This window comes from Roseiconus lacunae, from assembly GCF_008312935.1.
Lineage (GTDB): Bacteria > Planctomycetota > Planctomycetia > Pirellulales > Pirellulaceae > Stieleria > Stieleria lacunae.
Genome location: NZ_VSZO01000012.1, coordinates 115,344 through 173,014, shown reverse-complemented (window position 1 = coordinate 173,014; position 57,671 = coordinate 115,344). Strand labels below are relative to the sequence as shown.

Here is a 57,671-nt window from a genome sequence, read left to right as displayed (position 1 = left end):
GCCGCGTTGATCAAGAATGGTTCGACGTCCATGTCGCGCAGCCGGGCGACCGCCGATGCGGTGTCGTTGGTGTGTAGCGTTGAAAGCACCATGTGGCCGGTCAACGCTGCTTGGAACGACGTCTTGGCGGTTTCTGTGTCTCGTATTTCGCCGACCAAGATCACATCCGGATCTTGTCGCAACAGCAATCGTAGGACTTGTGGGAAGTCCATCTCAAGGTCTCGGCGGACGTTGATTTGGGTGATTCCAAAGACATTAAATTCAACCGGGTCTTCGATCGTCGAAACATTTCGATCCATTCGGTTGAGCTGATTGAGGGCGGAGTACAACGTCGTCGTTTTACCGCTACCGGTCGGGCCGGTTACCAAGATCATCCCGTCCGGCCGGCTGGTCGCCTTGTTCATCAACTGAGCTTCACGGGAGGTCATTCCCAGTTTGGTCAGGTCCGCTTTAAGCCCCGTGGCATCGACCACCCGCAACACGATCTTTTCACCGAATCGTGTCGGGACCGATGACACCCGGTAGTCGACGGCTCGGTTTTCGATCGACAATCGTAGACGGCCTTCCTGGGGGCGGCGGCGTTCGGCGATATCTAATTCCGAAAGGATTTTTACACGCGAAGAAAGCTGTGGGTAATCGGCAGCCGGACCGGCGGCGATCTGTGACAACGCCCCGTCGACTCGCATGCGAACTCGATAGGCTTGCTCGAATGGTTCGAAGTGGATGTCAGACGCACCCGCTTGGAACGCTTTGGCGAAGATCGCATCACAATAGGCGACGTTTTCGGAACCCGATTTGTCAGTCGCGGCAGTTTCGGAATTGACGCTGGACTTGACGCTAGGATTGATCGGAGGCGGCTGATTCATCGATGTGGATCGGGGAAGCAAAATGGTGTCGGGTTCCGAGATTTAACTGGTTGTGCAATTCTGTGGTGATGAACGCAAACGATTTTGAAAAATACGACGGCTTGATTTTTGACTGCGACGGCACACTGGCAGATTCGATGCCACTGCACTACGTCGCATGGCATGAAACGCTGCTTCGCTATGGTATCGAGTTCACCAACGACCGATTCTACTCGATGGGGGGAATGCCCAGCGCCGGGATCGTTCGGATCTTGGCCGAAGAGCAAAATGTGGTCGTTGATCCACCACGAGTTGCCGATGAAAAAGAGGCCGCGTTCACGGAATTAATCGTTCAGGTGCAGCCTAAAGTCGCTGTCTGCGAAATCGCACAGCAATTTCACCAAAAAAAGCCAATGGCGGTCGCCAGCGGCAGTGGACGAGACATCGTGCAGCGTCAGTTGGCGGCGCTCGGAATCTCCGATTTATTTGCCACGATCGTAGCGAGTGAAGATACCGAACGACATAAACCCGAACCCGACGTGTTTCTGGAAGCCGCGTCGCGATTGGGAGTCGATCCGACCCGATGTGTTGTCTTTGAAGATTCGCCCTTGGGCTTCCAAGCCGCCGATGCGGCAGGGATGGACTGGGTCGACGTCCGTTGAACCGATCGTTTGGGGCACCGATGTCGTTCATGATGGATCCGGCGGGCTCTTGATTAAGACCACGTCGTGAATTCGGCCGGTGTGTCGCCACCCCTCCGGCGGCCGGACGTGCTATGGTTTTCGAGCGACACACGCGCCCGAATCGCAGCCCTCTTGGTGCCTTTCCATCGATGATCGATCACGCTTCTCTTGACGTCACCTCGCTTGATGCCGGCAAACTTTTGCCAGGTGTCTCGATCCCTATGGTCGTTGGTGAGACTTCGATTCACGCCTTTCGGTCGTTTGAGTCTTTGCCGGTCGATGGTTTAAGCAAGGCTGCCCGGACCCGGCTTTATCGTTCGTTCGCCGACGTCGTACGCTCGCTTGAATTGATCCATGGCCACAAGCAGGCCTGTGGTCATCTCACGCTTCGCTCGTTTCACAATCGTGGCACGCCCGCCGAACCGTCGGCAACGCTTTGGATCGATCCGAATGCCGTTTATGACGTGCATGCCGGTGATCCCGATGCGATGTACCTGACCGAAGCAAGACTCAGTCATGGGCGGGCGGCGAAGCCGTCGGATGACTGGTATGCCTTGGGCGTAGTGCTCGCCGAAATCGCGCTCGGTACCTCCGCCGTTGCAACGATTTGGCAGTTAGGACGACAGGACGGCCAGTTTACAGAAAAGCTACTGAAGAACTTGAAACGCTCGCGCGGTAGTCGGGCGATTAAACGTACTGCGATCGAATTGATTCAGCGATCGCAGGCCGATGAAATCGACGCGGCAAAGATCGCCAACCGGATCGAGGGAGCTGACAAACACTCTCGTCTGGCATGGTGGTCGGCGCTGTTAAATGCGATCGGGTTGGTTGGGATCGTAGTCGGTGCGTACGCGGCGAAACAACAACAACACGAACACGAACAAACGCTCCAAGCGTTGGAAGGCGAGGTCGATCGCCTTGCCAAACGAATTGAAGTTCTAAAAGGCGAAGCGATCGCGCGGCAAGCGGCACCGTTACCGCCGCCTCAACCTGCCGTCGCACCACCGCCGATCGACCAGCAAGCTCAGGCACGTCGGCGATGGGTCGACCAAGTCGCCGGGCGTTCTCTCGGGGAAGCGATCGAACTTGCTATCGATGGCTCGCCCCAGGCATGGCGCACCCGTTTGGAAAATGTTTCCGTCATGCAAGGGCAACCGCAATGGCGAGCCTTTGATACAACGCTGCGGCTTCGTGTGCAGCGTCTGGTCGACGAACCCTGGGAGACATCTCACTATGACTTTGTCGTCGCAAGAATTGACGCATTGAATGAAGCTCATTCCCGCTGGTCGACATGGGCTCGCAGTTCCAAGTCGCTCGATCAAGTCAAAGAGCAGCACGCGTTGATGGCTTCCGGGCGAGTGAAAGATTTTCTTGGCGATTGGTTAGCCGAAGCGATCGAGATTCGCGACTTTGAATTGTCGGTTCGCGAAGTTCGCCAAGCGACCAAAGGTGAGCAAGAGAAACGATCTGGGCCGCATGTTGTCGGTTTTGAAACCTCCTCGATGTCTCTGTCCGAAAAGTGGACTTGGCCGGAGACAGCCGAGAGCGAGGCTCGGATCCGTTTGCCAGTCGACGAATTTCGAGCCGGGGATACACTGCGTTTTTGGCTGCAACAAGACGGCACGCTTTGGAATTCGACGGTCATCGATCATACGTTTAGTAGTCCGCTTTTGATCTGGCAGTTGGCTAAGGGATTACGGCTTGACGATAGCGCCAGCGAATACTCGGTCGCGTTGGAAACCGATCGGGCGTATGGGCCCCCGGTGAAGCTGGAACGAATCGTTAGCGGCAAGGCACGTCCGGCAACCGTGACGGATCAACCGCTAGGACAAAAAGTAATTGACCCGATTGATTCCTTGCCGCTTTAAACGGAGAGCGATTGCTAGGCAGGCCGACAAAACGTGTTTGGATCGATTGTGTGTATCGAATCTTTATTATTTGAGGTGTTCAATTCATGGACCGCGTCTTCAATCGATCTGTCGATCGTCAAAGCCGTTGGACGGCGGGTGGCTTCATCCTTGGTCGTGTCGCATTAATCCTGTGGGGCTGTTTGTCGGGCGCGACGGTTGCCTTTGGTCAAGTGGCAACGCAATCCGACTGGATGTCACTCGAAAGCAAACGGGAGACCGCATCGCGAAAACTTGACGAACGGGAACTCGCCAGGCGTTATCCCAACGGCAAAAGCTGGGCGGCAACGAAGGTACTTCGGCTACGTGGACTGGCGGTCAACGAGAACTGGGGAATCGAAGGTCGGACTCACGTGGTTTACACCAATCGATATTCCGGCAAAACAACTGTCCTGGACAATCGACTCGGCGACATCACGTTCGAGATCGAAGTGCTCGAAGCGTCTCAGCAGAGAATTGTTAGTGAAAAGCGACTGCGCGTTGCAGACTTTAGCGATGCCTCTCCGATTTTTAAAATTGGATTGGAACAACTTTTGGATGTCACCCGAGCCGCCGTCCCACCGGCGGATGTCGCGTACAAGTTGTTGGTCACGTACGGCAAAGTCGATCCTCGATACGAAAAAGCGTTGACGCGTTTGGCGGAGGTCAGCGGGTTTGATGTGGAGCGTTTGACGCAGATCGACGAAGCTCGGCTGGTCGAAGATCCCGCGCAGTACTCCGGCTGCACGTTCGAAGTCGTTTGGTCAAATGGTTTAGGAATAACAAAAGTCCGTCAAACGGCCGGACCGGTCACGGTGAAGCTTGACGACGTGCGTCGGTGGGCTCAAGCGGCCGATCCCTTGCTAGACTATTACGTCATGGAAAACGTCAATCGCCCCGTTAACGATGCGTGGAAAGTCGACGCGGGGAATGCCGGTTCGATGCTGGTCCATGGCGGCGGATCTTCCAGTGGTTCGATCCAACTACGCTACTTGCGCGATGCGATTTACGACGGAAAGGCCTGCCGGCAATTGGCGATCCAAAACGGTGACTTAGCATTGATGCTCGATCACAATGCGAAGAAGTACGACGCTCGGGTACGTGGCATTCAAGGGCGTGTCTTTTTCGGAAAAGATGACTACCTAATCTTGCAGGCCAACGGGACATGCGACATCAAAGCCGATGTTCGTAGTAAGAATCATCTATTGTTCGGAACAAAGTGGCAGCGGGATGTGCAAACCGACTTTCGCTATGAAGCCCAACGATTGAACGATCAGCCGGCGCGTTAGCCTGTTGCAGCCATTGTCGCTCTAGCGTTACTGAGCCAGTTTGAGGACAAGACTTTCGAGCAGGAAGCGGTCGAGTCCGTCGGAGCTGTGCGTGCCCTTTAAACGCAAGTCAGCATCGAGTAGCCACTCCAGCAGTTTGGCTGCTCGCTCGCGCTTCATTCGTTTCATATCCGCTGTTGCGCGACCAATTTCGAACGGTCGCATTCCGCCTTTGACGAGAGAGTCTTCCAGGTGTGGTTTTTTACCGGCACGTTCGGCGGCCAAGTGAATGGCGGTGGCCAGGCCGAGTTTGCGTAGCGAATACGCGATTTGTGGCAGTAGGGCGACCGGCGGCTGACCCCCAGAGATTAACTTGTCGAGTTGCAAAAGTGCTTCGGCAGCGTTGCCCGATGAAATCGCATCGGTAATTTGCCAAATCGTCTTGCCTTGCCATCCGGCGACAACGTCACGGACCAACTCTTCACCGATCGTTTCACCGGGCGGCTGGTAGCACGCAAGTTTGGCGATTTCGGTATCTAAAAATCCAACATCGTCGCCGAGCATTTCCACCAACGCGTCGGCAGCTTCGCCGGTCAATTTGGTTTGATGTCGGCCGGCGACAAATTCGGTCAAAAATTTACGACGTGATACGGCCGTCGCGCCGGTTTTTTTCCCCGTTTCCCCGCTACAGCAAATCAGTACGTGGGATTTGTCCAGGGCTTTGTAAACTTTGGTATTACTCGCGAGCGATTGAAGCTGCAAAATCAATCGTGCGACGCTGCCCGGTTTCGCCAAGTAAGCTTCGACTTCGGCCCGGTTCGACGACAGGAACGAATCGGCGTCACGAATCACGATGGCCCGTTTCTCGCCCATGTCGAATAACGAACCCGTCGAGAGTTCATCGTTGACATCGGACCAACGTGCGGTGTTGCCATCGAATTCCGTCACGTCGGAATCGCCAGCTAGCTTATTCGTCGCCCATCCCATCAATGTGCCGTCGCCGCCGAATAGGCCGGCAACAGAAAAGTCATGCGCATCGGCATCGCTGCTTTTGGTCAGGAAATCGAACGCGTGTACTTTGGACATGATGTTGACCAGGCGGTTGTTGTTTCCGAGTCCAAGGTGGCGCCAAGCTGTCGCACGAACCTTGCGGGGCTTATCGATTCAGTGAGCCGCGGGCCCAACGATGCCATCATCGCCCTTCGAGGCGCGTGGCTATCGCCATCGGCTCACTATTGTCGCCTTCCGCTCCGCGAAAGTAGCGTTCATCGGGCTTGGCATCCATCGATGGAAGGCCGTGGCGAAATCATAGACCGCGCCGCTGCGAAAACCCAGACCCTGAACGGGGAGGCTCTGGCGGGTGATGTCGATGTTCGATTTCAAATGTCACGATCCGATCGCTCACTTGCGTTTTCGTCTTTCGAGCCAACTGCCGTATTCCCAGCGATCTTTCCATTCGTTGAGATACGGTTGGTAGTCGGCGCGTTCGGTCCAGAACATCGGTCGGGGGTGCATCGGGTCGACGTCGCCTTCGGGGTAATCGCTTCCCGATTCGCTGGCATCGGTTTCCGCGAGCCACGCTTGAAGCTGTTTGACCATCCGCTGTTTTCGTTTGCGGTTTTCGGCGGAGACGTCGGTTGTTTCCGACGGATCCTCGACGAGGTGGTAAAGTTTAAAAGGGCCATCAGCCAACTGACGCGTTGAAATTTTCCAATCGTTGTCGACCATCGCGGCCATCTTCTTGTAGCGAAAGTAGAGGGCTGGAACTCGTCGAGGGGCTTGGTTCTCGCCGCCGAATAAGCGTGTCAAACTAGTGCCATCGGCCGGTCGGTTTGGAGTGGGATGTTGGGTATCGGCCAGTTCCAAAATCGTCGGCATCATGTCCATCACACTGGCCGGATAATTCGTCCGCCGCGGCTCGATCGTACCGGGCCATTCAATGATTCCCGGGACGCGCAAACCACCTTCATCGATCGTTCCCTTGTTGCCTTTCAAGCCGCCTGTGGTGTCAGGTGTGATCTTGGGCAAGCCGCCGTTGTCGCTGCAGTACCACAGGACGGTGTCCTTTTCGATGTTCAACCGGCGAAGGCTTTGGCGAAGTGTTCCGACACTGCGATCGAGCGCAACCAACTCTCCGTAGTGCTGCTTGGATTGTTCATCCAAATGTTCGAATGCTGATGCGTCTTCCTCGGAGGCTTTAAAAGGCGAATGAGGTGTGCCGTACCAGATCACAACAAAGAACGGTGCATCTTGTTTAGCGAGTTTGCCGATGTGATCGACCGCTTGTTCGACAACAACATCGGAGGAGTCACCGCGGTAGTCTTCGATTTGTCCGTTGCGGCTCATCAATGGATCGCGATCATAAAAATTGGTGACCGACAACCAGTACTGAAATCCGAAGGTGCCGGGATGAAACGGGTCGTGATCGAAGATTGGGACACCGGGGCCGCGCAATCCGTTGAGGTGCCATTTCCCGAAATGTGCGGTGTTGTAACCAGCATCGGCCAAGACTTTTGGCAGTACGGTTTCTTGGTGCCGGAGGGCGTAACCATGCTCGGGGACTCCGACGCGATAGCAGGAGCGGCCGGTGAGTACTGCCGCTCGCGTCGGGGAGCAGACCGGGGCACCGGCATAAAAACGATCGAATCGCAGTCCGTTGGCTGCCATCGCGTCGAGTTCCGGTGTTTTAAGCAAAGGGTGCCCGTTGTAACTCGTTTCTCCCCAACCTTGGTCATCCGCCATCACCAGGATCACGTTCGGTGGGGCGGCAGAGGTCGACATCATGGTGTTTAAAAAAAGGCACCCAGCGAAGACGGCGGTCGATCCAAATCGGGCGAGACGCGGAGGCGGAAGCATCATCATTGAGCCTGTGATGTGGAAGAGTGACGGGGGAGCAAACGGCAGCGAATAGAGCAGGGCAGGGGAGTGCCCGGAAAGACGCAGGTACGCCTGGTGCACCCGTGCGTCGCCGTCAAGCTGGCTTCATTGGCTTCGGTGACGCAGTGATTCGCTGGGAGGCAACGTCTTTCGCGAAGTCGCATCAAGCGGGCTTTCCAGATAGTTTATCCGCAGGAACGTCGGCGAGGGGCACTTAAGCGGAAAGGAAAGGAGGGATGGAAATCGTTGTCTTTTTCTTTCTTTGAAGCGACGAAACCCTGCAGTTTAATAGGGGTTCAATGCGATGTGACCGTGGTGAACGGCACCGCTTTCCCCGCCCTTGGACTCCATGCGATGAATTGCATGCAACTTCTTGAACGCCTGACTGGTATTGTGGTTTCGGCTTGCTGTTTTGCAGTGGTGATGGGGACCGTCGCGAAGGCTGACGACGGCGAATTGACCGTGGTAACGCTACGAACAGGGTATTTGATCGTTGAGGGACGCTACATACAGCCCCCTTATGTGATCGAGCACACTCAGGACACGATCACGATCAATGGCCAGGAGTTCGATCGCGACTATTTTCAAACCGCCGATGAGAAAGCAGCTGAGAAAGAAGCGGGGCAAAATACCGCCCAGCATCATCGTTCTCGCCAATTCTCTGACCGTGAGTTCGATGTGACTCCGGTTGCATTCGATGGCGGATCGGGGCGCCGAGAGTATCGTCGTGGCGAGCATGCCAATCGTAACCAATCGGATCGTCAAGTCGCTCGCGGCGAATCAACCGAGACGGCAGACGGCCAAGACGCCGATGGTGATCGCCGACGTGGTCGTGGAGGCTGGGGGAGTGGCCATCCATACGAAGGCCGCGGGTTCGGAGGTCCTTGGGGTGGTGGCCGTTTTGGCGGGGCACGAAGTTTCTATCACAATGGCGGCGGACAATCGCTGTATTCCGTCGCAAGCGATTTGCGGCAAGCGTCGATGGGGGGCATCGTTGCGATCTACCCCGAACACGAACCGTTGGTGCTCTACCCCAGTGGTGCGGGGTATCAGTTGCTTCAGTTGTTGACCGACCGGGCCAACATTTCGGCCGATCCGCCGGAAAGTTTGACGACGAATGAGGCCTCCATTTGGAGTCGTTTGGTGGCAGACTTTCGTCCTTCCGGGGACTTTACCGAACGGGCCGAACTTGACTTGCAACGGGTCGATGAAGCGGGCGCCGACGGCGAACGAACTTCGGCATCGGTCTTTTTGAGCGATCGTCTGGCGTATCCCCTTTCTCTGTTGGGGATGGTAGGCGTTGTGCTAGGGTTTGGTCACTTGCTGTCCAATCGGCCGACCGTTGACACCGAGACCCATGACGAAAAGAAAAGCCACAAGATCATCGTGCAGTCGCTGGTCATTATCGCTTTGTTCTCGATCGTCGATTTGGTCTGGACGTTGACGGCGTCCAATGCCGGCGCGATGAAAGAGCTCAATCCGCTAGGTAGTCAATTCATTAGCGATGCGCGACTACTGACGTTGTTTAAGTTGTCGGTCACCGGCATGTCGATCGGTATTCTCTACACCTTGCGTCGTAAACCGATCGCACACTTGGCATCGTGGTGGTGTTGTTTGCTGATGACCCTGCTGACCGCTCGCTGGGTTGTCTTTCAATCGATGTTTCTTTAAGGCCCGCTTATCGCATCGCCCGGCTTTGGCAATGCAGCAGATCCGTCTAGCCCCCGGCTGGGAAACCGATGGGGGCCGACTGCTGAGCCGCCGGCCCCAATTGTTGTACCGATCGATATTGCATGGAGATCGTAGCAAACGCTGGGCGACTGATCCTCATTTCAGATGTCGGCGGGACGCTAGCGAGTTCGGAAGCCCAAGATTCTTGCTCGCGGTGCCAAGCCGCTCGTCTGGATGGGCTGTTCTAGGAGATAACTGCCGGTGTTCCCTGCCTTGTCGATAGCGTCGATTCGCAGGTAGATCTGCCCCGGCAGTTTCGGATCTGCCGGCCAAACGTAGACACCGTTGTTTTGCAATCCGGCGGCGATCGTTGTCCATGGTCCAGCCAGCGAATCAGAAAACGCCAACGCGATTGGGCGAGTCGTTAGATGTTCGTCCGAGCAATCGTATTCGACCACTAGCGAACCGACGCGATCGCCCTCGCCATACCGCGCCGAGGTAATTCGAACAGAAGGCGGTGTTTGATCGACGAGGACGGCGATATCGGGTTTGTCACCGGCGAGCGGACTTGGACTGGCTAAGCCGTTGTTACCGAGCACCACGATGCGAAACGAGAACAAGCCTTCGCCTTTGGTAATGATGTCGAAGGGGCTTTGGCGGTCCGGGTCGGCACCCCATCGCTGCCACGTCCCACCACCGTCCAGGCTGCCATAGAGTTCAACTGATTCGACTCCGGTGGCGCCGACAGCTTCAAGTTCGTACTCCAAGCTGAATTGATTGGTTTCGCTGAAGCGATACGGTACCGAACGAGCCAGTTGGGCGAGGTCAAATTGACGTTGTTGTTCGCGTCCGGACGCTTCGGCTTTCTCAACACGGTGCCGACGTTCTTCGCTTCGTTCTGCCGCAGGCGCGGGGATCTGTTCCGGCGAGCCATTGATCGTCGTTTGATCGGATGGCTTCTCTGTTGGCGTGATAGGCTGCAGCGCTTTTTTGATCGTATCCGGCCGCTGGGGGGCATCGAGTGAGATCGACGGTTTGGCTAGCGAGTTCGCTGCTTCGGCATCCGGGGTCTGGATCCGTTCCACCGGCTGTGGCGAAACTTGCGGCGGATTCTGGCTGGGGGATGATGATCCAGAAGTATCGCTGGTATTGCCTGGCATGGGCTCTGCAGGTTCTTTCTCAGCGTTTGGAGGCGGCAGTACTTCGATGCCTTCCGGTGTGATCTTTGCCGATAGCCCACCCGGTGGCAGCTGCGCGAATTGGTCGGCGTCCGCGTTTACTTTCGCCGAGGTCGTTCCGGCGATCGGTGACATCCGCGACTGGGGCGAATCGAGTCGGCGTGTCCGAGCGTTTTGCGGGTCGGTACCGCGAAGTCCAAACCGATCCAAGCCAAACGTTTCTTGTCGAGTCGACGGCGGTTGTGTCGAAGGGCTTGCCCCGGTCGCGTCCTGCCATGTCGAAGGTGACTTCTGTTCGAAGACACGTTTGGGGACACTTTCGGGGCGAAGGCCGTTCGCATTGAAAGGCGAATTCGGCGAGGTGAATGTGGGTTGATTGGGCGGGCTTTGGATCGGCGGGCCAATTCGCAACTGCGGTGGATCACTTGGTCCGGCCGCCGTTTTGACCGGTGGCAAGCCGACCCCGGCAAGGCCTTTGCTCGGCAGGGTCGCGATTCGCGGACGGCGAAAGGTCTTGGATTGGACCGACGCATTGCCAAGGGAATCGAGCGCGGTGACATGCAGGACGATTTGTTTCCAGTCTTCTGACGGTTGGATTTTAAAATTGCCTTCCGTGTCGACAGAATCATTTTTCAGGGTGATCCATTGGCGGTTCACATCCGTCGCGTAGAGGATTCGTAGGGTCCCCAGTTGGCGTGGATCGTCCAAGACGAGTTGGGCCGAAAGGGTACCTTCCATGTTGGCTTCGCCAGTCAGGCCAATCGAGGGGCCGGTCGTGTCGATCACGATTTTCCGTTCCGCGGAAAGGCTAGCCCGATCGGCTTCGTCATCCGAGGTGATCGCGTGGGCGAACCAATGCTCTCCGTCCGTGCTCGCTTCAAAGTGCAGTTTCTCGACCGGAAGCGGTGATTCGGTCGCGATTTGCCAACTTTCCCCCTTGTCGGTAGAGACGTAAAGTTTCACGCTGCTGGCCGATGTTTGCCCATTGATGTGAAAGGGGATGTCGAACGAGCGAGAAGCGATGACAATAACGTCATCGTGCGAGCGCACGTCCTGTCCAACTGCGGTCGAGGCCTTCGCGCCAAGAAATAACGCGGCCAACAATGCGATCGTTCCCAGCGCAAGCTGATTGGCACGAGGGCCGCTTCGGTAGCGTGTGTCGGCGCATCGATCGATGCCTGCGGTCTGATTGCTGCACAAAGCGTCGGTCGTGAATCCCGTTGGCAGTCCGCAGGTTGGCGATCGGAAGCTCGCCGACAATGCGACATGAGTCTTGACGGAGTTTTGCCGCCTGCGATTGATCGATGGATCTGGGCCAATGACAGTCATCAAAATCGTCAAAGTCGAGTGAAATTGGTACACACCGTTTCTGTCGTCGGCAGCTTGAAGGGGCGATCTTGATTGCGATCGGCGGAAAAGACGGTGTCGCGAAGGTGACCGCCCGGAAAGAGTCGGCCTAAGCTGTCGGGCCAGTGAGTTAAGAAAACGAAAGACGTTCCAAGATGATTGAATACGAATACGACGTCGTGGTGATTGGCGCCGGGCATGCCGGAACCGAAGCCGCCGCGGCCGCCGCCCGCTTGGGCGCCAAAACAGCGTTGCTGACTACCAATTTGGATACCGTCGGGCAAATGTCCTGCAATCCCGCGATCGGCGGCGTTGCCAAGGGGCAAATTGTCCGCGAAGTCGACGCCTTGGGTGGGTTGATGGGGCGGGCGATCGATGCCACTGGGATACAGTTTCGTTTGCTCAATCGCCGCAAAGGCCCGGCGATGCACAGCCCTCGCGCGCAAGCCGACAAGAAGGCGTATCAACAATTCATCAAGCACGAGATCGAACTGCAGCCCGATCTTGATCTGCGGCAAGAAACCGTCGAAGACCTGCTGACCGAAACCACCCCCGACGGTGAGAAACTCGTCGGCGTACAAGTCCGTGGTGATGCGGTCTATCGCGCCCCGACCGTCGTGCTGACAACGGGGACGTTTCTGTCGGCGGTGATGCACACCGGCGATGCGAAAACCGCTGGCGGCCGAGCAGGCGAAGGGACAACGAGGGGAATCAGCGGTGCGCTTCAGCGATTGGGATTCGCGATCGATCGATTCAAGACCGGAACTCCGGCTCGATTGAATCGACGGACGATCGACTATCGATCACTAGAAGAACAACCCGGGGACGATCAACCTCAACCGTTTTCGTTTCTCAATGACACGATCGACATTCAGCAGGTCCCGTGTCATATCGCAATGACAAACCCAGCGGTCCATGATCTGATTCGAGCCAACTTGCATCGGGCGCCGATGTATAGCGGGCAGATCAATTCACGCGGACCGCGATATTGTCCATCGATCGAAGACAAAGTCGTTCGCTTTGCCGACAAAGACTCACATCAGTTGTTTCTCGAACCGGAAGGCCATCACACCGAAGAAATCTATGTGAACGGCATCTCGACCAGTCTGCCCAGAGATGTTCAGGATGCGATGTTTCGTCAGATCGAAGGCCTTCAGAATGCGCAGATCATGCGCTACGGGTATGCGGTCGAGTATGACTACTGTCCGCCGACTCAGTTGTGGCCGCACTTGGAGTCAAAGACAGTCCCTGGTTTGTTTTTGGCCGGACAAATCAACGGGACCACCGGTTACGAAGAAGCGGCGGGTCAAGGCTTGATCGCCGGGTTGAACGCCGCCCGCATTGTCGCCGGTAAATCGACTTGGGTGCCAACACGCGATCAAGCTTACATCGGCGTGTTAGTCGACGATTTAGTGACCAGCGGTACCGACGAGCCGTACCGGATGTTTACCAGCCGCGCGGAATTTCGATTGTTGCTGCGTCAAGACAACGCGGACCGGCGATTGACGGCCGACGCAGATCAGTTGGGCCTGATCGAGGCTACTCGCCGTGACGCTTTTCAGCAAAAGCTGAAAGACATCGCCAAGGCGATGGAGTTGCTTTCTGCGTCAAAGGTCAGCACCGCCAAGGGGGATGTCAAAGGAGATGTCTATTTGCGGCGTCCCGAAGTCGATTGGGAGGTGATGTGTTCGATCGTGCCCGAACTCGGGGCGATCGGGGCTCAAGCCGCCCAGCAAGTTGTCTTTGATATCAAGTACGAGGGCTACGTCAGTCGCCAGCGAGACGAGGTGGCTCGGCAGCAGCGGATGTTGAAGAAAAAGATCCCACAGACGTTCGACTACGCCACCATCACGGCAATGCGTGGCGAAGCTCGTGAAAAGCTCAGTTCGATCAGACCCGTGACACTCGACCAAGCCCAGCGGATCAGCGGAATCACGCCTGCTGATATCGCTCTTTTGTTGGCCTACCTCGAAGCACCCTCAAAATAGGCAACGGAGAAAGCGGGAGTGCAGCGGGCGAGCGAATCAGGTCGGCAGACGCCTCGGTTTCTCTATTGGTGTTCGCTAAACGCAGATTGTTCAATCGACGCAGATTAGTGGTTCAACTGCGAATCCTGGCTTTTTGAGCACTCAGTTGTCCAGGTGAAAGTTCATCTCTGTGGCTTGATCGCAGGTTGAATGGGCTCGGACTCGCTGTTCTGACTTGGCTAGAGATGGCGTTATGAGATGGCGTTATTGCGTACGCGATCGCTTCAATGGGTGGGGAGATGCCAGCACAGACCGTGTGGGAATGAACCACCTATCTTGACCCAGGTGCCGGAAACGGTAAGATTCGCTGGTCGGGCAATGCAGGCAAGCTTGAGGGTTTTGGAGTTTGCTGCTACTTACGTTTTTCGCACAATTTGCGGCGAAGTGCTCTTGTGCAGAAGCGTGGGGGTTTTGCTAAAAGACGCGTGTCGTGTTGGTCTAGTGACGAACACGGCTGTGCAGAATTTTGATTGGCACGGAAAGACGCGCGTGATGGGCGAGCTTTGTTGAAAGCAAACAGCCCACCGACTTACGCACAGGTTGGGAATAGGCTCGTCCAGCAGGGAGGATGGTTTCTGCGATGACCACGAAAACGGTCTTTACGACAGGCGAAGCGGCGAAGATTTGCAAAGTCAGTCAGCAAACGATCATTCGTTGCTTTGACAATGGCTCGCTGAAAGGCTTTCGCGTACCGGGAAGTAAGTTTCGACGGATTCCTCGTGAACAGCTTTATCTGTTCATGAAGGACAACGGAATTCCGACCGATGCGCTCGAGAGCGGCAAGAAAAAATTGTTGATCGTTGACGACGATCAAGACTTGGTCGAACTGATGAAGGAAGGGTTCGAACGCGACGGTCGATTCGATATTCGAACCGCCAACAACGGATTTGATGCCGGAATGGGCGTCAAGGAGTTCCGTCCCGACCTCGTCGTGCTCGACGTGATGCTTCCCGATATCAACGGTAAAGAAGTTTGCCAGCGAGTTCGAAGCGATCCGGCATTGGACATGGTCAAGATTTTGTGCATCTCAGGGATGGTGGAGCACAACAAGGTTGACGCGCTTAAAGCGGCCGGTGCAAACGATTTCATGCAAAAGCCATTTGCGATCGATGATTTGGTGCTTCGCTCGTGCGAGTTGTTGGAAATGGAACGTAGCGTTAGCTAGCGTTTTGTATCCAATCGGGAATTCGAGTTCGACGCATCAGCCTTGGGGCTCAACCGTAGCGGAAGCCGTCGAGGCATTCGGTAGTCGCATCGTCGCCTTGTGCTCCGCAAAAGTAGCGATGACTTACTCAGCTTTCACCGAGTGAAAGGCGACTATCGCTAAATAGACAAACCGCCAAGCCATTCGGTAACCGGCGAGTTCCGCTACCCAAGAATAGATGTCGCGTAAAACATTGCAGTGCCAACGACAATGGACGTGGTGAGCGTTCCAACACCAACGGAAGAGCCGATGATTTCGCAATCGACTCGAACGCACGGCTGGTGGGGGCTATTGCCGCCGATTGTTGATGACGAGTTTTCTGGGCAAGAGCAACACGATGGCTCACCAGATGCCCCGTCACGAAGATGGTGGTTACCGTTGTCCGATACGGCAATGACTGCAATGTCACTAGCGTTGTCGAATGAGCCTGATCAGGCAAGCCGATCGCTGGAGCGGCGTTTGATGAAGGCGATGGCGAGTGATCCGCCGCTGCTATTTTTCGCGATGTTGAACGCCCCGACTGGGGCTCTCGTCGCACTCTCTGAGCTGGCCGGTTGGTTTCTAACCGATGAATTTCATTCGCTTGTTTGCGACAACGAGTGGCTGTTGGCCGCTCCTCAATTGAACGATGCCCAACAGCGACAATGGTCCTGGCTAAAAGCCAAGTCGGTTCGCCGCGATCCCCAGACTTGGGGTGATGATTTAGGCGATTGGTTAAAGGTTCTGGGACCTGATCCGGCAGGCGTGTTTACAGATCGTCTGCCGCGTTTGATTTGGGATTTGGACGAACAGGACAATTCAGTCCAGGTTGCCGATGGCAGCCAATTGTTGCATCGACTGGCACAATCGGCGCGTCGGCAGCGGAATATCGAGAGTCAATTTTTAGCGTTTGCCGAAGAACAAAAACTCGCCTCGGCGAAGCAGCTTGCTTATGGCTTAAGTCACGAGATCAACAACCCGCTTGCAAACATTTCCGCCCGCGCCCAATCGCTTGCCCATCAAGAGGATGATCCAAGGCGCCGTGAGTCGCTCGAGCAGATCACTCGGCAGGTCTACCGGGCCCACGAGATGATCGCGGGGTTGATGTTTTACGCGAATCCGAGCGAGCCCGAATTTGAGCGAGTGGACTTGGCGGAGGTCGCTTCCGAAGCGTTCGAAGAGTTTCGAGCCCAGCTCGATTTGTCGAGTGCCGACTTAATTCTCCATCTTCCCGATGGGCCTGCCGAAGTCATTGCGGATCGTTTGATGATGCTCGAAGCATTGCGGGTGTTGCTTCGCAACGCGGTCGAAGCGGTTCAGGGACGGGGCACGATCGTGGTGTCACTCGGATTCGAATCTGGTGCAGCCAAAATCGGTGAAGAAGAATCGATCGAATCGCGGGCATGCTGGAATTTATCAGTTGCTGACAGCGGTCCCGGGCTGACCGAGGAGGCTCGACGACACGCGTTCGATCCCTACTACAGTGGTCGCGAGGCTGGCCGTGGTCTCGGACTTGGTCTCTGCCGGGCACTTCGAATTGCCGAATTGCATCAGGCTTCGATTTCGCTTTCAAGCGGTTTGGCGGGATGCGTGGCAACGCTTTTGGTTCCCGCGGCGGGGTGAGGATCGCTTCCTCACAAAGAAACGCAGGAATCTTGACCGCGAACGTCCTCTGTCTTTCGATGGCCTGGTCTTTCCAAGCCCTGGTCTTTCAAAGCCACAGTCTTTGGCGGATAATCGCGGCCAAGACCATTTAAACCAATTTCAGAGCTTAGGATTCATGCTCGATTCTGCATTTGAATTGCTTCGTCAGCAGGCTGAGGGAGAGAGATCGGCTGTCGAGATCGCTCAGCAGGCGATCGCCGCGATTGAATCATCGCAGCCTCAGCACAACGCTTACACCCATTTCGATGGTGATTTGGCATTGGCGACGGCGAAGGCGATTGACGAGAAACGTGCCGCCGGCAAACCACTCGGTCCGCTCGCCGGTGTCCCCGTTGCGGTCAAGGATGTGATTTGTACATCGGACATGCCGACGACCTGTTCATCGAAGATGCTGCGTGGGTTCCGGCCACCGTATGATGCGACCGTCGTCGAGCGATTGCGAGCGGCCGACGCGGTGATCGTTGGCAAGACCAACATGGATGAATTCGCGATGGGCGGCAGCACCGAAACCGGTGCCTTCGGCGTTACCAAAAACCCATGGGACGTGACGTTGACCCCCGGCGGCAGCAGCGGCGGAGCGACCGCGGCGGTGGCGGCTCAGACGGTACCGCTCAGTTTGGGAACCGACACCGGCGGCTCGATACGCCAGCCGAGCGCATTTTGCGGTGTGACGGGACTGAAGCCAACCTATGGTCGAGTCAGCCGGTATGGGTTGGTCGCCTTTGCCAGCAGCCTGGATCAGATCGGTCCGATCGCATGGAGTGCTAAAGAGTGCGCATTGCTGCTCAATACGATCGCCGGATATGAACAACGCGATTCGACGTCGCTCGATCGTGTTGTTCCCGATTATGTCACGGCGACGGATTCGAACGACTTGCGCGGTGTTCGCGTCGGCGTGCTTCGCGAGGCAATGACCGCCGATGGGGTCGACCCCGCGGTGCAAGCAGCGGTGGCACACGCGATCGGCGTGTTCGCCGAATTGGGGGCCGAAATTGTCGACGTGGATCTTCCCCACCGCGAGTACTGGGTGCCGACGTATTATGTAATCGCACCGAGTGAGGCGAGCAGCAATCTGTCGCGATATGACGGTGCCCACTACGGTCATCGTAGTGAAGACAGCGATAACCTAGAAGCGATGTACTGCAAAAGCCGAGCCGAAGGATTTGGTGCGGAAGTCAAGCGTCGCATCATGATCGGGACGTATGCGTTAAGCGAAGGCTACGCCGACCAGTACTACAACCAGGCGTTAAAAGTTCGTGGTTTGATCCGCGCCGACTATGACGCGGCCTTTTCACAGGTCGACGTGTTGTTGGGCCCCGTTACGCCGACGCCTGCATTCGAACTGGGGGCCAAAATTGACGACCCGATTCAAATGTACCTATGCGACCTATTCACCGTCGGCGCCAACTTAGCCGGGGTGCCTGCGATCTCACTGCCGGCCGGATTGACGGACGGTGGTCTGCCGGTCGGGATTCAGTTGCAAGCCCCCGCGCTCGAAGAATCGCGGCTCTTGTTCGCCGGAGCGGCATACCAGTCGGCGACGGACTATCACACCAAACGACCTCGCGGATAAGCCATGGCTGAGCTACCGACTACGACGATTATTGGACTGGAAGTCCACGTTCAACTGCGAACCCAAACAAAACTGTTCTGCGGTTGTAGCACCAAGTTTGGTGGACCGCCGAACACGCAGGTCTGCCCGGTTTGCTTGGGACTGCCGGGGGCGCTTCCGGTGATGAACGAACAGGCGATCGAACTGGCAATTCGAGCCGGACTAGCACTTCAGTGCGATATCCCGCCGATGACAAAGTGGGACCGAAAGCAATACTTCTATCCCGATTTGCCCAAGGGCTATCAGATCAGCCAATTCGATCTTCCGATCTGTGTCGACGGCGTGTTGGAGATCGACGACCCGGCCGATCCCGAAAAACATCGCAAGATTCATATCACCCGCGCCCACTTGGAGGAGGATGCCGGCAAGAGCATGCACGACGAAACGGCGGGTAGTGCCGACAGTCGCATCGATTTGAATCGCTGTGGGACTCCGCTGTTGGAAATCGTTAGTGAGCCGGATTTGCGAACCGCCGACGAGTGTTTGGCTTATCTGACCAAACTAAGAGAGACGATGGTGCACCTTGGTGTTTCTGATTGCGAAATGCAAGAAGGGTCACTTCGTGTCGATGCCAACGTCAACTTGGAAATCGATCGACATGGCGAAGTCATCCGCACACCGATCGTCGAAATCAAGAATATGAATAGCTTCCGGAACGTCGCCGCCGCGCTCGATTACGAAGTCAAACGGCAATACGTCGAGTGGGAAGACACCGGCTGGACGATCAAATCCAAAGGCAAACGGACTTTCGGTTGGGATGACGTCAAAGAGGTCACCTATCCGCAGCGTGAAAAAGAAGAGTCCGCCGACTACCGATACTTCCCCTGTCCCGATTTGTTGCCCGTTCGCATTCCGCGTGAACGTGTCGAAAGTATCCGTCAGTCGCTGGGAGAGACTCCCGGTGAGGCTCGTGAACGATTGCAGAAACAATACGGGATCAAAGCCTATGATGCCGACGTGATCGTTTCACAAGGTCGCGAAATGGTCGATTACTTTGACACCGTTGCCACGCATTGCGGGGATGGCAAGCGGGCGAGTAGTTGGATCCAACAAGACGTCTTGCGGACCTTGAAAGAACGCGACGAAAATATTGATTCCTTTCCTGTGCTCGCCGCCGACCTGGGGAACCTTCTCTCGCGCGTCGCGAAAGGTGAATTGCCAAACGATCGCGCCCGCGACGTGTTTAAACACCTGGTCGAAAAAGGCGGTACGATCGATCAAGCGATTGAAGCACTCGGGATCGAAGCGGTCGACGAATCCGAGATGGAAACACTGGTCAAACGTTTGCTCGACGCAAATCCTAAAGTCGTCGAAGACGTCAAGAGCGGTAATCAAAAGGCGATCGGACCGCTGATCGGCCAGGCAAAGAAGCATAACCCGAATGCCAACCCACAGACCGTGCGACAAATTGCCTTGCGGCTGATCGAACAGGCCCCGTAAAGATCGCCTAAACCGTAAGGTACGGTTCTAACAACGGAAGTCACCGCCGCGTGGGCTGCGAACATCAATCGCGGGCCTTGGTGTGGTCGATGGAAGTGAGGGGACTGGATGATGGTCGACTTTGACGGGTGAGGTCCGATGGCAGATGCGAAATCAACGCCGAAGCGTCCCGACGTTTTCTTTGTTGCAATTGTCGTCTCGATAGCGACCGTTTCGGTTTGGCTGCTCTTAATGCCGTTCTATCCGGCGATCGCTCGGATGACCATGCGTCGATTCCACTTGACGACAGACTCATTCGCGCTATGGGCGATTCAGGCTCCCGTGCCAGCGATGTACAACTTTGGCAACCAATACGAGATCAGCGATCTGCCAGACGGTTTGATCACACCGGTACTCGATTCGACGCGTCCGAGGTACATCAATCATTTTCCGACACGCTTGCTGACGTTCGCCAACGGTCGCTATTCGTTGTGTCATGAGGGGCGGCATTGCTACCTTACCGTTCGATCGTCTTATCGCGGCCAAACGCTCGAATCAAAAATCCTTGCCCGTCCGCTTGGCGAAGGACGCTACGAATGGATTCGGCAATCGTCAGAGTTCGTTGATCTCAGCGATCAGTCGCCGGACTTGCCTGAGCTAATCTTTCCAGAGGTGCTACAGTGATGTCCGCTTCTAGCGCCGACCAAGCACACTCTGAGCGACCAGCGAACGGTCATTCAAAGGAGAGCGATTCATCCGATCACAAGACGGCGTGTCGTGGAACCCAAAGCGACGCCACTGAGTCTGCCGACGCTCATTTGCCTCCTCCTGGTAGTGGCAAAGTTCTTGCGGCTTATCTGATCGTTCAGGCTACCCTGTTCATGGGGCTGGTTTGGAAATGGTCGTATTTTTATTTGGCCGATGAGGTCTATCACCGCTTTCCACTCGCGGACGCGTTCTTTCCTGAATTTCTGCAATCGGCGGACGTGGTTCGGAATGTCTACTTGGGAACGTTGGCCGGAATCGTCGTGGGGGTGTTTGGATTGACGCCCTGGTTGCGAACCGTAGCGGCGGCATTCACAACCGGATGCCTCGCGGTGCTGTTGATCCATCAAGCAAGCTACAATGATATGACATTTGCGACGAGCGCTTGGGCGTCGCTATGGGTGCTGTGGCTGACGACACGGATGTCACGTGACGACCCTTTTTCCCTGATGGGACGAGCGGCGTTTTTAGCACGTTTGATTGGATCGATGGTGCTGCTCGGCGGGGCGGTCGGGAAGTGGACGCCGGAGTACTGGTCCGGCGAGGTGTTCTACGACATCTATTTCGTCGACCGCGATTTTTGGGTGTTCAATTTGTTGCGCGACCACTCCCAAGTTGAGTCACTCAAATCGATGGCGATGTGGTACAGCCGAAAGGTAATCGTGGTCGAGACATTGGCCGGATTCGGGCTGTGGCTGCTGCCGCCAAAATGGGCGGCCGCGGTGGGCGTGACGATCTACTTTTCGATTGCTTTTTTTTCAAACCACCTGTTGTTCTCCGTTCTTTGGTGCATGGTCGGGTTGTCGGCGACAGGATTTTTAGTGAGTCGCCCGACTAAGACAGCGCAAAAAAATTAGCGACAACCTGATGTCACTCACATTCATCCGGGCGACAAAGAATGAATGTGAGAAAGACTTCAGATTGCCGCTAAAAAAGTCGGTCAATCGATCAAGGCGGACTTAACTCGCCTCGACTAACTGGAAGTTGATTTCGTTCTCACCGGAAACCACTTCGATCTCACTTGGTTCAAGTTTGACTTCGCCTTGCGGGCGTTTACCGTTCTTTTTCGGACGGACCAAACCGGGATCACCGGGTTTGCCTTTGGCGATTTCGAATCGAATTCGGTGTTTGCCGGTCAAAGCGCCCGGGACGTTGGGTAGGTAGAACGCTTCGTATTTTCCCTCGGCATTGGTGAGGGCAAGGGAAGGTCGCCCGCCACCGATCGGAATGAACTCGATACTGCCGTTTTTGACCGGTTCACCATCGATGGTCAAAACTCCTTCGATTTGCCCTAGTTCCGGCTGACTTGGGCCGCAGCCGGTGACGGTGAAGCCGGTTAAGGCAACGGCGAGTAACGTGAACGCTAGTTTTGATTTCATGGAATCGTTTGAGAATGGAATGGATTGAAGAGTTGAGGGTGGAATCCTCGGCGGGTTACTGGACCATGAAGCTCTGATCGAAGTTGTAATGATCTGCCCGGCCGTTGAGGGCGGTGAAGATATTGTCGAAGTCGATGCTATCGGTGATGAATCGCACCGACCCGTCGCCGAGTAAGAACATGACGCCGCCAGAGTGTTGTGAACGGAAGCCGTTGTGGAGGGTGTGCTCGCCGTTCTGTGTCCAGTTGCCCGAGTACAGACTGTTGTTGGGATAACGTGGGACGGTCACGTTCGCGGTTTTCCCGTGGTAAGCACTCCAGGCAAAGTGCATGGGGCGAGCTGCCCAGAAACCACCAGGTCCGCGACCGGGGCGGGAGTCTTCGCGGGTTCCATCGAAGTGTTGAAGTTCCGATCCATGCTCGCCGACCGCAATCGTGTTACTCAGGCCATCGAGGATGCTGGAGAAGCGTCGTTCGCGGAATTTGTTATTCAACATCGAGATATACCCGTCGTCCTGCAACCAACCCCACGACCAAGTTGCCTTTCCGGCGTAGTAACGATCCCAGGAGAACACGTTCGAACCTGGCGGGTTGTAGTATCCGACAGTCGCAACGTAGTCAGGAATCTGAACGTCGTAGCTATCCGGGGCGTCCGGATCAAAGTCACGCGTCGCTTGGCTGGTCTCTTGGAAGCGGTAGCGTTCCAAGGCACTTGAAGGGCAGTTGTAAGTCGGCACCTGTGTTTGACTCATCACCTCCCAGTTGCGGTTGGGATAGACCGAGTCTTCGCTAAAGTCGGTGCCGCTAAAATTCAATTTTTCGGCCGCCGCAGATTGTTCCAGTTGTGGAAGGATCACGGTCATCCATGAAGGTCCCGATGGCGGCGTCTGGCCCGCTATCAGGTCCGTGCGCAGGCCATGGTTGGCCGGCATCTGCTTGAACTGTGAGTGATAGTTGTGAATCGCAAGCCCGATCTGCTTCATGTTGTTGGAGCATTGCATGCGTCGCGCCGCTTCGCGAGCCGCTTGAACGGCCGGCAGTAATAGGCCGACCATGATGCCGATGATCGCGATCACGACTAAAAGTTCGACCAACGTGAATGCGGGTCGTGTTTGCCGACCACGGGCCGAACGTTTTTTGTCGGCAGAGGTTGCCATCGGAGTGACTTGTGGGGGGATGTTTTGATCCATCTTAAATGTTCGCTGAATTTCCCGAGTCGTAAGAATGAAAACAAATCAGCAGTCGAGTCGTGCACCGCAACGTCTGGGCGTTCAACGTACAAGCGTTCTCGTGCGACGCGTTCGACGCTGATGAAACGATGAATGAACTGACCGGAAACCGTGGGACAGTTCACTGGCTGACGAGGGTCGACCTACGCGAACGTGGTGCCAATGGCCGGTGTTTTCATCAAAACGTTTGTGCCGATGCGTCGCCAATCTCTCAATGGAAAAACGTTTCACTTCAACTGGCGATAAGTCAGATTGGTTTTGCTTAGCGATTTTGGAATCGTTCTTTTTTTGCTGATGATTGCGGAACCCGAGCCCACCAAAGGTGTTCGGTCGCTGCGCAATTGCCGCCTCGACAATGGGCAGGGTGCCTAAGACATAGGCCGATTCGATTCTTTAGCAGGGTGTGCTGTTCCCCAAAGTGCTGTTCTGGCAACGGCTTAGGGTGTCATGGCCACAATCGATGGTTTAGCCAGCGGTTGCACAACGAATGGTTCATCGATGCACCTTGAGCGTTGGTCAAGGCGGTTGAGCGGCCATCGTTGGTTGCAAGGCTTGCTGGACCGCAGTCAAGTCGTAGCGTGGTCGACTCAGCGCTCCCGGCAGAAACCAAGGCAAATACTCGCGATCGGTGTGCGGTAAGCCGGCCGATGGTTCGGCGGTCTGTCGCGTCACACGACCTATGCCGGTTATGACTCTGCAGCAAAGAATCGTCGATTAGGGAAAACCCGCTTCCGATCCCTGATGCAGTGACACCACCTTGGGATTGGTTTGCTGCCCCCAAGCCGTCATTCACGCGAGACCCCACGCAAGCACTCGTCAAGGAAGGCTTCGGAATGCATCAATTGAATCTTAGACGTGCGATCCAGCTCGGGATGCTGGTCCTCGTATCTTCGTCGGCTGCGTCTTCATCAGCGACGGCACAAACTTATACCTCGACCGATACCCCGTTGCGGATCCCACCGGCCGGCACGACGGGGCAGACGATCTCTTCGATCAACGTAACCGATTCGTTCGCGATCGCGGACCTTGACGTCAACGTTGACTACAACCACACCTTCAACGCTGACTTGGCCGCGACCGTCACCTCGCCAAACGGAACTTCGGTCCAGCTTTTTGATGGCGTCGGTGGAGCCACGAACGCTCAAAACGGTGGCTACCGCTTTGATGACGATGCGACCGGTTCATTCCCGGTCGGATTCCCCGCGACAAACCAAAGCTACCAACCCCAACAGGCGTTGTCGGCATTCAATGGTGAGAACGCTCAGGGAACATGGACCCTGACGATGATCGATGATTTGGGCGGAGATATTGGAACGCTGAATTTTTGGCAGCTCTTTTTTCTTTCGGCAACTCCACCAACCGATGCCAGTTTCGCGGATGTTCTGGCAAGTGCATCACTGTTAGAAATTCAGGCGACGAGTCAGTTCATCGATTTATTGGCCGACCGACTTCGTGGCGGCGTGACCACGAATGCCAGACAATACGCGATGCAGATGTCCCAGATTTCTGCGTCTCCGCAACCGTACGAACAACCGTTCCGTTTGGTGTCAACAGCCCCGTCAGACTCGGGCATTCAACAGGTTTCTTATCACACCAATCCCGTCTATCACGCTCGAAAAATTTCGAAGAACAGCGCTTGGGTGTCCGGCTATGGGGCCCAAGGTTCGGTCGACAACGGATTTCAGTATGACTTCGCCGGGGTAGCGTTCGGAGCCCAGCGTCAACTCGATTGCTTTACCGCGATCGGACTGGCGGGGAACTACTATGGCGCTGATGGCTCGCGTGGTTCTGGGAACGTCGACCTCGATACGCTTGGGATCGCCCTGTATGGTTCGCGTCGATTGAGATCGAACATGTACTTGACGGGGATCTTAGGATTCAGCGACGGCGACTACGACACATCGCGTCAGACCAACACGGGGTTAGCTTCTGGCGAAACCGACAGCGACGCGTTTCAGAGTTACTTTGAACTGGGCCGGACATATCGATCGCGCGGTTGGACGCTGCAGCCGCACGTTGCGTTTCAGTACATCGGTGTCGACTACGACGGTTACTCTGAAACGGGGGCAAGCGTTTCGAATTTACAGATCGCTGACGACAATGTCGATTCGGCTCGGGGAATCTTGGGCGCCAGCGTATCGCGAAACCTTTGCGTTCTCGGTGGCACGCTCGCACCGATCTATCGTATCGCTTACACGCACGAATTCGCCGACACCGATCAAATTTTGGTCGGTCAGTTTGCCGGAGCGAACGGGCTACGAATTCAAGGGGCCGAACTAGGCCGAGACTTCTTAGATCTCGGTGTCGGATTCGGCTACGCCGCTCGCTGTGGTGTCACGCTCTACGCAGACTACGACGCCCAGTTCACGTCCGAACATGACCAACATACCGGTCAGGGTGGGATGATGTTCGCTTGGTAGCCAATGGACTACAAGCGATCCTGGTCTGATTCCGGATCGGGGTCGCTCCCCAGGGCGGCGGTCGACAACTGGGCGATCACGTCTGGGAATTCATATCGAATTGCGATCTGGCGAGCTTTATCAAAGCGTTTCTCGGCAATGTAAAGGTCCAGTAACGCTCGCCAGGCATCGCGATTGCCGGTATCTGAATTCAACAGTCGTTCGTATTCGGCGATCGCGTTCGCCGGCTGCTTCAGTTGAACGAATGTCTCGGCCAATTTCTGCCTCGCCTGCCGGTGGTTCGGCTGTTTCTTCAGGACTGTTTGATACAACGGTAGCGCTTTCTCGGGAGCACCGGTTGCCCCGGCAACGGCAGCCAGATTCAACAGAGTTTCGGTGTGTTCGGGGTGAAGCGAGGCGGCTAGTTTCCAGTGTTTAAGCGCGGCAACGGCATTGCCCGTCTTTGCATACGCGCTACCGAGGTTGCAATGGGTTTGCGCGAGTAGTTGCGGTGACGCTTGCATCTGAAGCGCGCGTTCGTAAAACTCGATCGCCTCAGTGTATTGCTTCGCCTTCAAGTTTTGATCGGCGATGAAGTGATAGCGGCGATGACTTTTGACCGCTGATTCGACCGCCCACAGCAGTGGGTCATACGGAGCATAAGGTTTTCGATTGGCAACGCTGTTTTGCAGCATCGATTCTGCTTCTTGCAGTCGGCCCGCTCGTCGATAGACCATCCCCAGTATGTACTGAATGCTACCTGCGCTAGGATCAAGTTGACTCGCTTGCCGCAAATGTTCGATCGCGGTAACGAAATCCTCTTGCTGTTCGGCAATTCTGCCGAGTGAATAGTGGGCGAAGGCGTGGTTTGGAGTGATGGCCAACACCTTATCGAACCACGCCTTCGCTTTGCTTGGTTCACCTTCGTTCAATTCAAGTTCGCCGATCCAGCAAATCGCTGCCAATTGAGCATCGAGCACCGCTGGACTTTTCGGATCGATTCGCTTCAACGCTTGTTTGAAACTGGCTTTTGCTTGGCTAGTTTTGCCTTCCAGGCGTTCGAGATGTCCGCGCAGGAATGGCCAGCGATAGTTCGCCGCGTCGCGAGTCTCGGATTGCTGATAGCAGAATCTCGCCGCATCATAAAATTCCAAGCACTGGCAGATCATTCCAAATTCGCCATACAAATCCCCGGCATCTTGATCGGCGATCACTTCGAATCGTTTTTCGAGCCCCGCGATCTGTTCGCGAGCAGCCGATTCAATCGAAGGATCACTGATCCGTGGCACCACATACCGACCGACTTGTTTAAAGATGTTGCAGTCGAAGGAAGGTAAGGAAATACCAGCGTGTTTCGCCTTCTTCGGGCAGTCCGACGAATCAGACATCGTATTGTTGCACTGCTGAACCGTACCATCAGGAGCGCATCCGACCGGCATAATGGAAGCGGTGACCAAGCAAGCAATGCTGGTCGCGCGCAAGAGAACACTTTGACGATTGGCAAAACGGTTCATCGTGTGACACCTCCCTGGTCGACCTTGATCGCGACCGCAATTCCTGATTCGATTGTTCCGCTTCCTTGACGAACAATGGAGTAACGCCCTTGTGGTGGGGCAGGTAATGTTTCGGTGCTCCCGTCAGGCCAATGAATTTCGAGCTCAATCGCGCGGACGCCTGTGGGAATCCCAAACAACACACGCGGGTCACGGGAACTGCAATAGCTGCCGTCGCGATAGGATCGGCGGACAAGGGCGTGCCCGTCGCTTAATCGCAAAGTGGCTTTTGTTCCGAGCTGATGTTGTTTGCCATCGGCATCGAGTAATCGCAGACCGATCCAAGGATTTCGATGTCCGACTTCGTTCCGGTAGAGCCTCGCCGGGCCGTCATTGTTGGTTACCAGAAAGTCCAAATCGCCGTCGTTGTCGAGATCACCGAATGCCAGTCCTCGGCTCATTTCATGTTCGCCGAAAGCACCGGGCACAAGGTGACTGACATCCGAAAAGTGATCGCCATGGCTGACAAACAATTGGTTTGGCTGGCCTTTGGGAAACGCAGCTTGAGTCGTGACCGCCCCGTTTTCGCGTTTGACGGTCCCGTTAGCGATGGCGATATCGAGACGTCCGTCGTTATTGAAATCGATCCACCCAGTTCCAAAGCTTGTCATCGTTTGACTTGGTCCGGCCAATCCAAACACTGTTGTCCGATCGACAAACCCGGTCGTGCCTTCGTTCTGATACAAGGTGTTCGTTTCGCCAGTCAGATGGGCGAGAAACAAGTCTTCATCGCCGTCGTTGTCAAAGTCTGCCGCGTCGACCCCCATGCCGGCTTCGGCGGCACCTACGGAGTTGAACGCACAGCCATAAAGCAGGGCGACGTCTTCGAATTGACCGTTGCGTTGATTGATCCAAAGTCGATTTTCGCTACCGTCGTTGGCTACATAAATGTCGACCCAGGAATCGCCATTGAAGTCGGCACAGGCGACACCGAGGCCGGCACCGTAAAGCGAAGCGATTCCGGCCTGAGCAGAAACGTCGACAAAGTTTCCGTGTCCATCGTTGCGGAATAATTGGTCCGCTTCACCGGCATAGCTATTGGGACCGCAGTAGTCACGACGTCCACTCGCGCCGTAGCATGGCTTATGCGAGTCGGCGGTGTAAACAACGTAGTTGCATAGATACAGATCCAGCCATCCGTCGCGATCAAAGTCGACGAACGTTGCACTCGTACTCCAACGTTCATCGCTTACACGGTCCAAAGCTAACCCACTCGACAAGGTTGCATCGGTAAAGGTCCCGTCGCCGTTGTTGCGTAAGAACTGGTTGCGTCCAAAGTTCGTGATGAATAGATCGATATCACCATCACGGTCGACGTCGCCACAGGTCACTCCTTGTCCGTAACCGGTGGTCACATCGATCCCGCTTTGATCTGTCACGTCGGTAAATTTCCACGGATGGTTGGAATCACCTGGGACCGAGTCGTTTCGGAAGAGGCGATCGCTGACCGAATGAGACTTGGCGGGGCCGCTTTGGACCAGGTAAACGTCCAAGTCGCCGTCATTGTCGTAGTCGAACAATGCGGCTCCGCTTCCGACAATTTCATTAAAACGATAGTCGAGGGTGCGTCCGGCTTGGTGTTGAAACTCGAATCCGGTATCACGCGAAACTTCGGCAAACGCCGCAGTGACGACGACCTCGGATGAAGCTGAATTCGATGCCGATCGAATGTGCGGCACCGGATGCGTTTTTTGCCGTGCTTGTATTTCTGGCGTTGGCTGGGGATCGGCGGGCCGGCAGCCAACTATTAACGCGATGACGACACATAGTAAATGCGCCGGCGACACCGACATCACGGTCGATATCGGGCGGTGAGGATAGGGCATAGTCGAGGCCAGACGGCGGGTCAGCAGTCAGTGGGGCAACGGCCGGTGGGGATGGGGGCACCGGTGACCCGCCGATCCGGTCTGAAGAAACCCGGAGAGGCGAGTGTAGTCTCGCCTATAAAAAGAAATCGACCTCGTTGGCAAGACCAAACTTCAGCCCCGAACGTCCGACCTTGCCGCGATGGGTCACGATGCTATTGTCATGCGACACCGAACAAGGGGCGTCGATCGCGTCCCAGTGATTGTCGGCCTGTCATTGTCATCGGCCGCCCCAATCAGAGCATACCCGGCGTTAGGTTATCCTTGCTTCAACCATTGGCGAAGCGTTTTGAGATCTTTCTCGATCGCCGTGATGTGCTGCGGAACAAGCTCTGCGGGATGGTGATCGATGTATTCTTCGTGCAGTGAAATCGGACCGTGAAACTGATCCTTTCGCAGCATATCGAAGAATTTCGCTTGCACCAATCCTTCGCCGAGTGGAACATTTTTGACTTTACCATTGTCCCAGGCAAAGTCTTTCACATAGACGGTGTCGATATGGTCGCGGATCATTCGATAGGTTGTCGGCCAACTCGTTCCACCTTCGACGGTGGCATGCCGAATGTCATAGGCCATCCCGATATCAGAGGGGGCGATTCCTTCGAGTACTTGGTCGAGATCCCAGATCGATGAACCCATGTAATTGACGCCGGCGTGATTTTGGTACAGTCCGGTCACGCCGTAATCATGGTTGACAGCGGCGAGGTCTTTGAACTGGCTTTTCCAAGACGCGATATGGTCAGCGACCGAACGATCGTTCGAGTACTTGACGTATTTCATTCGGTAACGCTTGATCCCCAGCGTCGCCGCCGTTCGAATCACACGTTCAGTCGCAGGATCGCTGGCATCATTAATATCCGATGCCATGACGGTGACTTGAAGGTTGTGCTTGGCGAGGGCTTCGACAAGTCGAGGCAATTCGTCGACCACATTAGCCGGATCGATGTGGCCGCCTTTGCGGATCGGTGCTTCAAGTCCATCGAAGCCAAGTCCCGCTATCTCCTCGGCGAGTTCCTCGAACGACAGCGAATTGAAGGGCTTGGTGAAGACGGCGAGTGGGTTCGCTTGGCTCTGTTCGTCGTCCGCACTTGCCGTTTCGGCGACCATTCCCGAAGCAAGCCCGGCGGCGGTCAGAGCAAGAAAACGTCGACGGTCGATCGGTGACATAAGGAGCCTCAAAAGTCGGCAGGGCAGAGCAGGGGAGTGGGGGATTGAATCCTGGATCGTGTCCATCCCCAAACGGACGGCCGCGATCGCCCACTATGGTACTCTGAAATTCGCCGCGTTGCCGTCACCAATTCGTCTGGCAATCGAATCCTCGGTGCGCACCATTGATGCACTATCGATAGCGTCGCAGGTCGAACGTCACCGGGAAATCGTTTGGCGAATCGACCGGAGGCAGATCCGGAATCACCATGCGTCCGCCGGTCAGAGTCCCCGTTTGGAAACGGGCCGCACGTCGCGACTCCGCTTCGTTGGCGTTGATGGGGAAAATGTCGTGCGAACGTCCGCTGGGGTCGGCCGCGTGATAGCGACAGCCGCCAAGCGAGTGATGTGTAAATCGGTCGACGATGTCAAATTGCAATGGCACATCGATCGGGATTGTCGGATGCAAACATCGCGGCGGTTGCCATGCTCGGAACTTGATCCCGGCTAGGTATCGCCCCGCGACTTCTGATGGATGCATTGGGATCCGCCGTCCGTTGCACAGGATTGCGTGCCGGGCGGGATCGAATCCGTCGACACAAACCTGCAAGCGTTCCAGTGATGAATCGACAAAACGCGCGGTGCCTCCGCCGGACGGTTCTTCGCCCATCAAATACCACGGTTCGATCGCGTTCCGCAGTTCCATCTTGGTATCGCCGAAGATCACTTCGCCGACCAAGGGGAAACGAAACTCATAGTGCGGTAGGAACCATTCGTGTTTAAGACTGATACCGAGGTCCGCGAGTTTCGAGATCAAATTGCCGAGGTCATTCCAAACGAAGTGCGGCAACATGAATCGATCGTAAAGCGCCGTGCCCCAGCGGGCCAACGGTGCGCGGTAGGGGGTTTTCCAAAACGCAGCGATGATGCCTCGGATGAGCAATTGTTGGGCGAGGTTCATTTGCGAGTTTGGCGGCATTTCAAAGCCCCGAAGTTCGACCAATCCCAATCGTCCACTACTGGAATCGGGCGAATACAGCTTGTCGATACAGAATTCGGCTCGGTGTGTGTTTCCGGTCAAGTCGACTAGCAAGTCACGGAACAACCGATCGACGGTCCATGGCATGATTGTTTGGCCTTCACCATAAAATCGTTCCATTTCACGCATCGCGATTTCGATTTCGTACACGCTATCGCGACGGGCTTCGTCCATTCGCGGCGCCTGGCTGGTCGGGCCGATGAACTTACCGCTGAAAAGGTACGACAGGGCAGGGTGGTTGTGCCAAAACCGCAGCATGCTTGCGAGCAGGTCAGGACGCCGGATGAAGGGACTGTCCGTCGGTGCTCGACCTCCCAAGACCACATGGGCACCGCCACCGGTTCCGGTGTGTGTGCCGTCGATGTCAAACTTTTGAGCGGTCAATCGACTTTCTCGGGCTTCGCCATACAGCGTTTGAGTCAGGTCAACGAGTTCGCGCCAAGAGCCGGTTGGTTGGACGTTGACTTCGATCACCCCCGGGTCCGGTGTGATCTTAAATAATTCGACGCGATGATCCTGCGGCGGAAGGTAGCCTTCGAGGATGATCGGGATGTCAAGGTCAACACAGGTTTCTTCGACCGCCGAAAGTAGATCGAGGTAATCTTCGAGTCGCTGCGTCGGCGGCATAAAAACATGGATCCGGCCGTAGCGACATTCGACGCACAATGCAGTCGCGATGACTTCGCCCTTTTGATCGTCGTCCTCGGCTCGCTCTTCTTCGTTTTGTCGTTGCTCGACCTGTTCGATTCGTTTCGGGTCGTGACGGATGATTTGCACCGAAGGCAACGGATTGCGGGGTGCGAACGGATCATAGGGGAGCGAACTGGTCGGGCCGGGACGAGATCCGACCGGCAAACTATCCAGCGGCAAACGTAGGCCGATCGGCGAATCGCCCGGAATGACAAAGATCTTGCCACCACGAACCGGCCACCGACCGCCGACCCAGCCCGGATGCGCCTGCCACCAAGCTCGGCGTAGTGGCATCACAAACCCAACGGGCTTTCCCATCCCTTGGGTGAACGTCCGCATCAGCATGGCGCGTTCGTTGGGGTCTTCCAATTTCGGATCAGTTGGGTCGACGTCGATCGGAAGTCGTTGTTCTTTCCAAAGGTAATGAAAGACGTCTTCGTACACCGGCAGGGTCACGCGGGCTTCGATGCCCAAGACGCCGGCAAGGTGTTTGACAAAGCGATCGGCGTCGTCGTGCGTAAACTTGTAGTCTTTGCCTTCGTCGGCGATGTACTTTGGGTTTTGCCAAATCGGTTCGCCGTCGGGACGCCACATGCAAGTCAGTGCCCAACGCGGCAGCGACTCGCCCGGGTACCATTTGCCTTGCCCGTAGTGAAGCATCGCTCCGGGCGCCATCTTGTCACGCAAACGTAGCAACAGCACATTGCTGAGCACACGTTTTTCGACTCCAACGGCATCGGTGTTCCATTGCGGATCGTCGGTGTCATCGATTGAAACAAACGTCGGTTCGCCACCGACGGTCAAACGAACATCTTCGTCATCGAGGACTTGATCGATGGCGTCACCGGCATCAAGAATTTCCTGCCACTGATCGTCTTGGTAAGGTTTGGTCGTTCTGGGCGATTCGACGATCCGCGTCACGTTCATTTCGTGCGAAAATTCGACTTCGCAAGGCTCGTGGCCACCGGTGATCGGGGCCGAGTCCTGGTAGTGCGGTGTGCACGACAATGGGATGTGACCTTCGCCGGCGAGTAAACCGCTGGTGGGATCGAGCCCGACCCATCCGGCACCTGGCAGGAACACTTCGGTCCACGCGTGCAGGTCACAAAAATCGGCGACCGGGCCCTCGGGACCTTCGATTGGCTTTTCGTCAGGGGCGAGTTGGATCAGGTATCCGGAAACGAACCGCGCGGCCATGCCGATGTGTCGGAATGCTTGGACGAGCATCCACGCCGAATCACGACATGATCCGCTGCCCAGGTGCAGGGTTTCCTCGGGAGTTTGCACGCCCGGTTCGAGGCGGACCGTGTAGTTCACCGAACGCTGAGCGTACTGATTGACATGAACCAAAAAGTCGATCACCCGGTCGCTTTCTTTGGGGACCTCCCGGAGCCACTGTTCCAGCAGCGGCGTCACGGGGTCGGCGTTCAAGTACGGGGCGAGTTGTACTTTGACGGCAGGCGAGTACTGAAATGGCCAGGACTCGGCGCCCTCTTCGATGAAGAAGTCGAACGGGTTGATCACCGTCATGTCGGCTTGCAGATCGACGGTGATCGAAAACGCGGTCGCCTTTTTGGGAAACACCAAACGCGCGACGGGATTGGCAAACGGATCTTGTTGCCAATTGATAAAGTGGTCTTCGGGTTGGACCTTAAGATTATAGGAAACGATTTTCGTTCGGCTGTGATAGGCCGGTCGAAGCCGTACCAGTTGAGGTCCTAATCCGATGGGCTTGTCGTAGCTGTACTTCGTCTTGTGATGAAGAGCGACTCGGATCGTCATGAGGTTCCAGGGTTGTGAAAGTAGTCGCGGCCGAGCGATTCACCGATGCCATTGAGTTCCGATTGCAGGCGATCGATAAAATCGTGCATGCCGCCGGCAATGACTTCCTTGACATTGGTGTTTCGCAGTCGATGACGTAAGGCGGAGATCTGTTGTTTCGCTTCGCCGGAATGCTCCGCTCCGGAGACTTTTTCGATTTCCCGAAGCGACCAGTCGGCAGCCGAAACGCAGTAGTAGACACTGCGTGGGAAGGACCGATGGAACAAGAAAAAGGCGACGATCTTTTCGACGTCGACCAAGTGATGTTCCCGGCGATAGGCTTCGAATCCGCTGATCGCCCGTAGCAGCGTCGACCATTGCAAGTCATCGACGGCCGTGCCGACGTCATCAACGCTGGGCAGGAGGTTGAAATACTTGGCGTCAAGAATCCGCGAGGTCTTATCGGCTCGCTCGAGCATTCGCCCCAGGTTGATAAACTGCCAACCCAAGTCATGAGTCATGGTGTTTTCTATCACGCCGCTCCACATCAACGTTTGATTGCGGACATGTTCGAAAAACAGTTCGGTCGGATCACTGGCAAGTTGAGGCGTGCTGCTGTCGCAGACGAAGTGGTAAAAACTGTTTAGTTCACGAAACGCTTCGGTAGAGATGACTTCACGAACCCCGCGTGAGTTTTCACGAGCCGCCCGCAAGCAACTCAACATCGAATTGGGATACTCTTCGTCAAACGCGAGGAACTGAACGACCTTTTGGCGATCCGGTTTTCCATACTTGGCGGTGAACCATTCGTTGTCACCGGTGACTTGCACCAGCGGTTCCCACGGGTCAACGATGTAATCCGCCTGTTCGAGCGTCATGTTCAGCGTCACTTCGATGAAGCGGGCCAAGTTTTCGGCCCGCTCCACCTGGCGGCTCATCCAATAAATTGATTCGGCGACTCGGGAAAGCATGAAGTCAGTCGTAAACCGGGTGTGGATCGAAAAGTGGAAGCTATCGTGCGTTTGGCGATGCGTTTGCAGCGTAGTTGTCCGTCGATGGAACAGTTCGTTCGAAGGACAGGCGTGCGAGTGATTTATGATCACTCCAATTGCGGCGTCACTCAATCAGTCGACCGCCGGCCGGCGGGTGTTAGCCCGGTGATTGCACCGGAACCGTGGCTAACGCCATGCGGCTAATCCTAAAATCAAAGGTTGAGGAAACATGGCACTAGATTGAATCTGGGTTGGGAACTGGTTTGATCCCGTTCTTGGGTGACGCGACCGGTTGTCCTTCTTCGGCGACGACCCAGGTGTCCTTGCTGCCGCCCCCTTGGGACGAATTGACCACCAGCGAGCCTTTGCGGAGTGCGACACGGGTGAGTCCACCGGGAAGCACCCAAACATCATCTTGGCGCCGACAGAGAATATAGGGTCGTAAGTCGACGTGCCGGCCTTCGAGTTTTTCGTCGATCAGTGTTGGCACACGTGAAAGTTGAAGCGTCGGCTGGGCAATCCAGTTGCGCGGATCTTCTTTGATTTTCGCCGCATACTCGGCACGCTGTTCGGCCGTCGCGTGCGGACCGATCAAGACACCGTAACCGCCGGATTCTCCCGCTGCCTTGATAACCAACTTGTCCATGTTGTCGAGCACATACTTGCGGTCATCATCTTTCTGGCAGACATAGGTCGGGACGTTGGGTAGGATCGGTTCTTCGTCCAAGTAGTATCGGATCATGTCGGGAACAAAGGCGTAGATCACTTTGTCGTCCGCGATCCCGGTTCCCGGAGCGTTGGCGAGACTGACGTTCCCGGCACGGTAAACGTCCATCAGTCCGGCGACGCCCAGAACGCTGTCCTTGCGAAACGTTTGAGGGTCCAAGAAGGCGTCATCGATTCGCCGATAGATCACGTCGACCCGTTTCAGTCCCCCGGTCGTCCGCATGTAAAGAAAGTCGTTCTCGACGACCAAGTCGCGTCCTTCGACCAGTTTGACGCCCATGTTCTGGGCTAAGAACGAGTGTTCGTAATAAGCGCTGTTGTAGATCCCGGGTGTTAGCACCACGACCGTGGGATCATCGACATGTGGCGGGGCGATCCCGCGAAGCAATTCGAAGAGACGCCAACTGTAGTCAGACACCGGTCGCACCCGCGATGATCCGAAGACCTGCGGGAAGTTCCGTTTCATCACGTGCCGGTTCTGAAGCACATAGGAAACCCCCGACGGACATCGCAGGTTGTCTTCGAGGACGTAAACGGTCCCCTCGTTGTCGCGAATCAGGTCCGTTCCCGTGATGTGACACCAGACGTCGTTAAAAGGTGCCAATCCCTTGCATTCTTTTAAGTAGGCCGGCGAGCTTTCGATCAGCACGCGCGGGATCACGCCGTCGTTGACAATCGCTTGTTCGTTGTAGATGTCGCAAAGGAATCGATTGAGGGCGCGAATCCGTTGCTTCAATCCCGCGTCGATGTGTTTCCAAAGCACGGCGGATACGATGCGCGGGATGACGTCAAACGGAAAGATTTTTTCCGTACCCGCCGCATCGCTGTACACGGTGAACGTGATCCCCATCTGGTACAGCGACTTTTCAATGGCCTGTTGCTTACGGAACAATTCCGCCGGTGTCAGGCGATTGAACAACGAGACTAGTTCTTCGGTGTACGGCCGAGATAAATTCCGTTCGTCGACAAGTTCGTCGTAGAAACCATCGGTCTTATAGTCCGGCAGCGATGGTATTGAAGATTGGGATTGGCGTTGAAACGATTTTCCAGAGACTTGTTCTTGCATAACGGCTCGGTGAGACTGCAATAACTCGCGGACAATGACACACGCATCCTGCATCTGGGCGACTCGTAGGACCAGACAGCGAACTCATCGCTGTCTAGCATAACAGTGTCGCGCGTGACGCGGTGTTGCATGGTTGCTCTGTAAACACATCGTCGTGTTGAAAGAGCACGGTTGAATGTTTCGTTTGCCGGTCGCCACGGAAATCGGTTTTAAAATCCTGGTTATCAGCACACGCTAACATTCTCACGGGTCCGCCAAGTCCCGAGGTCAAAACTAGTGTAAACAAATCTATGAACGATCGAGTCAATCGGCGGGCTCCTTTCAGTTTGTGGCGGCTGGCGTTCCCAAAAGCGCCCTGTAAGGTATCGCTGCTGGTCCCCAGCGGTCGGGAATTCTTTTTGGCCGACGTTTGGCGATTTTGATGCGGTTGGTTCCAATGTTGGGAACTGTCGATCGTGATTTTTACTGTCTTTTTCCATAGGTTCGGCCGAATTGCGTCACGACATGTTTCGACGTTTACCGGTGTTTTCTCTGATCACTGCCGTCGTTGCCGCCGCGGTGTTGCTGACCAGTGCGTTCGCCCATTGGGATATCCCCGAGACCGGTCAAGGCGCCCTCGGGTTTGTGATTTTGGCGTCGTCGCTGGCCGACGCGGTTCGCTTGTCACAAACGACCAGAAAAAGTCGATCGGGGCAGGGCGGGGCGGACGACGACTCGGAGGCTTTGGCACTGCTAAAGGACGACGAATTACGGCAGTGGCTCGAAGAACAGACCGATCAGCTTCGCTCGGAATCAAAACGACTGGCCGATCGTTCGCTCGCACTGCAGCAGTGGATGCAGTTTCCTGATGCGATCGCGTTTCGATCGGATTCCGATCACAACGGCGCCCGCAACCGCACGGATTCTCGAGTCGACGATCGCGATCGACTTCCGAAAGAAGCCTTTACGATTGCGGTCGACCCACTCGCCTCACACGATCAAGCATTGATGAAGCTAATCGATGCCAAAACACGTGAATTGTTCGAGAATATTAAGAACGACACCTACCGCGAAAAAACGGATGCGGGATACGCTTTTAAAACCGAGCAGATTCGCGACGACCTATTCCAGCTAGTTTCTGATGTTGCGGCGATTTATCGACCCGATGACCCCGCACCGCTGTTGCGTACCAATGTCGAGGCAATTTCCAGGGCGACCGGTCGCGCGTCACTTCGCTTACTTGTCGCGATCGAAAGTCTGCCGGTGTCGCTGGCGACTTACGACTTTCAGTCCATCTATAAATTAGTCACACAGGCGGTCAAAACGTTCGGCCTGTATAAGTCTGCCAAGCCATATCTGGATGTCGCATCAACGATGTGGTTGGCCGGACGGATCGTGATCAGTACCAATCCGATCACAATGGCCGCATGGTGGGCGGCCAGCAAGGCGACGACCTATGGTGCATCCAAACTTGGTCAGCATGTGCTCGATCAACAAGCGGTCGGGTTGATTCGACAGTTAGTTGAAATCGTCGCCATCGAAGTCGCTTCGATCTATTCCCCGATGGTTCGCTATCGAGATGTCCATTGGGTTTATGGCGTCGAACTGGTTCACTTGGCGAGTCAACTTCATCTTTCCGATGCGGCGAAGTTGGAAGCGATGCGGCAACTGGCAGTGCTGAATTTTAAAGACGAGTATGGCCGAGTTGCACTGATGCGACAGTTGGCCAATGGCGCCAGCTCCCGACCGGCACAGTATCGGCCCGCACAGTCACTTTCGCCCGCCGATCGAACAATCGTGGCCGAAAAATTAGAAGAGTTTCTGCTGACACATGTGTTGACCGGGGCGAAACTCAGTCGCAACAACGCCGAAAAGATCGAGCAATGGCAGGTCGCGACCGGCGAGCGACTAGAAATCCAGTTCCGGGCCGGTCAGGTCGATGCGGACGAAAAGGAGCAGCGACAGCGGGCCGTTTGGGCGCTCGCCTCGTTTGCACTCGAACACCTCGGCGACGAGCCCGATGCATTGGAAGCGACATTGCGTTCAACACAGGTTTGGCAGGGGGTGCACACCGATACTCAGGTTCGCTATCTCGAACAATTGATCGAGCAACCGCCGTATCTTTATCACCCGCCCGAGATCGCTCCGAAGAGTGCATTAGCCGCAGAGTTCCTGAGCGACCTGGCATCGCTCGCGGCTCGTTTAGGCGGCATGATCGCCGATGTTGACAGTGCCAAGGAGGCGGCCACACGTTTGACCGTCGGTCAGATTTTCGAAATGCCCCGGCAATCACGTGAAAGTGTGCTGCGTGTCACGGCCTACTTTCTGCGTTCTGATCCCGAAGTGGTCGTGGGGCAATGTCGCAAACTTCGGTCCGAGTCGCTGATCGGCCGTCAACTTCCACCGGAAGTGGTCGAATCGGGGGCTTGGCTTTGGGAGTCTTCCGGTCAGCCAATTCCGGTTCCACTCTTTCATCAAGCCAAGTGGACTTCACAAGCTGACGATCAGTCGGCACCGAAGACCGCTGCCGTGATCCGGCTCGGTGATCTGCTCGTTTGCTATGCGATCGATCCGTCGCCCGCGAATCTTGAGATTCAAATTCTAAGTTGTTGCCCACGAGCTGAAGTTCGGATCAACAAACTCGCCGGCTATATTCGCAGTGATTGTGAATTGGTTTTTCCCGATCGTTCGGTGGTCGTTTTGCCAGGAAGCACGTTTGGCAGCTACGACGAATGGTTCGCGGGACTGGTGAATGCATGAGTCTCGATTCGTCATTCGCTAACATTGGTTTCGGGCCGCCATGCACGGCGTTTGGAATGTTGCCCGGTGCCTGGGATCACGTCCGTGTGCGGATGACCTGCGTGGATGACCTGTGCTGGGGCCGGCTCGTTGCCAAGAGATCGCCCTGATCGCTCAATCGTTGTCTTTTGCTCAACGAAAAGCATTGCTAGCAAGATGAACCGATCGACGTCGTGGAATTCCTCTTCCTGCGAATTGGAAGTTTTTCCTAAAGTCCATCGACAAGGCGGCCGACGGGGGCGTCTTGAGAGCTCGTCGATCGTATGAAGTCTTGCAGCCGAAATGATTCCCACAACCATCCGCTGTTGGATCATCGTTGCGGTTCTCTTTGGTTGCTTGCATAGCAGATTGACTTGCCACGCGTCAGATACGGTTCCCTCGGAAGCCGAGCGGCCGGCCGATCCGCAGCGATTATTAAACCAGAAAACGGCTCGATCGAGTCAAGAATCTTCGGCGACAGAAACGCTTGCAGGGGAATCGTCGGGGACAGTCCCCACCATCGTAACGCGGCGACCGATGTCGCTTTCCGAAGAAGCGTTGGAGACGATCGCCGGGGGGCCCGATTCTTGGGTGAGCCCCGAAAACGCTCGCGGTAGCTTGCAAACGATGTTGTTGTTATCGGTGGTCAGTCTGGCGCCGGCGATCTTGCTGATGACGACTTGTTATGTCCGCATCATCGTGGTGCTTTCGCTGCTTCGCCAAGCGATCGGGTTACAGGCCCTGCCTCCGACTCAAGTGCTGACCAGTATCGCCTTGTTCATGACGATGTTGGTGATGACGCCGGTTTGGACGAGGGTGTATGACGAAGCGATCAAACCCTATAGCGATCCCGAATCTGGGATGACGTTAATGCAGGCGTATGACACCGGCACGTTGCCGATGCGTGAGTTCATGGCGAAGCAGATCACGACGGCAAAAAACGTTGAGGACGTGTTTCTATTCTACCGCCATGCGTTTCCCGAAGGACCACGCCCGAGTTCATTCGCCGATGTCCCGATGCGTGTGATGTTGCCCGCATTTGTGATTAGCGAATTAAAGGTCGCATTTCTGATGGGTTTTTCAATCTACCTCCCGTTTTTAGTCATCGATTTAGTGGTCGCCAGCGTGACGATGTCGATGGGAATGTTCATGTTGCCACCGGCGATGATTTCACTGCCGCTCAAGTTGTTGCTGTTCGTCTTGGTTGACGGCTGGCACCAAGTTGCCGGAATGTTGCTCGCCAGTTTTGCTTAGGAAGTTCGTGCGAATGATGGATGCAAGTCAAGCGGTGGATCTCTGTCGGCAAGCGTTATTCCTAGCCGCGCTACTGGCCGCACCCGTGTTGTTGGCCGGCGCGGTGACGGGACTTGTCAGCGGATTGATTCAAACGCTTTTCCAAGTCCAGGATCAGTCGATCTCGTTCGTCCCCAAGTTGATCGTCTCAAGTTTGGTGTTGATCGCATGTTTGCCTTGGATGTTCACTCGGATGATGGAGTTCGCCGGGACCCTATTCGCCAGCGGTGGCTTCTAAAGATCGAGCCACCGTTAAACGCAGTCATCGTCAGGCCAAGTTTTCGTTCACCTCTTTCATTGACGCCGATCGCGTATGTTCGAGCATTGGTTCCCGCAGATCCCAACCGGCTTGTTCGTGGCCGACGTTTTGCCAACGTTTGCGGTCGTCGTCGCGATGGTGGCGTTCCGGCTGGGGGGATTGGTGTTTGCGATGCCAGGATTTTCGCTTGGGGTTCCGATTCGATTTCGAGTCGCCTTGGTGATCTTGATGACGGTGGTGTTGGCACCGTCGGTGATGCGATCGATCAAGCCGGATGAGTGGCCGGTGCTCCAGACGGCATCGCAACGGGAGCTCATTGATCAAGCGGCCGTGTTAATCGTCGCCGGTAGCCGTGAGTTCATCTTAGGGGTCGTTATCGGAAGCATTGCGCAGCTATTGATCAGCGGCGTTCAGCTGGCGGGCGAGCTGGCGTCCAGTAGCACCGGGATGCAGTTGGCAGCTGTGGCCGATCCTGCGACCGGGACGAGTGTTCCACAGTTCGCCAAGATGATCGGATTTATGACGACCTGTGTTTTCCTGGGATTCGGTGGGCATCGATTATTGATCAACGCATTGCTGGAAAGTTTTCAACAGGTTCCGCCGATGTCGATGGCCGACTCGGAAGGCATGTTGCAAGTGATCGTCGATCAATTGACGATCGGTTTTCGATCCGGGGTCCGAGTCGCCGCGCCGTTGCTTGCTTGCGTCTTGCTTTCCAATGTGCTGGTGGCGTTGATCAGTCGCGCCGTCCCGGGGCTGAATGTGATGGCGGTCGGAATCAACTTAAACATCTTGGCCGCGATGATTGTGATGGGACTGACGATCGGATCGGCGGGGTTAATTTTTGAAGCCGAGCTGACCAATTCGATTCATCAGTTAAAGGTATCGATCAGGCCGTGAGCGAGAAGATTCATCCTCCGACGCCGAAGAAACGGCAGGAAGCGAAAGAGCAGGGCAGGGGACCGAGAAGCCAAGAGTTGGTGTCCGCGGCGACGTTGCTAGCGGCAATCGGCATGCTCTCTTGGTCGGGGCCGAGGATCGTCCGCTTCTTGATGCTGACAATTGAGGAGTCGGTTGGTCAGTCCACCGGGTTGTCGATCGATTCGGGCGAAGTGATCACCAGGATCATTCGTTTGATTTTCGCCGCCGGGTTGGTGTTGTTGCCATTGATGATCGGGCTAATGTTGATCGGCCTGGCCAGCGGGCTGATGCAATCGGGAGGGCGGGTCGCGTTTCGGCGACTGGTTCCGTCTTGGAATCGGCTGTCGCCATTACGGCGTGGCAAGGCGATTCTGGGGCCTCAGGCATTGCTACGGTTTTCGGTGAGCGTGATGAAACTGATCGCGATCGTCTGTGTCGCGACGTTGTATGTGCGTTCGTCTCTGCCGTTGATCGCTTGTTTGGGGGCGCTGACTCCGGCCGCCGCCGGCGCCCAGGTTTTCACTCTGCTGATCGACTGTGCGGTGTGGGTGGGAGCGACGGTACTGTTTTTTGCTTGCGTCGACTACGCGATTGCGTGGTGGCAGCATGAGCAGGATTTGATGATGACGGATCTTGAATTGCGAGAAGAGATCCGCAACGCCCAGCGCAGCGCGCCGAGGGGCGGAGAAATGGCAACAAACGCGCGAACCGGCGCGGTCCAGGGCGTGACTTAGCAGCGAACGGTCGCATTGATCGCTCAAGTTTGGCGCGTCGATAACCGAGATTAGCCTTGGGGATCCGCCGTGGTCACCAACTTTGACTTGACTTCATTGGCCCCCGCGACCTATTCTACTGCTATGACACTGATCAACTTGCTACCCCTGCTACTACTCCTATCGCTCGCGCTACTAATTCGTGAGCCGGAGATGAGGGTTTGCACTGTTCCAGTGAAGCGTTAAGAACGCCAGCTAACAAAACACAGCAAAAGCCCGAGTCCCGGCAACAGGACTCGGGCTTTTTTTGTTCTCGACCAGACTGATTCCACCACACACTTACGTTAATGCACAGGAAATGATTCGATGAGTTCTTCCAGTTCCCCAGCGACAGACCAGCCCGCCGGTGGCGATGCGGCCGGTGCCGCCGAAACCGCCACCGAAAAGCGTCACATTCGAATTTTCGACACGACGCTTCGCGATGGCGAGCAATCACCGGGCGCCAGTATGAACCTGAGCGAGAAATTGGAAGTGGCCCATCACCTGGCCGATCTCGGGGTCGACATCATCGAAGCGGGGTTCCCGATCGCTTCGCCGGGAGATTTCGAATCGGTTCGGCAAATCGCAGAATCGATCGACAAATCGACGATCTGTGGGCTCGCCCGTTGTAGCGAGAAAGACATCTTGCGTGCCGCCGACGCGATCGCCCCGGCCCAGCAAGGGCGGATCCACGTTTTCTTGGCGACTAGTGCGATTCATCGCGAATTCAAGTTGCGGATGACGCCGGACGAAATCGTTCGCCGCGCGGTCGAAGGCGTCAAGCTTGCCCGCAGCCGTTGCGAGGACATCGAGTTTTCGCCCGAGGACGCTTGTCGTACCGAGCACGACTTTTTGTGTCGAGTTGTCGAGGCGGCGATCGATGCCGGCGCGACGACGATCAATGTTCCTGACACCGTCGGTTACATCACGCCGGAAGAGGTGTTCAAGATCTTTCAGATGCTCCGCAACCGTGTACCCAACATCGACAAAGCAGTCCTCAGCACGCACTGCCACGACGACTTGGGAATGGCGGTCGCTAATAGCTTGGCCGCCGTCGCCGCCGGGGCGGGGCAGATCGAATGCACGATCAATGGGATCGGCGAGCGTGCCGGCAATGCCGCGTTGGAAGAAGTCGTGATGGCGATGAAGACGCGCAGCGATTTCTATCAAACGACCACTCGGATCGATTCCAAGCGTTTGGTTCCTGTCAGTCGATTGGTCAGCAAAGTCACCGGTATTAATGTGCAACGCAACAAGGCCATCGTCGGTCGAAATGCGTTCGCGCATGAATCGGGAATCCATCAAGACGGCATGTTGAAGGAACGTAGCACTTACGAAATCATGTCGCCCGAAGAAGTCGGCTTTGTGAAAACCGATTTGGTCCTCGGCAAGCACAGCGGCCGAGCCGCCTTGGCCGACCGCGCCAAGACGTTGGGGTTTCATTTGGAAGGCGAAGAGCTGCAACGCGTCTTTGAACAGTTCAAGGTCTTGGCCGACAAGAAAAAAGAGATCTATGACGGCGACATCATGGCGCTCGTTCAGCAGGAAATCAGTGGCAAGAGCGAAGGTCAAGCTTGGTCCTTGGTGAACTATGAAGTGACCAGCAAGACCGGGCAAACGCCTCGGGTGAAGTTGACGCTGTCCGATGGCAATGAAGAAAAATCGGCCGAGGTTGCCGAGGGCGATGGGCCGATCGACGCCGCGTTCTGGGCTGTCGAGCAGATCACTGGGATTGATCTGATTTGCAAAGAGTTCCGAGTGCGTAGTGCAACGCTGGGGCGTGACGCAATCGGCGAAGTGAACTTGGAAGTCGAGCACAAAGGCAAGCTGTATCGCGGTGTCGGCGTAAGTACCGACAGCGTCGAAAGCACGATCCTGGCGATGTTGAACGCGATCAACCGAATCGCCGGCGGCGCCGCGTAGTGTGCCGTTGATCTCGTCTTCGGTTGAGCAGTCTGGTCCCGGAAAGAAGGACGTGATTCCCGCCAATGGCCACGCTCTCACCGAGCGTGGCCGCAGGTCAAACGGTAGCCCGTATGATCAGCCTTCGCCTTTCGATTTTTTCTCGTCTTCGTCGACGGGAAAATGCAGTTCACCGGTCATCGGATCGGGCCGTAGACGCATCGATTTTCCGTCCGGTGTGAACTCTCCGTCGCCGGCGATCGGGTGGATTTGCGATCCCGGGGCGTCAGGGCCGGAAGGGTTTTTGTCACCGAGCAAGTCACCGACGTTCAGCGGGACCGCGTCGATTTCATGGTCGAGGTCGGTCGCGTGGTCGTCGCCCGTCGTTTCCGAGAGCGTGACATCGCTAACGCCGGAACTGTCGATCTCGGCGTCTGACGGGACCGGATCGAGATCTTCGTTGGTGCCGTCCGAGGTGCGTCCGGCGATGACCGCCGGGTTGCCGAATTCGTCCAGCGGTGCCGATTCGTCGATCGCTTGCGGGGCGCGGAAGATTTCGTCGACATTTCCGCGAAGTACCTGGCGGCCAAGCTCGATCGCCTTTTCTTCGCTCCAGCCATTTTCGCCAACGAATTCGTCAGCCAAAACACGCGCCAAAATTCGGCGATACATGTCGAACTTCGGCAATACAAATTCTAGTTTGTACGCGTCGCTGTAATAACCGATTTGCTTGTTGCGCGGCACCGCTTCCAGGCGGGCAGCGGCGTCGCGGTGGATGAACGACGGCGTGTTGCTGTACCACCAGTGTCCGTTGGTCAGCACGTTCGGGAAGATCCAGCTGTAGCTGACAAGTTCCTGATTGGTGACGCTAGCCAAAACCGAGATTGGGAATTTGACGCGTGGAAAAGCGTTGAACAGTTCACGGTACTGGATCAGCGAGACGCGGCTATCGTAAAGGTCCTGGCCTTGGTAGACGCCGCCGGGATAGACGCCTCGGTTCACACCGATCATCAAATCAAACGGCAGTCCGAATTCGTCGCACAGTTCGGCCAGGGTCCAGAAAACTTTGCGTGACAGCGCGGCGATGTCCTCGGGATTCGCATCCGTGCCATTGGTGAGGACCGAGTCATAAGCGTTCTGGGCGCGACCGTCGCTCACCGGTGTCGGCTGGAAACTAGGTGGAATCGAAATCGCGCACGCGCGGGCGCCTTTGGAGACGAAATGAACAAATCGTTGGCGCAATGCCGCGTGCAGGCTTTTCAGTGACCCGTCGTTGGCGATGCCGCTGCAAGCTTCCAACCGGTCTTGCACTTCCTGCTTGGCCAGATGAAAGACCAAGTCATCGGTGCGTAGACAAGGGATGTAGGTGTTGGTGTCAAAACCGGCCAAGTCATCATCAAAGTCGTTGGTCAAAAAGACCGCTTCGACGTTGCTTTGATCGAGCACGGTTTGTGCCCAATCCGGCGACGCCATTTTCTGCTCCGAGCGATCGAATAGGTCTTCCCAGTTGTCGAGGGTGATCGCGTCGTCGGTGAAATCGAAAAACTCACGACAGATTTGAATCAGCCAGTGATAGTTGGCGGTGTTCGTGATATTGCCCAACCCGTGGACCATTCGACGAACCAATTCTCGCGGTTCGATGCCGGGTTCTTCAATTTCCAGCCGTGGCATTCCGGCCGAGTGAACCAATTCGGTGTAATAGTGATAGCCCAGGATGTCAGCCAGGGTGGTCGATCCCGCCGAGTGCGGATTGATGTGCGTGTGTGGATCGATCAAGCGAATTGCGGAAATGGCTTGATAGATGGTGTCGCGTGCCGACGAAAGATCGCGTGTCGGAGAAGCTGCCATGGGGGGTTGCCAATCAAAAATTGCGAATCACGAAGATAACAAGGTGGGCTCGGCGGGGCGGGATTGCCACCCTTCAGAAATCTGCCTGCAACCGACTGTCCAAGCCGGAGGACCGTAGCCGGGCATGGACCGCCGAAGCGACGCCGAAAGAACCAAGATCGTCAATGAACCCGAAGGCTCACCGACAAAGTTCCCGGATTGTCGACGATTCTGGCCAGCAAAGCGAGACGCTCGGTCCGGTTTTGAGGGGACGTTGACGAGAATTGAGGCCGTTTGCCCAAAAAAAACTTGCCGAACACGGATCGTATCGCGCTAGAATGGTTGTTTTGTGACGCTATTTCGATTTCTGCCGGAGAAGAGACTGCCACCGATGGAAAAACCGTCTGATGGACAGAAGCCGCACCAGCCAGAGCGGGGGGCGGACCATAGCGAGCACCCGCATCCGGCGAAATCCGGCCCCGGTGATCGTGCTTCCTCCAAGTCGGTAGACCAGCCACGCTTGTTTTTTCATCGTTTCGACTCTGGTGTGACTCCGCCCAACGGCCCGCACTTTGAGCTGACCGAACTGGAGCCTGTAAACGCAGAAAACCCCGTAAACAAAGGGAATTCAGATCAGGGGAATCGCGATCATGGCGATCAGCCCACCAAAAAAACGCCGGACGAGAAAACACCGGACGAGCCCGCCGCTCAACCTTCCGGCGAATCATCGCAATCGTCGTCGAGCCAACTCCGTGACTCGTCGATTCGGGTGCTCGTCCAATCGACCGCAAGTTCGCCCGTAAAATACACAGGGCCGCCGCCGATCGAAATCGAGGATTCGTTGGTCGATTCGCGTCGTGACGTGGCGATTGAGATCAATCAAAAACGCTATCGAAATTCAGCCGCGACGGCATTCCAGCAAGGCTTGGTAATGCTCGTGACCGTCTTGGCGGTACTCGCGGCGGCCTGGTTTGTCGTTCCGGGAATTGTCGAACGAATCCGCTATGCCCAGTATCGTGGTCAACTTCGGGCCGAGTTTGAAGTCGCCAGCCAAGGCCTCAAAGATGTCTCACTCGATTCGCTTTCGCAGGCCTACCAAATGGTCAACGCGGCGGTCGGACCGAGTGTCGTGCACATCGATATCCGCCGAGCGGCGCATCACAAGATCGTGCACGAGAATATGACCGGCGCACCGGCGATTTTGATCTCTGATCAAGGCAGCGGAGTCGTCGTCGACGAAGACGGGTACATCCTGACCAACCGTCATGTGATCGCCGATAGCGACGAAATCCTGGTCACGCTAAGCGACGGTCGCCGGTTGGATGGGATCGTCGTCGGGACCGATGAATTGACCGACTTGGCGGTGCTGAAAGTTAACGCAAACGATTTGTTGCCGATCCCCTGGGGCGATAGCGAACGTATTCGAGTCGGTTCGCCGGTGTGGGCCATCGGTAGCCCGTTTGGGCTCGACCGAACAGTGACGTTCGGAATTCTTAGCGGAAAGCATCGTGTGGTGCGGGCGAAAGATCGCTATCAAGATTTCATGCAAAGTGACGTTGCGGTTAATCCTGGTAACAGCGGTGGTCCGCTAGTCGATTCACGTGGCACAATGATCGGTGTCAACACCGCGATCGTCGGTGACACTTACCAGGGGGTAAGTTTTGCGATTCCAAGCACCGTCGCCAAAAAAATCTATCTACAGCTTCGTGAGCACGGAAAAATCGAGCGGGGCTGGCTAGGGGTGTCTTTGGCAGAGGTCCCCGATGAGAAACTCTCCGGTGAGAATCTGCGGGTTCGCGGGGCGCAGATCGCGGCAATCGCCGATGTTCAGTCCGGCGCCGCGGTCGCGGGGTTACAGCCCGGCGACGTCGTGACCTGGGTCGACGGCCAAGCGATCCGCGACGTCGATCACTTGATGCAATTGATCGGGAACGCGATGGCAGGGACGCGAATTCGTCTGCTGGTTCAGCGATCTGGCGAAGAGATGAACTTTGAGGTCAAGCTCGGCCGCCGCCCGCCCGAACTCGACCGTCGCTAGTGCGTCGTTCCATTTGAAAATACGGGTGTGAGTCTTCATTCGACGGGCGTTAGCACTGGTTATCGCTCAAGAAACCGTGGCTAACGCCATTCGGTTGATCCCGAGGTTGAACTGAAACAAGGCACTTGCGGGTGTCATGAATTTGGTAGCGGGTCTGTCGGACGGTGTCAGCCAAGGTTGTGGCAGATGAACCGGGGCGAGTGTCCGTCGGCGAATGGCTGATCCCCGAATTTCTGCTCGAAACGAACGTTTTGCGTTTCGCCGAAACCGGCTCACTTCCGGGGGCCCGGGCTCCGCCGAAGGGTGTTAAATTTCGTTTCGCAACGGTGGAATGTCACCCGACGATGACGGTGGCTGCGACGGTGCCGTTTACGCTTCTGGATTGCTCATCAATTTTGCCGTGCTGAGTGTTGTCGGTGAAAATGGCAATCGAAAACATCGCCGGACGTATCTATACTGCGATTTGAAATCGTCACAAAACCCGCCGCCGACCCGTCGCTGCGGATTCAATTTCTCGTACCCCAGCTAACACTGTGAAACGGTTGCTTTCGAGCTTACTTTGTCTTTCGGTTGCCCTGGTCGCTACATCAGCGGCTTCCCGCTGTCTTGCCGAAACTGTTCCTGGAATCGCCAGCGAAAAACCGGCCGAAGGTCCTTTCGTCAAAGTCGACGAAGGCTATATGGTTCCGTATACATTCCGCATTCCTGGCACCGATCAAGAGATCGAGATGGTGCCGGTTCCCGGGGGCGAGTTTTTGCTGGGAAGCCCTGAAGGAGAAGAGGACCGCAGTGAAGACGAGGGGCCTCAGGTCAAAGTCACGGTGGACCCGATGTGGGTCGCGAAGACGGAAGTGACTTGGGGACAGTACAAGGAATACATGAACTTGTATGCCATCTTCAAGGACTTCGAAGCGGAAGGCATTCGACCGGTTAACGACGACAACAAAGTTGACGCGATCACCGCACCGACGGAGCTTTACGAACCGACGTTCACCTTTGAATACGGTCAAGAGCCCGAGCAACCCGCCGTGACAATGACTCAGTACTCGGCGCAGCAATTCACCAAATGGCTGAGCCTGGTCTCTGGCCAACAGTATCGTTTGCCGACCGAAGCGGAGTGGGAGTATGCTGCTCGCGCGGGAACGAAAACTGCTTACTCATGGGGCGATAGCACCGACGAGATCGATGACTACGCCTGGTACTTCGACAACGCCGACGAAGGTCAAGTGGCTGTCGCGAGCAAAAAGCCCAACGCGTTTGGCTTGTACGACATGCACGGTAATGTTGCCGAGTGGACCGTGAACGCTTACACCGAAGACGGCTACGCATCCTTCGCCGAAAAGAAAAACCTCAACGCAACCGACGTCGTCGTTTGGCCCGAATACCCGTCCCCGTGTGTGTTGCGTGGCGGAAGCTGGGAGTTCGATCCTGAGGATCTCCGCAGTGCGGCCCGTCTGGCCAGCGATTACGAAGAGTGGAAAGTCGACGATCCGAACTTCCCGCGGAGCCCGTGGTGGTTGACCAGCGATCCGTCTCGTGGTGTCGGATTCCGAATCTTCCGCTCCTACAAGCCTCTTGGCAAAGAGAAGATCACCAAGTTCTGGGAAGCTCAGGCAGAGGACACCATCCTCGACGTCAAATCGCGGATCGATGGTGGTCGTGGTGGCTTGGGCTTGGTCGACAAGGACCTTCCTAAGGCGATCGAAGAAGCGAAATAGTTGACGCTTCGGCCGCGGTTTTGCATCTCGGCCGTCGCCAAAGCGAATCAAACACGACGACGCCCGGCCGATTCGGCCGGGCGTCGTTCGTTTTAAACGCTGGCTGTGTCTTCGTCTTAGGCGTCGGGGGGAGACGGCGAAGCATTGGTTGCCATCGCCCTCGGCTTCGGGGCGGAACCGAATGGATGAAGCGGGTGTGGTTCTTTCTGGGGTGTTGATTTGACCATGTTGGGGTGGTTTGGGCTCGGTGCGATGCTGTCCGATTCCGCAAAACCCGCGTCTGCTTGGCCATCCTGGGCGGGCGTCCCTAAATCCCGCCTTTCAAAACCGCCATTGTGTCATAAACTTTGGAAATCTGCGTTCGTTTCAAGTCGGCTTTGATCGACCCTCATCAGCGCTGGCGGTTCGTGACTGGGGCAGCGGCGAACCGAACGATTGGCAAGGTTGTCATCACGAGACGACTGATACTTTCCCCAAACTACTCTGGACACACCCGTGCACGATACATTGGCTGTCGTTGGTGCCACCGGCGCCGTCGGACGAATCGTTCTACAGCAACTCGAGACCCGTGACTTCCCGTACAAACGGTTGAAGCTACTGGCATCGGAACGAAGCGTTGGCCAAGAGGTAACCGTGAAGGGCGAGACAATCAAAATTGAATTGTTAGCCCCCGGTGCATTCAAAGACGTCGACTTGGTGATCGCCAGCACGCCTGACGAGGTGTCCGCCGAATTCGTTCCTTATGCGGTCGAAGAAGGTGCCGTCGTTGTTGACGAAAGCGCTTTCTGGCGGATGGACCCGTCCGTTCCCCTGATCGTGCCGGAAGTTAACCCAGAAGCAATTGCCGATCACAAGGGAATTATTGCCAGCCCAAACTGCAGTACGACTCAGATGGTCGTTGCTTTGGCGCCACTGCACAAAGCCTGCAAGATCAAGCGTGTTGTTGTCAGCACCTATCAAGCGACCAGCGGCGCGGGACTGGCTGGGAACGTCGAACTGATGACCAGCACGCAAAAGGTACTCGACGGCGAAACACCGGCCAGCAAGACGTTTCAGTACCCGATCGGATTCAATTTGATCCCGCAGATCGGAAGCGAAAAGTTTGAAGGTTACACCAGTGAAGAGATGAAGTTGGTGTATGAAACACGCAAGATCATGGGTGACGACAACATTCAAGTTTGTCCGACCGCGGTTCGGGTTCCGGTGACGATCGGGCACAGCGAATCGATCTTGGTTGAAACCGAGCAACCGATTTCGGTCGAGCAAGCGAGAGAGCTTTTCGGTGCGGCTCCAGGGATCACGGTGGTCGATGACTTGCAAGGTCAACGGTATCCGATGCCGCGTGACTGTGATGGCAAAGACGACGTCTTCGTCGGGCGGATTCGCCGCGACATCAGTGGGCAGGGCAACGGAATTGCGTTCTGGTGTGTCAGCGACAACCTTCGCAAAGGAGCCGCGACCAATGCGGTGCAGATTGCTGAACTGTTGCAGCAGTCGGTAGCGACCGCTTAGGCATGCCGGCTAACCGCACGTTTGCGCTCGTCATTGCATATGACGGCACTGACTATTCCGGCTGGCAAGTCCAGCCGGAGCAGGCGACGATCCAAGGGACATTGCAGACGTCAATCCGCCGTAGTACCGGTCAAGACGTCAGTGTGGTCGGGAGCGGGCGTACGGATGCGGGGGTGCACGCCCTTGGCCAAGTCGCGAGTTGTCGGTTTCCGAATTGGACCGCCACGACCGAAGCGTTGCTGCGGGCAATCAATTCTCGATTGCCACCCTCAATCGTCGTCAACGAAGTCCACGAAGCGGATTCGGATTTTCACGCGATCCGCGACGCACTTGGAAAGCGCTACCGGTATCAGATCCAAGTGCGGCATCAACGGAATCCATTTGAACACCGCTATCGATGGCGTCTTCGGCGATGGGTTGATGTTGAATTAATGAAGATTGCCGCAAAAAAAGTCATTGGCCATCGTGACTTTTCAAGCTTCGAATCAGCCGGTGCGGAGCGAAAGTCCTCCGTCCGCGACGTTAGGGACTGTGTCGTAGTCCCTTCCACGGACTTTGAGCAAACCGGGCATGTGGCAATTGAGGTTGAAGCCAACGGTTTTCTTTACAACATGGTGCGTAATATTGTCGGCACTCTGGTCGAAGTAGGACTGGGGAAGCAACCGCCTGAATGGATCGACGAAGTTTTAGAGCAGCGTAATCGGATCTATGCCGGTCCGACCGCGCCGCCGCAGGGTTTGTTCCTAAAGCATGTCGATTACCTGCCGGGTTACCGCAGCACAATCACACCTGAACGACACACGCCTTTAACAGATCCTTAACATTAATTGGCCGCCGATACCCGATAATGCGGCTGATGTTTCTTGCCCGACGACGTCCGGGTTGAGAAGGCGACCGATTGAAAGAAGGCTCATTCGGTCAGGACACACCAGAAGCCAATTGAGTTATGTCGGTTAAGACGATTGAAGCCGAGCCGGTACTTGACGACGCCACACGTGACTTCGTGCGGCGATCGATGCATGCCCAGTTGGTTGAGTTAGCCGATATCAAAAAGGTCGTCGTTTCGTTGATGGCCGAAGACACGCGGTTCTCTCCGGAACGTTTAGCAGACGGCTTGGTGGGGGCGAACTTGCTTACGCCATGGCAGGCACGCAAGTTGTTGGCCGGTAAAGCGAGAGGTTTTTTCCTCGGCAATTACAAGCTGATGCGGCCCCTTGGCAAAGGCGGGATGGGCGTCGTTTTTCTCGCCAAGCATTCGGTCATGAATCGGTTGATGGCACTCAAAATTTTGCCCGCCGAAGCCTCCAAAGACGCGCGACGCATTGAGCGATTTAAAGAAGAAGCCCGTGCGTCGGCAAAGCTTGAGCACCCCAATATCGTTCAAGCGTTTGATTTTTCCGAAGCCGACGGCAAGTTGTACATCGTGATGGAGTACGTCGATGGCGTTGACTTGCATCGCGCGGTGGTCCGCGACGGAGTGATGTCGCCCACCGAATCGCTCGATGCAATGATTCAATCGGCCGACGCGCTTGCACACGCGCATCAGCGCGGCATCGTCCATCGAGACATCAAGCCTTCCAATATGCTGTTGCGTAGTGATGGCGTGATCAAAGTCAGCGATATGGGATTGGCCCGGATTGGTTACAACGCCGGTGACAGCGAATCGCCGAATCGTTTGACCGGAACGGCTGACTTTATCGCACCCGAACAGGCGATCGACAGTCAAACCGTCGATGCGAGGGCGGACATTTATTCGCTCGGCTGCACATGGTATTTCTTGCTTTGTGGGCGGGCACCATTTTCCGGAAGCAACGTCGCTCAGCGGTTGGCAAAACATCAGACCGCGCCGGTTCCCGCAGTGTCAGCGATCCGAGGCGAATGCCCCAAGGCAATTTCTGAATTGATTCAGAAGATGATGGCAAAGCGAGCGGAAGATCGCCCCGCGTCGGCCGCCGAGTTGTTGGTGCAGCTCAAGCGGCTGCGAAATTCGGTCGCACAGGGAGGCGACCTTTCCGATCGCCCAATGTCCTCGCGAGTCGCCTCTGGAGAGTCGTCTACGCCCAGTTCGATCGATGACAGTGGGCCACTGAAGGAGGTCGGCGCATCGTCGATCTCCGAACCGATTGAACTCGACCTTGGCAGTTTGCCATCGATCGAGGTGACGCCATTTCAACCCGCACCGATGTCGGCCAACGGTTCGGCGCCTAGTTTTGCGGGTAGCAATCACGCGAACTCGAAAGCGAAAGACGCTTCTTCTGGCGGGTCAGGAAGTGGTGGAGATTCACAGAATGTCCTGCTGGGAATCGGTTTGGCGATCTCTACTATGGCGTTATTGGTGGTCATCGGAATCACTATCTTCCAGTTGACCAAAGAGGAGAAGAAGGACCGCCCGCTGCACTCAATGGAAAGCGGGAAAGAGATTATCGTCTTGCAGGACTAAAGATCCCTAACCACTCGTATGCCCGTCGATCTCTGTTTATGATTCCGGCGGAGACTTTGTCCCCCTATTAGAACTCTCCCGTCCCGCTAATCTGACCCCATGCCAGTCGAACTTGTGATGACCGAAGGTAGCCGTGCCGGAACGGCTGCCCCGATCCAAATCGGCTACTACTTGGTTGGCAGAAACAAAGAGTGTCAGATCCGTCCGAAAAGCAAGTCGGTCAGCCGCCGGCACAGCTTGTTATTGCATAACGAGGACGGATTCGGCGTACTGGATTTAAAGAGTACCGGCGGGACCTACGTCAACGGCGAACGATTGACTCCACACCAGTGGCACGTCCTCGCCGATGGTGACGAACTGCGGTTCGGTAAAGTCGGGTTCACCGTTTCGATGAAAATGCCGGCGTTTGCGTCTGTCTCCGGGACGGAGGACGCAGCTTCTGGGATGGAGGGCTCTGGGCTTAAAAGTTCTGGGCTCGAAGACTCTGGGGCCGAAAGCGGTTCGGACACCAACGCCGTGGTGGATCCGCCGGCATCCTGGCAGAACTTTGATGTCGCCGAATTTTTGGAGGCTGAGGACCAGGTCGACCAAGAGATTCGCTACGGGCAAATCCGTGGCGAAGTGGCTTCAAAGTCTGCGGCAGCCGACGACGAAATCGCACTCGATGAACTTGAAGCAGATGCGAAAGCGCACGAGACGTTCGTCGGCTCGGGAGCTGATGAGGGGGCCAGCGACGTCGGCGACAAGGTCGAAATCGAGGTTGATGCGAAGCCGAAAAAGAAACCACCGCAGCGGAAGATCGATCCAAAGGAATACAAACGCAAGCCCAGGCGGTCGATTCAGCTGCCAAGTTTCGGATTGGACTTTGGCGGTTCGTGGGACTGGAAAACGATCGCAATGTTTTTCGTTGCAATCGGTATCGTTGGTTTTCTCGGGTACCAAATCTACACCTTTTCGTCTGGGCCTTCGATCGAAGTGCGGCAGAACTTGGACTAAGATACGTCGCGATTGAAATCCGGGCCTCACAGCTCAACCTTCGGACCTGTGTGCGGCGACCGCGCTAAGGTGCGAAAGATTGTGACAAGTAAATTCTCCAGTCCAAACGAGATCTCAGAGACCGGTCGCGACAGTCGATCGAAGGAGAAATCGCGACTCGCCAAGCAGTTTATCAGCACCGTTGGCGTCGCCTTTCTGATCGTTGTCTTGCAAATGGGGCAGGGCATCTTGCTCGCCCGCACGTTGGGGCCGGTGGGGCGTGGTGAATACGCGACCGCCATGTTCTTCGTCCAGTTGCTTCTGTACGTCGGTTTGTTTGGCGGTCTGGAAGTGATCTGCCGGCATGCCGCCGAAGACAAGATCGATGCGAGTCGACTGAGGCGGGCGGCGTTGAAGCTGGGGCTGGTGACTGGTAGCGTGACCACTATTTTAGCGATCTTGCTCAACAGCGTCGCGCTGCCTGCGGAAAAGCAATTTCTGATCCCGCTTGCTTGTCTGTGTTCACTTTCGTTGATCGGTCAGCAGGTGGTGTTGATCATGACCGGGGTTGATCGAGGCCAAGGGAAGTTCGGCGCGTACAACGTCCGTCGCGTGATCGCCGCCGCTACGTTTCCGGTATTGTTGCTGATCACTGAACTTGCGATCGGCGTGTCGCTCTTGCGCGCGTGCGGCTTGTTCGTAGTCGCATCAACACTGTCAATGCTGACGTGCCTGTATGGGTTACGGACACCGCTCGGCGGGCCGAGTGAACCCAAGGTCGCGAGCTTGCTTCGGGAGAGTCGCCCGTATGCCTATTCGACATTCGCGACGGACTTGTTCGAGCGTTTGGATCTGTTGTTGATTTTGTGGATCGCCGGGCTTCGCGACCAAGGTTATTACGCGGCCATGGTGCCAGTCGTTTATCCACTCACGGTGATCCCGAACACGATGGGGCTGTTCTTGTTCAACGCGGGCGCGGACACCACCAAACGTTTGAAAGCGACGGACGTCAATCGAATCCTAGGCTCTTCGCTGGCCGTTCAAGCGGCATCAACGATCGTGTTCATGTTGTTGATTGCAACCGTGATCGGCTGGCTGTACGGAGAGGCGTTTCTTCCGGCGATCCACTTTGCATACTGGCTAGCCCCGGTCGCGGCGATCAAAGGTATCTTGCAGGGTCTTGATAGCTACGTCAAAGGCCGCGGGAAGCCATTGGCGGCGATCCGCTGCCGAGTCACCGCGATGGTTTTGATGGTGGTTGTTGCGATCACGCTTGAGCCGTCCTTGGGGGCGATTTCGGTCGCCATTGCTGCGCTCGCCGGACAGGTCATTAGTTTTGTTTGGCTTTCGGCGATCGTCTATGCCGATGTGGCGTCGATTGGTGAACCACCAGGGTCCACGGGATCGGATCTGCTGTGACCGCAAGGGTGACCGGGGCCACGGGTTTGCTACAATAGTGCACTGTCTGGCTGGTCACTGTTTGGTTGGCCGATCGAGTTAGCGGATGCGTTCACTTGGGCGACGATCGTCGAGGTGCCATCGAGTTTGGTGTCGTTTTGTCTTGGAACGCTGTGTCTTTGTTATTGTTGATTGACGGCTACAACATCACCCAGCCGATTCCGACCAAACGGTCCGGTTCGCGGTGGTTGGAAAAGCTACGGCAAAGACTGTTGCGCGATCTGACTCAAAGGATCGACGATCAAACGCGTCAGCGAACGTGCGTCGTCTTCGATGCCGCGAATCCACCAAAGGATCGTCCCAGCAGTTTTGTTCACGAAGGGATCGAGGTGCGATTTGCGGTGGACTATCTGACCGCCGACGATTTGCTCGAAGAGTTAATCCGGGATCACCATACCCCCAAAAAATTGATGGTCGTTTCATCGGACCATCGGGTGCAGATCGCCGCATCTCGACGCGACGCGGCGTTTCGCGATAGTCAGCCATGGATGGACGCGCTGACCGACGGGCGGGTGGTTTTGGCCGAAGGGGATTTGCAATCTTCGGGGGAACCGTTTCGGCCAAGCGGCGGAACGGCGGGGCAGGGCAGGGCGGTCAAGCCGCGGATCGAGGATTCGGGGGAAGTCGACGAATGGATGCGGGAATTCGGCTTTGACCCCGACTAGTCGGTCAGACGGTTTGCCCGCCAGCCGATCGGGGCCAAGCCGTTGACGCTCTTGGCGGGCCTTTCGCTGCCTAAATCGTGCCTTCGCGATCGAGTGGAGCACCGGGGGCCCGCTTTAAACGGGGGTTCTTCGCTGCATTCCCCGATCGAGAAACGCGGGGACCCGGCAATCCGCTAGATCTGGGTAACCGGCTGTGGATCGAGGAAGTTGACGCGGCGGGAACACTGGCCGAAAGTTGCTCCTTTCGCAGTTGCCCGACTCGACATAGAATCCCCGCATCTTTACCCGTTCCCCTACCATCTGATTCGATCGATGACTGCAACTGTGACCGATCAACGCGCCTACAATTTTTCTGCCGGCCCGGCTGTTTTGCCCGTTTCGGTCCTCGAAGAGGTCCGCGACGAACTGGTATGCCTTCCCGGGGCACGCTCGTCGTTGCTGGAAATGAGCCACCGTGACAAGGTTTTTGTCGATATTTTGCACGACGCGGAAAACTCAATCCGATCCTTGCTGAACATCAGTGATGATTATTCGGTGCTATTTTTGCAGGGTGGCGCGGCGTTGCAGTTCTCAATGATCCCGGCCAATTTGCTGCGGGGAACCGAGAAATCGGCGGCTTATATCCAGACGGGAACCTGGGGAAAAAAGGCGATCGCCGAAGCCAAAAAGGAAGGGGCGGTCAACATCGTTTATGACGCCGCCGACTCCAATTTCAACCACGTTCCCTCCGCAGAAGACTACAGCGTCCCCGCCGATTCGGCGTACCTGTATTACTGCAACAACGAAACGATCCAGGGTGTCCAGTTCCCCAGCGAACCCGTTTGTCCCGATAGCGTTCCGCTGATTTGCGACGCGTCAAGTGACTTCATGCATCGCCCGCTGGA

At 56.0% G+C, this 57,671-nt stretch carries 41 protein-coding genes (2 of these 41 cut by a window edge); 27 read left to right on the top strand and 14 right to left on the bottom strand.

What is annotated here, in order from left to right; all coding sequences use genetic code 11:
* A protein-coding gene (locus FYC48_RS16945; RefSeq protein WP_149497916.1) for a GspE/PulE family protein crosses the window boundary here: on the bottom strand, positions 1-866 show its 5' portion. 373 nt of this gene lie to the left of the window's left edge; the window shows 866 of its 1,239 coding nt (coding positions 1-866); its start codon is at positions 864-866; its stop codon lies beyond the left edge, outside the window.
* Between the two features lie 68 nt (positions 867-934).
* On the opposite strand from FYC48_RS16945, the gene FYC48_RS16940 reads away from it, so the two are divergent.
* From FYC48_RS16940 to FYC48_RS16930, 3 genes are all read left to right on the top strand, one after another.
* Positions 935-1,507: an HAD family hydrolase gene (locus FYC48_RS16940; RefSeq protein ID WP_149497915.1), complete on the top strand. Its 573-nt coding sequence runs from the start codon at positions 935-937 to the stop codon at positions 1,505-1,507.
* A 170-nt stretch (positions 1,508-1,677) separates the two neighbouring features.
* Positions 1,678-3,396, top strand: coding sequence for a hypothetical protein (locus FYC48_RS16935; RefSeq protein ID WP_149497914.1), 1,719 nt, complete (start codon positions 1,678-1,680; stop codon positions 3,394-3,396).
* Between the two features lie 86 nt (positions 3,397-3,482).
* Complete coding sequence (locus tag FYC48_RS16930) at positions 3,483-4,703, top strand: hypothetical protein (protein ID WP_149497913.1); 1,221 nt, start codon at positions 3,483-3,485, stop codon at positions 4,701-4,703.
* Between the two features lie 27 nt (positions 4,704-4,730).
* Here FYC48_RS16930 and holA read toward each other — a convergent pair whose 3' ends face one another.
* Complete coding sequence (holA, locus tag FYC48_RS16925; protein ID WP_149497912.1) at positions 4,731-5,768, bottom strand: DNA polymerase III subunit delta; 1,038 nt, start codon at positions 5,766-5,768, stop codon at positions 4,731-4,733.
* 315 nt (positions 5,769-6,083) lie between these two features.
* Positions 6,084-7,466: a sulfatase-like hydrolase/transferase gene (locus FYC48_RS16920; RefSeq protein WP_200836629.1), complete on the bottom strand. Its 1,383-nt coding sequence runs from the start codon at positions 7,464-7,466 to the stop codon at positions 6,084-6,086.
* Between the two features lie 456 nt (positions 7,467-7,922).
* Between FYC48_RS16920 and FYC48_RS16915 the strand changes: the two genes are divergently transcribed.
* Complete coding sequence (locus FYC48_RS16915; RefSeq protein WP_149497911.1) at positions 7,923-9,230, top strand: DUF5658 family protein; 1,308 nt, start codon at positions 7,923-7,925, stop codon at positions 9,228-9,230.
* Between the two features lie 179 nt (positions 9,231-9,409).
* Here the strand turns inward: FYC48_RS16915 and FYC48_RS16910 are convergent, their stop codons facing one another.
* A complete protein-coding gene (locus tag FYC48_RS16910) occupies positions 9,410-11,737 on the bottom strand; it encodes a hypothetical protein (RefSeq protein WP_149497910.1) in 2,328 nt (775 codons plus the stop codon).
* A gap of 173 nt (positions 11,738-11,910) precedes the next feature.
* On the opposite strand from FYC48_RS16910, the gene mnmG reads away from it, so the two are divergent.
* The 7 genes from mnmG to FYC48_RS16875 all read left to right on the top strand — a co-directional run bounded on the left by mnmG (position 11,911) and on the right by FYC48_RS16875 (position 21,283).
* A complete protein-coding gene (gene mnmG / locus FYC48_RS16905) occupies positions 11,911-13,743 on the top strand; it encodes a tRNA uridine-5-carboxymethylaminomethyl(34) synthesis enzyme MnmG (protein WP_149497909.1) in 1,833 nt (610 codons plus the stop codon).
* Between the two features lie 619 nt (positions 13,744-14,362).
* On the top strand, positions 14,363-14,947 hold the full coding sequence (locus FYC48_RS16900; protein ID WP_198953774.1) for a response regulator: 585 nt from the start codon (positions 14,363-14,365) through the stop codon (positions 14,945-14,947).
* Between the two features lie 288 nt (positions 14,948-15,235).
* A complete protein-coding gene (locus tag FYC48_RS16895) occupies positions 15,236-16,588 on the top strand; it encodes a sensor histidine kinase (RefSeq protein WP_160149585.1) in 1,353 nt (450 codons plus the stop codon).
* Between the two features lie 157 nt (positions 16,589-16,745).
* Entirely contained in the window at positions 16,746-18,203 is a 1,458-nt protein-coding gene (gene gatA / locus FYC48_RS16890; RefSeq protein ID WP_149497907.1) for an Asp-tRNA(Asn)/Glu-tRNA(Gln) amidotransferase subunit GatA, read from the top strand.
* Between the two features lie 3 nt (positions 18,204-18,206).
* A complete protein-coding gene (gatB, locus tag FYC48_RS16885) occupies positions 18,207-19,682 on the top strand; it encodes an Asp-tRNA(Asn)/Glu-tRNA(Gln) amidotransferase subunit GatB (RefSeq protein WP_149497906.1) in 1,476 nt (491 codons plus the stop codon).
* A 138-nt stretch (positions 19,683-19,820) separates the two neighbouring features.
* Entirely contained in the window at positions 19,821-20,345 is a 525-nt protein-coding gene (locus FYC48_RS16880; RefSeq protein ID WP_149497905.1) for a hypothetical protein, read from the top strand.
* Positions 20,345-21,283 (top strand): hypothetical protein, encoded by a 939-nt coding sequence (locus FYC48_RS16875; RefSeq protein WP_149497904.1) that lies wholly within the window; start codon positions 20,345-20,347, stop codon positions 21,281-21,283. Before FYC48_RS16880 ends, FYC48_RS16875 begins: the two co-directional genes overlap by 1 nt.
* Before the next feature lie 102 nt (positions 21,284-21,385).
* Here FYC48_RS16875 and FYC48_RS16870 read toward each other — a convergent pair whose 3' ends face one another.
* From FYC48_RS16870 to FYC48_RS27840, 3 genes are all read right to left on the bottom strand, one after another.
* Positions 21,386-21,805 carry a carboxypeptidase regulatory-like domain-containing protein gene (locus tag FYC48_RS16870; RefSeq protein ID WP_149497903.1) on the bottom strand — a complete coding sequence of 140 codons (420 nt, stop codon included), beginning with the start codon at positions 21,803-21,805 and terminating at the stop codon, positions 21,386-21,388.
* Between the two features lie 55 nt (positions 21,806-21,860).
* Positions 21,861-22,961, bottom strand: coding sequence for a DUF1559 family PulG-like putative transporter (locus FYC48_RS16865; RefSeq protein WP_149498196.1), 1,101 nt, complete (start codon positions 22,959-22,961; stop codon positions 21,861-21,863).
* 588 nt (positions 22,962-23,549) lie between these two features.
* Positions 23,550-23,705, bottom strand: a complete 156-nt coding sequence (locus FYC48_RS27840) for a hypothetical protein (RefSeq protein ID WP_160149584.1) — start codon at positions 23,703-23,705, stop codon at positions 23,550-23,552.
* A gap of 161 nt (positions 23,706-23,866) precedes the next feature.
* Between FYC48_RS27840 and FYC48_RS16860 the strand changes: the two genes are divergently transcribed.
* Positions 23,867-25,453: an autotransporter domain-containing protein gene (locus FYC48_RS16860; protein WP_160149583.1), complete on the top strand. Its 1,587-nt coding sequence runs from the start codon at positions 23,867-23,869 to the stop codon at positions 25,451-25,453.
* Between the two features lie 8 nt (positions 25,454-25,461).
* On the opposite strand, the gene FYC48_RS16855 is transcribed toward FYC48_RS16860, so the two are convergent.
* The 6 genes from FYC48_RS16855 to FYC48_RS16830 form a co-directional block, all read right to left on the bottom strand.
* The gene (locus FYC48_RS16855) at positions 25,462-26,946 is read right to left on the bottom strand and encodes a tetratricopeptide repeat protein (protein ID WP_149497901.1); all 1,485 of its coding nucleotides are present in this window, start codon (positions 26,944-26,946) and stop codon (positions 25,462-25,464) included.
* Complete coding sequence (locus tag FYC48_RS16850; protein ID WP_160149582.1) at positions 26,943-28,664, bottom strand: CRTAC1 family protein; 1,722 nt, start codon at positions 28,662-28,664, stop codon at positions 26,943-26,945. Before FYC48_RS16850 ends, FYC48_RS16855 begins: the two co-directional genes overlap by 4 nt.
* A gap of 444 nt (positions 28,665-29,108) precedes the next feature.
* Complete coding sequence (locus FYC48_RS16845; RefSeq protein WP_149497899.1) at positions 29,109-30,017, bottom strand: sugar phosphate isomerase/epimerase family protein; 909 nt, start codon at positions 30,015-30,017, stop codon at positions 29,109-29,111.
* A 172-nt stretch (positions 30,018-30,189) separates the two neighbouring features.
* Positions 30,190-33,507 (bottom strand): transglutaminase family protein, encoded by a 3,318-nt coding sequence (locus FYC48_RS16840; RefSeq protein ID WP_149497898.1) that lies wholly within the window; start codon positions 33,505-33,507, stop codon positions 30,190-30,192.
* The gene (locus tag FYC48_RS16835) at positions 33,504-34,457 is read right to left on the bottom strand and encodes an alpha-E domain-containing protein (protein ID WP_149497897.1); all 954 of its coding nucleotides are present in this window, start codon (positions 34,455-34,457) and stop codon (positions 33,504-33,506) included. The genes FYC48_RS16840 and FYC48_RS16835 overlap by 4 nt, the downstream gene beginning before the upstream one ends.
* A 256-nt stretch (positions 34,458-34,713) precedes the next feature.
* Positions 34,714-36,270 carry a circularly permuted type 2 ATP-grasp protein gene (locus FYC48_RS16830; RefSeq protein WP_149498195.1) on the bottom strand — a complete coding sequence of 519 codons (1,557 nt, stop codon included), beginning with the start codon at positions 36,268-36,270 and terminating at the stop codon, positions 34,714-34,716.
* 504 nt (positions 36,271-36,774) lie between these two features.
* Between FYC48_RS16830 and FYC48_RS16825 the strand changes: the two genes are divergently transcribed.
* From FYC48_RS16825 to FYC48_RS16800, 6 genes are all read left to right on the top strand, one after another.
* Entirely contained in the window at positions 36,775-39,009 is a 2,235-nt protein-coding gene (locus FYC48_RS16825; RefSeq protein ID WP_149497896.1) for a hypothetical protein, read from the top strand.
* Between the two features lie 321 nt (positions 39,010-39,330).
* Positions 39,331-40,281: a flagellar type III secretion system pore protein FliP gene (gene fliP, locus FYC48_RS16820; protein WP_149497895.1), complete on the top strand. Its 951-nt coding sequence runs from the start codon at positions 39,331-39,333 to the stop codon at positions 40,279-40,281.
* 13 nt (positions 40,282-40,294) lie between these two features.
* Positions 40,295-40,558 (top strand): flagellar biosynthetic protein FliQ, encoded by a 264-nt coding sequence (locus tag FYC48_RS16815; RefSeq protein WP_149497894.1) that lies wholly within the window; start codon positions 40,295-40,297, stop codon positions 40,556-40,558.
* Between the two features lie 75 nt (positions 40,559-40,633).
* Positions 40,634-41,479 carry a flagellar biosynthetic protein FliR gene (locus tag FYC48_RS16810; RefSeq protein ID WP_149497893.1) on the top strand — a complete coding sequence of 282 codons (846 nt, stop codon included), beginning with the start codon at positions 40,634-40,636 and terminating at the stop codon, positions 41,477-41,479.
* Positions 41,476-42,234 (top strand): EscU/YscU/HrcU family type III secretion system export apparatus switch protein, encoded by a 759-nt coding sequence (locus FYC48_RS16805; RefSeq protein ID WP_160149581.1) that lies wholly within the window; start codon positions 41,476-41,478, stop codon positions 42,232-42,234. Before FYC48_RS16810 ends, FYC48_RS16805 begins: the two co-directional genes overlap by 4 nt.
* A gap of 345 nt (positions 42,235-42,579) precedes the next feature.
* Complete coding sequence (locus tag FYC48_RS16800; RefSeq protein ID WP_149497891.1) at positions 42,580-44,175, top strand: 2-isopropylmalate synthase; 1,596 nt, start codon at positions 42,580-42,582, stop codon at positions 44,173-44,175.
* A gap of 117 nt (positions 44,176-44,292) precedes the next feature.
* Here FYC48_RS16800 and FYC48_RS16795 read toward each other — a convergent pair whose 3' ends face one another.
* Positions 44,293-46,002, bottom strand: a complete 1,710-nt coding sequence (locus FYC48_RS16795) for a glucuronate isomerase (RefSeq protein WP_149497890.1) — start codon at positions 46,000-46,002, stop codon at positions 44,293-44,295.
* Positions 46,003-46,372: 370 nt separating this feature from the next.
* On the opposite strand from FYC48_RS16795, the gene FYC48_RS16790 reads away from it, so the two are divergent.
* The 9 genes from FYC48_RS16790 to serC form a co-directional block, all read left to right on the top strand.
* Complete coding sequence (locus FYC48_RS16790) at positions 46,373-48,019, top strand: S1C family serine protease (RefSeq protein ID WP_235034295.1); 1,647 nt, start codon at positions 46,373-46,375, stop codon at positions 48,017-48,019.
* A gap of 533 nt (positions 48,020-48,552) precedes the next feature.
* Positions 48,553-49,737, top strand: a complete 1,185-nt coding sequence (locus FYC48_RS16785; RefSeq protein WP_149497889.1) for a formylglycine-generating enzyme family protein — start codon at positions 48,553-48,555, stop codon at positions 49,735-49,737.
* A 495-nt stretch (positions 49,738-50,232) separates the two neighbouring features.
* Entirely contained in the window at positions 50,233-51,249 is a 1,017-nt protein-coding gene (locus tag FYC48_RS16780; protein WP_149497888.1) for an aspartate-semialdehyde dehydrogenase, read from the top strand.
* A gap of 2 nt (positions 51,250-51,251) precedes the next feature.
* Positions 51,252-52,070 (top strand): tRNA pseudouridine(38-40) synthase TruA, encoded by an 819-nt coding sequence (gene truA / locus FYC48_RS16775; RefSeq protein WP_149497887.1) that lies wholly within the window; start codon positions 51,252-51,254, stop codon positions 52,068-52,070.
* 125 nt (positions 52,071-52,195) lie between these two features.
* The gene (locus FYC48_RS16770; RefSeq protein ID WP_235034294.1) at positions 52,196-53,689 is read left to right on the top strand and encodes a serine/threonine protein kinase; all 1,494 of its coding nucleotides are present in this window, start codon (positions 52,196-52,198) and stop codon (positions 53,687-53,689) included.
* A gap of 99 nt (positions 53,690-53,788) precedes the next feature.
* Positions 53,789-54,685 (top strand): FHA domain-containing protein, encoded by an 897-nt coding sequence (locus FYC48_RS16765; protein WP_149497886.1) that lies wholly within the window; start codon positions 53,789-53,791, stop codon positions 54,683-54,685.
* 81 nt (positions 54,686-54,766) lie between these two features.
* On the top strand, positions 54,767-56,083 hold the full coding sequence (locus FYC48_RS16760; protein ID WP_235034293.1) for a lipopolysaccharide biosynthesis protein: 1,317 nt from the start codon (positions 54,767-54,769) through the stop codon (positions 56,081-56,083).
* Positions 56,084-56,235: 152 nt separating this feature from the next.
* A complete protein-coding gene (locus FYC48_RS16755; RefSeq protein ID WP_160149580.1) occupies positions 56,236-56,787 on the top strand; it encodes an NYN domain-containing protein in 552 nt (183 codons plus the stop codon).
* 312 nt (positions 56,788-57,099) lie between these two features.
* On the top strand, positions 57,100-57,671 hold the 5' portion of the coding sequence (gene serC / locus FYC48_RS16750; protein WP_149497883.1) for a 3-phosphoserine/phosphohydroxythreonine transaminase. The gene runs 541 nt beyond the window's last position; the window shows 572 of its 1,113 coding nt (coding positions 1-572); it begins with the start codon at positions 57,100-57,102; the stop codon falls past the right edge of the window.

What these genes read in the sequence shown, in the direction of transcription:
- FYC48_RS16940 (WP_149497915.1), top strand. Translation starts at nt 935, where the DNA reads ATGAACGCAAACGATTTTGAAAAATACGACGGCTTGATTTTTGACTGC.
- FYC48_RS16935 (WP_149497914.1), top strand. Translation starts at nt 1,678, where the DNA reads ATGATCGATCACGCTTCTCTTGACGTCACCTCGCTTGATGCCGGCAAA.
- FYC48_RS16930 (WP_149497913.1), top strand. Translation starts at nt 3,483, where the DNA reads ATGGACCGCGTCTTCAATCGATCTGTCGATCGTCAAAGCCGTTGGACG.
- holA (WP_149497912.1), bottom strand. Translation starts at nt 5,768, where the DNA reads ATGTCCAAAGTACACGCGTTCGATTTCCTGACCAAAAGCAGCGATGCC.
- FYC48_RS16920 (WP_200836629.1), bottom strand. Translation starts at nt 7,466, where the DNA reads ATGATGTCGACCTCTGCCGCCCCACCGAACGTGATCCTGGTGATGGCG.
- FYC48_RS16915 (WP_149497911.1), top strand. Translation starts at nt 7,923, where the DNA reads ATGCAACTTCTTGAACGCCTGACTGGTATTGTGGTTTCGGCTTGCTGT.
- FYC48_RS16910 (WP_149497910.1), bottom strand. Translation starts at nt 11,737, where the DNA reads ATGACTGTCATTGGCCCAGATCCATCGATCAATCGCAGGCGGCAAAAC.
- mnmG (WP_149497909.1), top strand. Translation starts at nt 11,911, where the DNA reads ATGATTGAATACGAATACGACGTCGTGGTGATTGGCGCCGGGCATGCC.
- FYC48_RS16900 (WP_198953774.1), top strand. Translation starts at nt 14,363, where the DNA reads ATGACCACGAAAACGGTCTTTACGACAGGCGAAGCGGCGAAGATTTGC.
- FYC48_RS16895 (WP_160149585.1), top strand. Translation starts at nt 15,236, where the DNA reads ATGATTTCGCAATCGACTCGAACGCACGGCTGGTGGGGGCTATTGCCG.
- gatA (WP_149497907.1), top strand. Translation starts at nt 16,746, where the DNA reads ATGCTCGATTCTGCATTTGAATTGCTTCGTCAGCAGGCTGAGGGAGAG.
- gatB (WP_149497906.1), top strand. Translation starts at nt 18,207, where the DNA reads ATGGCTGAGCTACCGACTACGACGATTATTGGACTGGAAGTCCACGTT.
- FYC48_RS16880 (WP_149497905.1), top strand. Translation starts at nt 19,821, where the DNA reads ATGGCAGATGCGAAATCAACGCCGAAGCGTCCCGACGTTTTCTTTGTT.
- FYC48_RS16875 (WP_149497904.1), top strand. Translation starts at nt 20,345, where the DNA reads ATGTCCGCTTCTAGCGCCGACCAAGCACACTCTGAGCGACCAGCGAAC.
- FYC48_RS16870 (WP_149497903.1), bottom strand. Translation starts at nt 21,805, where the DNA reads ATGAAATCAAAACTAGCGTTCACGTTACTCGCCGTTGCCTTAACCGGC.
- FYC48_RS16865 (WP_149498196.1), bottom strand. Translation starts at nt 22,961, where the DNA reads ATGGCAACCTCTGCCGACAAAAAACGTTCGGCCCGTGGTCGGCAAACA.
- FYC48_RS16860 (WP_160149583.1), top strand. Translation starts at nt 23,867, where the DNA reads ATGCATCAATTGAATCTTAGACGTGCGATCCAGCTCGGGATGCTGGTC.
- FYC48_RS16855 (WP_149497901.1), bottom strand. Translation starts at nt 26,946, where the DNA reads ATGAACCGTTTTGCCAATCGTCAAAGTGTTCTCTTGCGCGCGACCAGC.
- FYC48_RS16845 (WP_149497899.1), bottom strand. Translation starts at nt 30,017, where the DNA reads ATGTCACCGATCGACCGTCGACGTTTTCTTGCTCTGACCGCCGCCGGG.
- FYC48_RS16840 (WP_149497898.1), bottom strand. Translation starts at nt 33,507, where the DNA reads ATGACGATCCGAGTCGCTCTTCATCACAAGACGAAGTACAGCTACGAC.
- FYC48_RS16835 (WP_149497897.1), bottom strand. Translation starts at nt 34,457, where the DNA reads ATGCTTTCCCGAGTCGCCGAATCAATTTATTGGATGAGCCGCCAGGTG.
- FYC48_RS16830 (WP_149498195.1), bottom strand. Translation starts at nt 36,270, where the DNA reads ATGCAAGAACAAGTCTCTGGAAAATCGTTTCAACGCCAATCCCAATCT.
- FYC48_RS16825 (WP_149497896.1), top strand. Translation starts at nt 36,775, where the DNA reads ATGTTTCGACGTTTACCGGTGTTTTCTCTGATCACTGCCGTCGTTGCC.
- fliP (WP_149497895.1), top strand. Translation starts at nt 39,331, where the DNA reads ATGATTCCCACAACCATCCGCTGTTGGATCATCGTTGCGGTTCTCTTT.
- FYC48_RS16815 (WP_149497894.1), top strand. Translation starts at nt 40,295, where the DNA reads ATGATGGATGCAAGTCAAGCGGTGGATCTCTGTCGGCAAGCGTTATTC.
- FYC48_RS16810 (WP_149497893.1), top strand. Translation starts at nt 40,634, where the DNA reads ATGTTCGAGCATTGGTTCCCGCAGATCCCAACCGGCTTGTTCGTGGCC.
- FYC48_RS16800 (WP_149497891.1), top strand. Translation starts at nt 42,580, where the DNA reads ATGAGTTCTTCCAGTTCCCCAGCGACAGACCAGCCCGCCGGTGGCGAT.
- FYC48_RS16795 (WP_149497890.1), bottom strand. Translation starts at nt 46,002, where the DNA reads ATGGCAGCTTCTCCGACACGCGATCTTTCGTCGGCACGCGACACCATC.
- FYC48_RS16790 (WP_235034295.1), top strand. Translation starts at nt 46,373, where the DNA reads ATGGAAAAACCGTCTGATGGACAGAAGCCGCACCAGCCAGAGCGGGGG.
- truA (WP_149497887.1), top strand. Translation starts at nt 51,252, where the DNA reads ATGCCGGCTAACCGCACGTTTGCGCTCGTCATTGCATATGACGGCACT.
- FYC48_RS16770 (WP_235034294.1), top strand. Translation starts at nt 52,196, where the DNA reads ATGTCGGTTAAGACGATTGAAGCCGAGCCGGTACTTGACGACGCCACA.
- FYC48_RS16765 (WP_149497886.1), top strand. Translation starts at nt 53,789, where the DNA reads ATGCCAGTCGAACTTGTGATGACCGAAGGTAGCCGTGCCGGAACGGCT.